Source organism: Bradyrhizobium sp. CCGB12 (assembly GCF_024199845.1).
Lineage (GTDB): Bacteria > Pseudomonadota > Alphaproteobacteria > Rhizobiales > Xanthobacteraceae > Bradyrhizobium.
This window is the reverse complement of record NZ_JANADO010000001.1, coordinates 6,997,113-7,054,344: the sequence shown is the minus strand read 5'-3', so window position 1 is coordinate 7,054,344 and position 57,232 is coordinate 6,997,113. Positions and strand designations below refer to the sequence as shown.

The window sequence follows — 57,232 nt, the reverse complement described above, 5'->3', positions numbered from 1 at the left end:
CGTCGCTGGCGCCCTTGGAGCGCTTGATGCCGAGCGCGACGATGGGCTCGCCGTTGAAGCGGGCGAAGGTGCGGCGGTCGGCGATGGTGTCGGTGACAGTGCCGAGATCGTCGAGCCGGACCTCGCCGCCGCCGAACAGCGGGATCATCGTGCCGGCGAGGTCGCCCAGCGTCTTGGCACCCGCGAGCGTGCGGATCGCCTGGTCGTTCTTGCCGATCTCGGCGCGGCCGCCGGCGACGTCGACATTGGTGCCGCGCAGGCTCTGGCTGACATTGACGGCGGTCAGGCCCATGGCCTGCAAACGGTCCGGGTCGAGCGAGACCAGGATCTCGCGCTCGACACCGCCGATGCGCTCGACCTGGGCGACGCCGCGGACGCCTTGCAGCGCGCGCTTGACCACGTCGTCGACGAAATAGGAGAGCTGCTCCGGCGTCTTGCCGGGCGAGATCGCGGCGTAGGTGACGATCGGCAGGCCGATCACGTCGACGCGCTGGATCAGCGGCTCGGTGACGTTCTGCGGCAGGTTGGAGCGCACGCGCGTCACCGCGTCCTTGACGTCGTTGAGGGCGCGGTCGGTGTTGGTTTCCAGCGCGAACTGGATCGTGGTCACTGACACGCCGTCGGTGATCGAGGACGTGATGTGCCGCACGCCCTCGACGCCGGAGACGGCGTCTTCGACCGTCTTCGTGACCTGCGATTCAAGTTCGGCGGGCGCAGCGCCGAACTGCGAAACCACGACCGAGATCACGGGAATGTCGGCCGACGGCAGTCGCGTCACGGCGAGCTTGGTGAAGGAGACCCAGCCGAGAATCAGCAGGATGATCGAGAAGACGACCGACGGCAGCGGATTGCGGATCGACCATGCCGAGATATTGAGAGCCATCAGCGTACCCGCGTGCGATCGAGTTCATCGGCGAACATGGTTTTGATCTGGTCGCCGTCATGGAGCGAAGAGCCGGCGTCGGCCACGACGATCTCGCCGACCTCGAGCCCTTCCAGGATTTCCGTGGCGCTGTCAGACGACAGTCCGACCCGCACCTTGCGCGTCTCGACGATATTGCCTTTGACGACCTGCACGGTGAGATGGTCGATCGCGGTCTTGGGGATCGAAACGCCGCAGCTGCGCTTGGCGTCGATCGAGGCGCGGGCGAAGACGCCGACTTTCAGCGAGGGATTGTTGGTGACGCTGATGCGGACGCGTCCGAGCTGGGTCGTGCGGTCGATTTCAGGTGCAACCAGCCGGACCCGGCCGATCAAGTCGGGCGCGTCGTCGCGGCTGATGCGCACGGTCGCGCCGGAGTTGAGCTTGGGCATGTGCACCGCCGGGACCTGGGCGTCGAGCTCGATCTCGTTGTTGACGGCGATGCGGAACATCGGGCCGGCCTGCGGCGAGGCCGGCGCGCCGACGATGGTGCGGACTTCGGTGATGAGGCCCGGCGCGGGCGCCTTCAACGAAATCGGGCCCTGTGGGCCGGGTCGCTGCTGCTGGCCCGGAATCTGCGGCGGTGGGGTCAGGCGCGCCAGCTCCTGGTTGTCGGTGACGAGGATGCCCTCGGTGACAAAGAGGTCGGTGACCCTGGATCCCTCCTGGTCGGCGACGACCACGGCCTCGCGGCGCGGCACGAAGAAGCCGGTCACCCGTACGAGGTCGGAGAAGCAGGCATTGGTCGACTTCGTCACGATGACGAGCGCCTCGCCCGGTGTTTCCTTCTTCTCAGGGCGATGCCGATGCTCGAACAGATAATAGCCGACGCCGAGCGCAACGACGAACACCACAGTTCCGGCAGGCTTGAGATAGTCGGTGAAGTTCATCGCCGGATCATCCTGGCCTGGCTCACGGCCATCCGCGCGAGGCCCCAAGAGAGCGTTTCCCTGAAATAAAGCGGCGTCCCGCAAGGCTGCGGGACCCGCTTTGGAAGCGAGACGTTACCCCACATCACGATGTGTCACTGCAAAGGATTGCGTCGTGCTCACTTCGATGCGGTGGTCTTGTTTTCCATGTTGACGACCTGCACGCGGCGGTTGACCTCCGCCATCGGCTGGTTCGGGTCCTTCAGCTTGCTCTTGCCGTAGCCGACGGTGACGAGGTCGGTTGCCGAGATGCTGTACTTGTCGACGAGGTAGCGCTTGATCGAATCCGCGCGGCGCTCCGACAGGTCCTGGTTGTAGGCTTCGCCGCCGGCGGCGTCGGTGTGACCGGCGACCACGAAGGTCGAGCCCTTCAGGTCGGGGCTGGTCAGCGCGCGACCGAGCGCTTGCACTGATGGCATCGACTTGGCGCTGATATTGGCGGAATTGTAGTCGAACGTGATCTCGAGATCGATGTTCGGCTTGTCCTTGGCGGCGGAGGCAATTTCCTCGCGCTCCGTCGACGACAGCGAGCGCGTCGAGCGGCCGCGCACGGATTGGATCAGCTTGGTCTCCGCGGCGTTCGGCGCGGGGTCAGCCGGCGGAGCGATCGAGAGCCCGCGGGTCAGAGGCTTCTTCGCCGGCGGCGCGAGCGCGCGGACGATCTCGTCCTCGGTGACGTTCTTGCTGTTGCTTTGTTCGCCCGCGAAGGCGAACGAGGCTGGCAGCGACAGAGCGGCGCCGACGGTGATGACGGACAGGATCGCGGTCAGTCCCTTTGCAGCCAGTCCCATAGCCAGTCCCTCCTGCGCAGCCAGCTCGCGCGTTTCCAAATTCCTGCAATGAGCCCTTGCGAAAGGCCGCTTGCGGCATCCGCCCATTAGTCTTCCTTGGGCTGTTCAAGGTTCGAGGCGCCTCTTGCCTCACTTCAAAAAAATATCAACGCACTCCGTAGCTTGCGAACTCCTGAACGATGTTCGGATCCATCGCCTTGGCATTGGCAATGTCCAGCGCCCCTTCCTGGGCGGAACCGTTGCGCTGCTTGGCGAGGCCGCGTCCGTAGAGCGAGGAGGTCAGGCGCGGATTGATCTTCAGGGCCGCGTCGAAATCGGCGATGGCATTCTTGACCGCTCCCGATTTCAGGTTGACGAGCCCGCGGCTGTCCAGCGCATCGACGAAGTTCGGCCGCAGCCGCAGCGCCTCGTTGCAATCCTTGAGCGCGGCCTGGAGATCGCCGACCACGGTGCGGGTCCAGCAGCGATTGTTCAGCGCCTCGACGTCCTTCGAGTTGATCCGGAGCGTATCGTCGAAATCCTTGATGGCGAGGTTGTAGGCGCCCTTGCTGGCATAGACCTGGCCACGCCGGTACAGCGCGTTCACGTCGTCAGGATTGGCGGCAATCTTGGCCGTCAGGCTCTTGATCGTGGGGTCGTCGGCCAGGACGGCGGGGCTCGGCCCGCTGTCCGTGCTCGGCGCGGGACCGGGATCAGCCGGTTTCGCGGGCGGCGGCGGTGGCGGCAGGGCGGCCTCGACCTGCGGCTTCGGCGAGGGGGCCGGTGCAGGCGCCGGCGGAGGAGGAGGTGCAGGAGCCGCAACCGTGTCGGCCGGCTTCGGCGGCGGAGGCGGTGTCGGTGGCGCGGCTGGTACCGGGGGCGGGTTGTTGGCGACCACGGCCGGCGGAGCGGGCGGCGGCGGGGTTGACGGACGCGATCCGCCGGCCCCCGGGATGAACGAGAAATCTTCGGCCAATGAAGAGGATATCCACGGCACCTGCTCGCCGCGCGAGGCGCGGGTGACGCCCATCTTGGTGCGGTTCAGCGTCTCCTCGGCCATCAGGTCGGGGACGCGGATTTCCTTCAGCAGTTCCCGGACGAACAGGCTGTGCTCGCCGCCGGCGTCCGAGACCACCGAGGCCAGCGCCGCCGAATACATCACCAGGGTGCCGTTCGGCGCGATGACCGGGGTCAAGCCGGCCGAGAAGCTGCGGAACCGCCGCTCGAACGGGTTGCGCCTGGAGGCGTCGACCAGGGCGATCTTGACGCCGGCGCCGCGGGTGTTGAGCTCGCCGAGCACGGTCTCCAGGCTGAAACCGTCGCGGCGCACGTCGGATTCGGTCCAGATCTGCGCATCGATCGGCAGCATGTAGCTCTGACGCGCGGACTGGATGCCGAAGCCGCTGAAGAACACCAGCGCTACCGAGCCCGGCTTGATCTTCCCGTAGAGCTTGTCGAAGGCGCGGCGCATGCCGTCGCCGGTCAGGTTCTCGCCGATCTCGACGGAAAAGCCGTCGCGCTTGAGCTCGTCGGCGACGTCGCGCGCATCGTTGATCGGTTCCTTCAGCGGCGCATCCGCATCCGGATATTTGGCGTTGCCGATGACCAGCGCAAAGCGGTCGCCAGCCGCAAGCGATGGAGCCGTCGGGATCAACGAGATAAGCAGGGGCAGCAGAAGAAGGAAGCGAATTTTCATAATCAGCGCGGTCCAGCCAAAAAGGCGCCGTTCCCAGCTTTGCGCCGCGGCGACCTTAACTTACGCTCCAAGCATTATCAAACCGGGGACGGGGGGCGTCAACCGCTTGGAGATTCGACTTTATCGGAACGATCGACCGCAAGGCATGGGCACTGCGCGAGGGGAATGAAGGGGTTGTCATGGTTGTGCTCGATGCGTTCCGGCGCGACCTGTCGGCAGGAGGTTAGGAGAGTCAGGGCGGCGAAAATGTGATTGGTCTCACATTGCAGAACCGCGGTCGCCGCAACCTCAGGTGTTTGACCTTTGCGGCGGACAATGGCTTGGTGCGCTGGCTCGTCCCCGCAGGTCCACTCGGAAAAAAGAAAAGCAAAGAGCAGCGTCATGGGAAACGTCTACGAGATCTACGCACTGCGCTATGCGACGATGTCGCCGCGCACGCCCCACATGAACTTCCTCGCGCCCGATCCGCATGACAGCGCGGCGCAGGACCTCGATTATTTCGTCTGGCTGATCCGAGGGCACGGCCGCGACATCCTGGTCGATACCGGCTTCAATGCCGAGGAGGCGAGCGCGCGGGCGCGCAAGCTGACGCTCAATCCGGTCGATGCGCTGGAGCGCTTCGGTGTCGCGGCGTCAGCCATTGCCGACATCATCGTGACGCATCTGCATTACGACCATGCCGGCAATCTCGATCGCTTCCCGCAGGCGCGCTTCCATCTCCAGGAGCGCGAGATGGCCTACGCGACCGGGCGCTGCATGTGCAACGGCCTCTTGCGCCATCCGTTCTCGGTCGAGCACGTCACGCTGATGGTGCGGCATGTCTACGGCGAGCGCGTCACCTTCTATTCCGGCGACGGCGAGGTCGCACCCGGCGTGACCGTGCATCGCGTCGGCGGCCATTCCGACGGCTTGCAGGTGGTCAGGGTCGAGACCGCGCGCGGGCCGGTGGTGCTGGCCTCCGATGCCGCGCATTACTACGCCAATCTCCAGCGCAAGAGCCCGTTCCCGATCGTCTACAATGTCGGCGACATGGCGCAGGGCTGGGACACGATCGAGCGCCTCGCGGGTCACCCCGACCGGTTCATTCCCGGGCATGATCCGATCGTGACGGAGATCTATCCGCGCGCCAGCGACAAGGTCGATGCCTGGGCGCTGCATCTGCCGCCGTCACGGTCGTTTGCGAAGTGATGGAAGCGAGCTGAGGCGTGTACTATCAATCCTAAGTGCGGCTCAGATCAGGGGGCTAATGTCCTCCTGAAAGCCGCGCGCAAACGAGCATCGCCGGGGTCCGAGTCGGGCCATCAGCGGAAGTGACACGTTGTTATTCGATCACCTTGTCAGCGCGCGCCAACAAGACCTCCGGAACCGTAACACCCATCGCCCTGGCGGTTTTGAGGTTGATTACCAGCTCGAATTTCGTCGGCTGTTCGACGGGCAGATCGGCAGGCTTCGTGCCGCGCAAAAGGCTCGCCGCAAATCGGGCAGTAAGGTCTGCCAAGTGATCGGACGATGGGCCGTAGCCGATAAAGCCACCTTGCTCGGCCCGCACTCCCCACTGATACATGGTTGGAAAGCGCAGTGCTGCAACTCGTTCGATAATCAGCGGACCATTGCCGTCGAGCATCCCGGAACTAAGAACATTCAGCGCCGTGGCCCCCGATGCCTGTGCCTTATCGATAGTCGCTGCAATCTCCTCAGCTCTGGTGATACGATAGATTGAAAGCTCGACGTTGCGTGCGCGCGCCGCCTCTTGCAAAGCGCGAGCCTTCGCCTCAGTTATAAACTGGCTGGTATCGGCGAGAGCCGCCATGCGGCGAATCCCAGGCACGGCTTCGATCAGGAGATCCTGTCGCATGCCGTCAAGCTCAGCGCCAAAAATGCTGATCCCCGTGACATTGCCATTGGGCCGGGTGAACGATTCTACCATTCCCTCTCCGACCATATCGTCCGTGATCCCAACGATGGGAATACTCTTTGTTGCCTGCTTTACGGCGTGAACTGCTGGCCCTGAAGCAGCATAGATGACATCGGGTCGGGCTATGATCAGCTCCGCCGCGAGTTGTGAAATCAGATCGATATGAGGTGCAAAGGCGCGGTAATCAATCGTGAGGTTTCGGCCATCAATGAAACCAGCACGCCGCAGGTTGTCGAAAAAACGTACGTTAAACCCAATATCGCGAGGATGCGGAGACAAGCAACCAAGGCGATAGGTCTGTCCCGCTTTCTGGGCCAGCGCTGCAAGCGGCAACGCCACGACCGCGCCGCAGACAAGGGGCATGAAATCGCGCCGTCTCATTGGACCCCCAATGGAAAACGCCTCGCCCACGTCAAAGTCTAGCATTTCAAGACGGGACAGCGAATGAGAACGATCGGCCCGGTCGCTGCGTCCAAATGTCCGAAATGGGGTCCAAAAAAGTGGCTTGAGCCTCAGCCGGCGACTTCCGGTCTGTCCTCGTCTTCGGACATGTTCAACTTCTGAGACGGGCGGTGAGCGTGGTGTCAGCGAGTGCCGGCAGGATCCCCACAAGGAACGATATCGCGGGGAGATTTTCGACCCGCTATCTCCGGCGGAGAGAATACCGCCAGGTATCCTCCGTCCCCGGCGAGCTTATGTGTGGCGACCTCGCGATAGCCGACGGCGGTCAATTCGCAGCGCAAGAGCTTAATTGGCGTGCCATGCTTCGACGTCGGAAGCTCAAGGTCGACAATTCCGACCCGCGCACCTTGCTTCAAGGCGGGCGCGAGATTGTAGAGGAAGGCATAGGGTTGGGCTATCTCATGATACATGTGCACGAGGATTGCGGCATCCAGCGAGGAAGCGGGCAGACGCGGATCGTGTGGTTCGCCGAGCGCGAATTGCACGTTCGTCAACTTCAGAAGTTCTGTTCGCTTGACGAGCTCGATGAGGTAATCCCGCGTGACGTCCTGGGCAACGACAGTGCCGGCGGGTCCGACGAGGCGCGAGAGCCTGACCGTGTGGTAGCCACCGCCTGCACCAATGTCGCCGACTGTCGTGCCTGGTTTCAGTTCTAGAACACGCGCGATTTGACCGGCCTCATTGAGGGCGTCACGGTGCTCTTCGGCCGAGCGGCGTGGGCTGACAATCCGAGCAACAGGGCGCTGCGGTGAGGGAAACTCGTTTGCAGCGACCCCGGGGGGAGCCAGATAACCTATGTCAGCGGCGTATGCGCGAGTTGCGGCAAATGCCACAAGTAGCGTCGCTGCATGAGCCAGTGCCGTCACGGACCTACCAAGCTTTCTCAGCCGGTCTAGGCGCAGTCGTCCAGGTTTGGTGAGCTCCAAATATGGGCCCACCGTCATGTCAACGAGGTTCAGTGTAGCAGGCAACTCCATCCGTGCGCCTCGCGCTTACGCCCGCCATTCGCGCCTGAGAGCAATTTCCATCAACCTCCAAAGCCGACGTCTGCGCCTTTATAAGTCAAAAAGTACACGCCCTAATACGCCTGCTTCGCGTCGGCTTCTTCGCTGGTCTGGATCAGGTCGAGACTCTGCTCGATCTTGCCGAGCAGGGCTTCGAGCTGCTTGCGCTCCTGCGCCGAGAGGCAGGCGAGGATCTCGTCTTCCCGCCGCAGCAACTGCGGAAACAGCTCTTCGTAGAGCGCGCGGCCCTTCTTCGTCAGCTGCAGGCGGAATTCGCGGCGGTCGGCTTCATTTTCGACCCGCTCGATCAGGTCCTCATTGAGCAGAGTGGTGACCGCGCGGCTGATGGTCGATTTATGCGTGCGGGTACATTGCGAGATGTACTGCGCGCTGCAGGCATCGTTGCGGAAGCCGAGCGTGGCGATCACGCGCCATGCCGGGATGTCGAGGCCGTGGCGCTCCTGATACTCGACCGCGAGCGCGGAACTCACTTCGGCCGCAAGCCGATTGAGCCGGAATGGAACGAACTTGAACAGGTCGAGCCGAGGCTTGGGCCGCGATGAAGGCTCGTCGGCTTGCCGTGTCGTCAGCGCGATGTCGCTGGATGTCCTTGCCAAGAAGAGCGCTCCGAATTCCAGTTGACGGCCGGCCGGCTCCGGTCCAAAATAGTTGCACGTGAGACTATCTAGCAGATCAGTCCTCCTCTGACCAGAGCCGAGGTTAGTGCATGGCCCAGGCCAAATCCCAGTTCGGCTATCGACGCCACCCCGATCAGGATCGTCCCGGCAAGGACCCGGCCGCGCATCCGGTCGTGGTCGTCGGGGCGGGGCCGGTCGGGTTGTCGCTGGCGATCGACCTCGCCCAGCGCGGCCAGCAAGTGGTGCTCCTGGACGATGCCGATCGCATCGGCGAAGGCTCGCGCGCGATCTGCTTTTCGAAGCGGTCGCTGGAATATTGGGACCGGCTCGGCGTCGGCGACCGCATGGTCGACAAGGGCGTGGTGTGGAGCGTCGGCCGGATTTTTCACGGCGAGTCCCAGCTCTACCAGTTCAATCTCCTGCCCGAGGATGGTCATAAGCGACCGGCCTTCATCAACCTCCAGCAATATTACGCCGAGGCCTATCTGGTCGATCGCATCGGCGATCTGCCTGCGATCGATCTGCGCTGGCGCAACAAGGTGACGGCGCTGGAACAGCGCAACGATGCCGTTGCGCTCACGATCGAAACGCCCGAGGGCGCCTATCGCCTGCACGCACAATATGTCATCGCCTGCGACGGCGCACGGTCCTCGGTGCGACAGATGGTGGGCGCGGAATTTGCCGGCCAGGTGTTCGAGGACCAGTTCCTGATCGCCGACGTCAAGATGACGGCGGAATTCCCGACCGAGCGCTGGTTCTGGTTCGACCCGCCGTTTCATGCGGGCCGCTCGGCGCTTTTGCACCGGCAGCCAGACGACGTCTGGCGCATCGACCTCCAGCTCAATCGCCATGCCGATCCGATCGTCGAGAAGAAGCCGGAAAACGTGCGGCCGCGGATCGCGCGCATGCTCGGCCACGACAAGTTCGAGTTCGAGTGGATCTCGCTGTACAAATTCCAGTGCCGGCGGATGGACCGCTTCATCCATGGCCGCGTGATTTTTGCCGGCGATTCCGCGCATCAGGTCTCGCCGTTCGGTGCGCGCGGCGCGAACTCGGGACTCGAGGACGCCGAAAACCTGTCCTGGAAGCTTGACCGCGTGCTGCGGGGGACTTCTCCCGCGAGCCTGCTCGAGAGCTACCACGCCGAGCGCAGTATGGCGGCCGACGAGAACATCCGCGAATCCACCCGCTCGACCGATTTCATGGCGCCGAACTCGCATCAGGAGGCCCGGTTGCGCAAGGCGGTGCTGTCGCTGGCCAAGGAGACCGAGTTCGGCAAGCGCATGGTCAATGGCGGCCGGCTGTCGGTGCCGTGCAGCTACGATTCGCCGCTGTCATCGCGCGATGGAGATGCGTGGCGTGGGGGACCATCGCCCGGCTGCTCCATGCTGGACGCGCCGGTTGCGATGCGTGCGGGCGAGCAGGCCTATCTCACGGATGCATTCCGCAACGGTGGAACGGACTTCACCTTGCTGTCGTTCAGCAATGGTGCAGCGATCGATGTCCCCGATGGCGTCAGGGATATCCGCATTGGCGGCGAGAGCGGGCTTGCCGATCCCTCAGGCCTGGTCGCAAAGCGCTACGACGCCGAGCCGGGCGCCGCTTATCTGCTCAGGCCCGATGGCTACGTTGCCGCACGCTTCCGCCATCCGACGGGTGCGGCGATCGCCGCGGCACTGTCGCGGGCAGCAGGCTTGAATTGAGGTTTCGCATGCCGCTCTCCACCAGCTCCAATTTCGCGCGACCCGACGATGCCTTTCGCGCCGTCGTCGAGGCGCATCGCGGTCTCACCGACGAGCAGAGCGCCGATTTCGACGCAGCGCTGGTGTTGATCCTCGCCAATCACATCGGCGACATCGATGTGCTGCGCGAAGCGATCGGGCTGGCGAAACGCCGCATGATCGACGGCCAGCAGCAACAACAGCAACAACAATAACCCCAGAGCTTGAAGCAAAGACTTGAGGATGAACTGATGGCGAAGAACTTCGCATCCACCGGCGATCTCTCCGAGAAGAAGATCACTTTTTCCGAGATCGGCACCGATCTCTATGCCTTCACCGCGGAGGGCGATCCGAACACCGCCATCATCGTCGGCGATGATGGTTGCCTCGTGTTCGACGCGCAATCGACGCCGGCGATGGCCAACAAGGTGATCGAGCGCGTCCAAACCGTTACCGACAAGCCGATCAAATACGTCGTGCTGTCGCATTATCACGCGGTGCGCGTGCTGGGCGCCTCCGCCTACAAGGCGCAGGGCATCGTCGCCTCGCAGGAGACCCATCGCCTGATCGCGGAGCGCGGACAGCAGGATTGGGATTCCGAATACGGCCGCTTTCCGCGCCTGTTCGAGGATGCGCAGAGCATCCCCGGACTGACCTGGCCGACGCTGACCTTCGAAGGCGAGATGTCGATCTATCTCGGAAAACGCGAGGTGCGGCTGATGCAGCTTGGCGCCGGCCACACCTCCGGCGATATCGTCGCCTGGGTGCCGGATGCTGAGGTGATGTTCTCCGGCGATCTCATCGAATATCATTCGGCCTGCTATTGCGGCGATGCGCATTTGCGCGAATGGCCGCTAACGCTGAACGAGATCCGCAACTTCAATCCCAAGGCAATCGCGCCGGGCCGCGGTGATGCGCTGAAAGGCATTGCCACGGTGCGCGAAGCCATCGCGATGACGCGCGACTTCGTCACCTCGCTCTATGGCGCAGCCGAGATCTCCGTCGCCAAGGGGCGCACGCTGAAGGAATCGATGGCGGCGACGCGCGAAGTGATGGATCCGAAGTTCCACAGCTTCGCCATTTACGAGCACTGCCTGCCGTTCAACGTGTCGCGGGCCTATGACGAAGCGTCGGGCATCGACGATCCCGTGATCTGGACCGACAAGCGCGACCAGGAAATGTGGGCGAACTTGCAAGGAGGAGGATAGTCATGAACATCAATACCTCGCCTGATCAGATCGTTCGGAGCTCGGCCCAGGTCACGCCGGGCTACATGTCCGGCTTCGGCAACAGCTTTGAGACGGAGGCGCTGCCGGGCGCGCTGCCGATCGGACGTAATTCACCGCAGCGCTGCGCCTATGGCCTCTATGCCGAACAGCTCTCAGGTTCGCCCTTCACCGCGCCGCGCGGCACCAATGAGCGCTCCTGGCTCTATCGCATCCGTCCTTCGGTGAAGCATTCCGGTCGCTTCGAGAAGGTCGATGCCGGCCTGTGGCGCTCGGCGCCGTGCCATGAATACGATCTGCCGATCGCGCAGCTGCGCTGGGATCCGACGCCGCTGCCGAAGGACGAGGTCACCTTTGTCCAGGGCGTGCAGACCATGACGACCGCCGGTGACGTCAACACGCAGGCCGGCATGGCCGCGCATGTCTACCTCATCACCAAATCGATGGTGGACCAGCACTTCTACAATGCCGACGGCGAGCTCATGTTCGTGCTGCAGCAGGGCAATCTGCGCGTCGTCACCGAGTTCGGCCGCATCGATGCCGAGCCCGGCGAGATCGTGGTGATCCCGCGCGGCGTCAAGTTCCGCGTCGAGATTCCGAACGGGCCGGCGCGCGGCTATCTCTGCGAGAACTATGGCGGCGCCTTCACGCTGCCGGAGCGCGGACCGATCGGGGCCAACTGCCTCGCCAATGCGCGCGACTTCCTGACGCCGGTCGCGAATTACGAGGACAAGGACACGCCGACCGAGCTGTTCGTGAAATGGGGCGGGTCGTTGTTCAAGACGCAGCTAGCCCATTCACCGATCGACGTCGTCGCGTGGCACGGCAATTACGCGCCCTACAAATACGATCTGCGGACCTTCTCGCCGGTCGGCGCGATCGGCTTCGACCATCCCGATCCCTCGATCTTCACGGTGCTGACCTCGCCGTCGGAGACCGCAGGCACCGCGAATATCGACTTCGTCATCTTCCCCGAGCGCTGGATGGTCGCCGACAACACCTTCCGTCCGCCCTGGTATCACATGAACATCATGAGCGAGTTCATGGGCCTGATCTATGGTGTCTACGACGCCAAGCCGCAAGGCTTCGTCCCCGGCGGCATCAGCTTGCATAATTGCATGCTGCCGCATGGCCCGGACCGCGACGCCTTCGAGCACGCCAGCAACGTCGAGCTGAAGCCGGTGAAGCTGACCGGCACCATGGCTTTCATGTTCGAGACGCGTTATCCGCAGCGCGTCACGGAGCATGCCGCGAAGTCGTCCGCGCTGCAGGATGATTACGCGGATTGCTGGAAGGGTCTCGAGAAGCGGTTCGATCCGAATAAGCCGTAGAGTTCCTCACCCTCTCCCCTTGTGGGAGAGGGTGGCTCGCCGCGTAGCGGCGAGACGGGTGAGGGGTCTGCCTCCGCGAGCGAGCCTCTCTCAGTCGGACATGCGGATAGAACCCCTCATCCGGCGCTTCGCGCCACCTTCTCCCACAAGGGGAGAAGGAAGAAAGAATCGAGCCAGCAATGACAACTCACCCCAACGACCCCAGCCTCCGCTCCTTCATCGAGGTCGATTCCGCCTCCGACTTCCCGATCCAGAACCTGCCCTATGGCGTGTTCTCGACCGCGGCCAATCCGACGCCACGGGTTGGTGTGGCGATCGGAAACTACGTGCTCGATCTCTGGGAGCTCGAGCAGGACTCCCGGCTGGACGTCGGTCCGCTCGGCGTATTCTCCGGACCGTCGCTCAATCCGTTCATGGTGCTCGGGCCAAAAGTCTGGACGAAGACGCGGGCGCGGATCAGCGAGCTCTTGCGCCACGATCATCCGGAGCTGCGCGACAACGAGGAGCTGCGCAAGCAGGCTCTGGTGCCGATGCGCGATGCAAAGCTGCATCTGCCGTTCGCGGTTTCCGGCTACACCGATTTCTATTCGTCCAGGGAGCACGCCACCAATGTCGGCGTGATGTTCCGCGGCAAGGATAATGCGTTGCAGCCGAACTGGCTGCACATGCCGATCGCCTATAACGGCCGCGCCTCCACCGTCGTCGTCTCCGGCACCAAGGTGAAGCGGCCGCGTGGGCAACTCAAGCCGCCGAATGTCGACGTGCCGAGTTTCGGGCCATGCAAGCGGCTCGATTTCGAGCTGGAGATAGGCGTCGTGATCGGCCAGCCCTCGCCGATGGGCGGCATGTTGAGCGAGAGCCAAGCCGAGGAGATGATCTTCGGCTTCGTGCTGCTCAACGACTGGAGCGCGCGCGACATCCAGCAATGGGAATATGTGCCGCTCGGCCCGTTCCTGGCCAAGGCGTTCGCGACCTCGATCAGCCCGTGGGTGGTGACGCGCGAGGCGCTTGAGCCATTCCGCCTGAACGGGCCGGAGCAGGAGCCGGTGCCGCTCGATTATCTCAAGCAGACGAAACCGCAGAACTACGATCTGGAACTCGACGTGTCCTTGCGCGCCGCCGGCGCCAATGCGCCTGCCAGCATCAGCCGCACCAATTTCAAATACATGTACTGGTCCTCGGTGCAGCAACTGATGCACCATGCCTCCAGCGGCTGCGCCATGAATGTCGGTGATCTCCTGGGGAGCGGCACCATCTCAGGCCCGGAGAAGGATCAGCGCGGCAGCTTGCTTGAGATCAGTTGGAACGGCACCGAGCCGGTGGAATTGCCCGGCGGCGCCAAGCGGTCATTCCTGGAAGATGGCGACAGCCTCGTGATGCGCGGCTGGTGCCAGGGCAGCGGCTATCGCGTCGGGTTCGGTGAGGTCGAGGGGACGATTTTGGCGGCGGAGTAGCCTCCATCGATGCCACAACCTCCGTCATTGCGAGCGCAGCGAAGCAATCCAGAATCTTCCCGCGGCGGCAGTCTGGATTGCTTCGTCGCAAGGGCTCCTCGCAATGACGGTGGGGATGCAGTTCACCGCCTCTCCGGCGGCACATCGCGCACCCGCGCGCAATGCGCCGCGACATCCTCCACGCTGTACTTCAAATGCACCCGCTTGTCGGACGGCGCCTGCTTGCTGGTGCACACGCCCGACCGCCATTCCTGCGTCGGCCTGATCGGGCGTGGCGCAAAACCGCCGCCGCAGTTCGGGCAGACGTTCGATAGCTTTGTCTCTACGCAGTCCGCGCAGAACGTGCATTCGTATGAACAGATCCGCGCGTCGGTTGCGTCAGGTGGCAGGTCGCAATCGCAATATTCGCAGTTCGGTCGAAGCTGGAGGGCCATGGCTCGATCTCCCGGATTGGCTTGATCATCGCAGACGGCACCTCAAGGGCGAAGGCCGTAGTTCCCTCGATTTCAGCCAGCCTTCAAATCCTTCAACGGCAGCTTTGAGCTTTCCTTGAGCTTGTCGAGCACGATCGAGGAGCGGACATGCGCCACGCTCTGGTGCGGCATCAGGACGTCGTTGACGAGGTTGGAGAGTCCCTTGAGGTCACGCAGCACCGCCTTGAGCACGTAATCGGCGTCGCCCGTCAGCGAATACGCCTCCTGGATCTCGTCGATGCGGCCAACGAGGGCGCGGAAGCGTTTTGAATTGTCCGGCGAATGCGTCGCAAGCCCCACCTGGATGAAGGCGATGACGCCGAAGCCGAGCGCCTCGCTGGAGAGATCGGCGTGATAGCCCGATATCACCTTCTCCTCCTCCAGCCGCATCCTCCGGCGCGAGCATTGCGAAGCCGAGAGGCCTGCGAGATCGGCGAGCTCCTGATTGGTGAGGCGGCCGTCGTCCTGAAGCGCGGTCAGGATCTTGAGGTCGAAGGTGTCGACTGAGATCATGCGTATTTCGCCCATTTCGTGCACGGATTGTGCGCAAGATAGCGAAATCGCATCCCGTTTGCACGCTCATTGCGCGCTCCATGAAGGATAGTTCCTCCTAGCAGCAATTTGGGAGAGCACCATGGGTCCGTTTCCGCACGATGCACCGCCGGCCACTGTTAGCGCCGACAATCCGATGGGCACTGACGGGTTCGAGTTCGTCGAATATGCCCATCCCAATCCGGACGAGCTGCACGCGCTGTTCAAGCTGATGGGCTATGCGCCCGTCGCGCGCCACAAGACCAAGAAGATCACGGTCTATCGCCAGGGCGATATCAACTACCTCGTCAACGAGGAACCCGGCACCCACGGCTACGACTTCGTCGCCGCGCACGGCCCCTGTGCGCCGTCGATGGCGTTCCGCGTGGTCGACGCGAAGGCGGCCTATGACCGCGCGATCGCCCTCGGCGCCGAGCCCGCCGACGTGCCGTCGGCGCAGAAGACGCTCGACGTCCCCGCCATCAAGGGCATCGGCGGCAGCCTGCTGTATCTCGTCGATCGCTACGGCGCCAAGGGCTCGGCCTATGACGCCGAGTTCGAATGGCTCGGCGCGCGCGATCCGCGCCCGCATGGCGCCGGGCTGTTCTATCTCGATCACCTCACCCACAACGTCCATCGCGGCCGCATGGATGTCTGGGCCGGCTTCTACGAAAAGCTGTTCAACTTCCGCCAGATCCGCTTCTTCGACATCGAGGGCCGAGCCTCCGGCCTGTTCTCGCGCGCGTTGACCAGCCCGGATGGCAAGATCCGTATTCCGATCAACGAGGACGCCGGCGATTCCGGTCAGATCGAGGAATATCTGAAGACCTATCGCGGCGAGGGCATCCAGCACATCGCCTGCGGCTGCCGTGACATCTACCGCACCATCGAAGGCCTGCGCGAAGCCGGCCTGCCCTTCATGCCGTCGCCGCCGGAGACCTATTTCGAGCGGATCGATGCGCGTCTGCCCAAGCACGGCGAGGACCTCCCACGCTTGCAGAAGAACGGCATCCTGATCGACGGCGAAGGCGTGGTCGAAGGCGGCCAGACCAAGGTTCTGCTGCAGATCTTCTCGGCCAACGCGATCGGTCCGATCTTCTTCGAGTTCATCGAGCGCAAGGGCGATGATGGTTTCGGCGAGGGCAACTTCAAGGCCCTGTTCGAATCGATCGAGGAGGATCAGATCCGGCGCGGCGTGCTGAAGGTGGATGCGGCGTAGATCGTCGTGTTTGGTACGGTCCCGCTTCAAGCAAAGCTGTCGTCCCGGACAAGCGCGCCTCAAGCGCGCGTAGATCCGGGACCCATATGTGGACGGCCCCCGTGGCACAAGAGCTTTGTGAGGTTTGATCGGATCGCTTGCATCCATATGTGCGGCCTGTTGATGCAGCTTTGTAGCCGCTGGCCAAGATGGTTTCCGCAACACGAGTTCCAATCACCGCTGCGACCTTGCTCGGCCAATGGGTCCCACGGATTTGCTCGCGTCTCGGGTCGACCGATCACACCATCTCCTCTGCTCCTGCAGCTCCGGTTCGGTCGGCGGACTAAGTCGCCGGCCGGCCGAATCTCTCAACTACGCGGCAACGGCCATTTGGGCATCGATCCGCGCGCTATCGTAGCTTTCCCCCGTGGTCATCAGTTTCCAGGCGATGCGAGCCATCTTGTTGGCCAGCGCCACTGCGGCCAGCTTCGGCGTCTTGCGCTTCAACAGCTCGATCAGCCAGCGAGGCCCGCGATCTCGGGTTTTGGCCATCTTCACCACCGAGGTTGCCCCGACCACCAGCAGCTGACGTAGCCTCTCATCACCTGCCCGGGTGATCTTGCCGAGCCGGGTCTTTCCCGCAGTGGAATGGTCCTTGGGCGTCAGGCCGAGCCAGGCTGCGAACAGCCGCCCCGAGCGGAAGGCGTGTGGGTCGGGCGCCTTCATCACCAGCGCCGCCGCCGTGACCGGACCGATCCCCGGGATCTGCGCCAATCGCCGGCTCGTGGCATCGGCCCGGTGCCAGGCCAGCAGCTTGGCCTCGACCGCCTTCAGCTCGACCTGCACCTGGTCATATTGGCGAGCCAGCATCGCAAACAGCTCGCGGGCCAGCGCCGGCACGCCTTCGTCCTGGCTGATCGCCGCCAGGAACGCGGCGAGCTTGTCCAGCCCCTTGGCCGCGATCAGACCGAACTCCGCCGCATGCCCGCGGATCGTGTTGGAGAGTTGCGTGCGACGCGCGACCAATTGCTCGCGGACGCCCAGCAGCATCAGTGCAGCCTGCTGCTCCGCCGTCTTCACCGCCACATACCGCATCCGCGGCCGGCTCGCCGCCTCGCACAGCCCTTCCGCATCGCGCCCGTCGTTCTTGTTGCGCGGCACGTAGGGCTTCACCAGCTGCGGCGCAATCAGCTTGAACGTGTGTCCCAGCCGGCCGAGCTCGCGTGCCAAGTGGTGGGCGGCCCCGCAAGCCTCGATCACGACCACCGTCGGCGGCAGCTTGGCAAAAAACTCCAGCATCGCCTTGCGGCTGAGCCGCTTGCGCAACACGACCTGCTCGGAGGCGTCAACGCCATGGAGCTGGAAAATATACTTCGACGTATCCATTCCAATGCGGATAATCTGACCCACGGACGGCTCCTGTGAATGAGTGTGTGACAACCTCATTCTGGCACACTGATGCCGTAGGGGGCCGTCCACCCCATCACCACCGGATTGTGTGGCAGCGTGAGCTGACAACCACGAGTCTTCGCCAAACCACTCCCTGTGGGTATGGGTCCCGGATCAGCGCTCGCTACGCTCGCTTGTCCGGGACGACGGCGGAGATTGAAGCGAAAGCAGAGAGTCTAACGCCCCGCCCACGCCTTCGTCACCGCGGCGATCTCCGCCCCTTCCGGCTCGCGCACCGCCGATGGTGTGCGTGAGAACCGCGGCGCCGGGGCCGGTTGCTTCACGCCGTGGCGCTCGAGGAAGACGTTGCGGGCGACCATGTGCGGATGCTGGGTCGCCTCCGACATGGTCAGCACCGGCGCGAAGCAGATGTCGGTGCCTTCCATGATCTTGCACCAGTCCTCGCGCGTCTTGCTCTTGAACACGGCTTTCAGTTTCTGCTTCAGCGCTGGCCAGGCCTTGGGGTTCATCTGCGCGTCGAAATCTGCGTCAGTCAAGCCCGCGTGCTCGCGCAGCAGCGCATAGAACTGCGGCTCGATCGAGCCGATCGAGACGAAATGGCCGCAGGCGCATTCATAGACGCCGTAGAAGTGCGCGCCGCCATCGAGGAAATTCTGATCGCGCCCCTCGGCCCAGCGGCCCAGCGTGGTCATGTCGAAGAAGAAAGACATCAGCGATGCCGCGCCGTCGCACATCGCGGCGTCGACGAGCTGGCCGTTGCCGGATCTCTGCGCCTCCAGCAGCGCGGCCAGCACGCCGACAACGAGATAGAGCGCACCGCCGCCGAAATCGCCGACCAGATTGAGCGGCGGCACCGGCGCTTCCTTGGGGCCAATCGCGGCGAGGGCGCCGGTGATTGAGATGTAGTTGATGTCGTGGCCGGCGGCGTTCGCGAGCGGGCCTTCCTGGCCCCAGCCGGTCATGCGACCATAGACCAGCTTCGGGTTGCGCGCGAGCACCACGTCAGGTCCGAGTCCGAGCCGCTCCATCACGCCGGGACGGAAGCCTTCGACCAGCGCGTCCGCGCTGGCCAAGAGGTCGAGCACTTCTGCGATCGCTGCCTTGTCCTTGAGGTCGAGCTCGATCACCTTGCGGCCGCGACCCGCCACTGACTTCATGCTCTTCTTCGCACCGACGCGGTCGAGCGTGACGACGTCGGCGCCCATGTCGGCCAGCATCATGCAGGCGAACGGTCCCGGACCTATGCCGGCGAATTCGACGACGCGGAAGCCCGAGAGCGGGCCGGAGGCGCGGACGGCAGAGTTTTGGGCGGGTTTATCGAGCACGTTGTGTTTCCTCGGGCCGCAGGCGGGTGCCGTTGGTTCGGCAATTGCCTCGGATGTTCCTCTGTGGGGCGAGTTAATTGGCTGATTAACTTTTCCCGCCTTCACGCCAGTGAGGCAAGCGCTTTTCATGCATAGGCGCATAATAAAAGCGGCGCGCATTTCTGCGCGCCGCGGAAGATTTGTGTTGAGGCGCTAGAGACCGATCTCAGCCCGCAGCGGTCACCGCGCGCTGCGCCATCACCTTGACGAGGTTGGCGCGGTACTCCGCCGTGCCGTGAATGTCGGCCAGCAATCCGTTCGCCGAAATGCTGACATTGTCGAGTGCCGACGGCGACCAGTTTGCCTTCAGCGCGGCTTCGATCGCGGGCACCCGCATCACGCCGCTCTCCGAAGCGCCTGTGGCGGCCACCCGAACCTCGCCCGATTTGGTCTGGGCGACGAACACGCCGGTCAGCGCGAAACGCGAAGCCGGGTGCCGCATCTTTTCGTAGCCTGCTTTCGCCGGCACCGGGAACGATACGGCGGTGATGATCTCGCCGTCTTCAAGGGCTGTCGCGAACAGGCCCTGGAAGAAGTCCTGCGCCGCGATCGACCGCTTGTTGGTCTTCACGGTGGCGCCGAGCGCGAGCAGCGCGGCGGGGAAGTCCGCCGCGGGATCGTTGTTGGCGATCGAGCCGCCGATCGTGCCGCGATAGCGCACCGCGGGATCGCCGAGCACCGAGGTGAGATAGGCAATCGCGGGGATTGCCTTCTTCACATCGGCATTCTGCATGATGTCGTAATAGGTCGTGGCGGCCTTGATGGTCAGCGTATCGCCTGACAGTTCGACGCCCTGCAGCTCCTTGATCCTGCCGAGATCGATCACGTCGGAGGGGCTTGCGAGACGCTGCTTCATCACCGGCAGCAGCGTCTGGCCGCCGGCGAGGAACTTCGCTTCGCTGCTCTTGCCGAACAGGCTGACGGCTTCGTCGACCGAGGAAGCGCGATGATAGGTGGTTTGGTACATCTTGGTTGCTCCCTCTTAAGCCGCGTGGATCGTGCGCCACACCCTGTCAGGGGTTGCGGGCATTTCCAAATTGTTCTTGCCGATCGCATCCGTGATCGCGTTGATCACGGCCGCTGACGCCCCGATCGCGCCGGCCTCGCCGCACCCCTTGATGCCCAAGGGATTGCCCGGGCACAGCGTCGTGGTGTGTGAGAGGTTGAACGAGGGCAGGTCGTCGGCGCGCGGCATGGAGTAATCCATGAACGAGGCCGTGACGGGTTGGCCATTGGCGTCGTAGATCGCGTGCTCGAGCAGCGCCTGCCCGATGCCCTGGGCAAGGCCGCCATGGACCTGGCCCTCGACGATCATCGGGTTGATCAGCCGGCCGAAATCGTCGGCCGCGACGAAGTTGACGAAGGAGGTCTTGCCGGTGCCCGGATCGACCTCGAGCTCGCAGATATAGGCGCCCGCCGGGAACGTGAAGTTGGAGGGATCATAGAAGGCGCTTTCCTTCAGGCCCGGCTCCATCCCGTCAGGCAGATTGTGCGCCGTGTAGGCGGCGAGCGCGACCATCGGGAAGGCGATCGCCTTGTCGGTGCCTGTCACCTTGAACTCGCCGCTCTCGATGACGATGTCGGCCTCCGACGCCTCCAGCGCATGCGCGGCGATCTTCTTGGCCTTGGATTCCATCTTCTCCATGGCCTTCAGGATCGCGGTGAGGCCGACGGCCGCCGAGCGCGAGCCATAGGTGCCCATGCCGAACTGCACCTTGTCGGTGTCGCCATGGACGATCGAGACCTGGCTGATCGGAACGCCCAGGCGATCCGCGACGAGCTGACAGAACGTAGTCTCGTGGCCCTGACCGTGGCTGTGCGATCCCGTCAGGATCTCGATGGTGCCCACCGGGTTGACGCGCACCTCGGCGGATTCCCACAGGCCGACGCCGGCGCCCAGGCTGCCGACGGCCTTCGACGGTGCGATGCCGCAGGCCTCAATGTAGCAGGACACGCCGATGCCGCGCAGCTTGCCTTGTGACTTGGCTTGTGCCTTGCGCGCGGCGAAGCCGGCATAATCGATCGCCTTCATGGCGGCATCGAGCGAGGCGTTAAAGTCGCCGGTGTCATAGGCCATGATCACGGGCGTCTGGTGCGGGAACTGGGTGATGAAGTTGGTCCGGCGCAGCTGCGCCGGATCGACCTTCAGCTGCCGCGCCGCCGTCTCCATCAGACGTTCGACCAGGTAGCTCGCCTCCGGGCGGCCCGCGCCGCGATAGGCGTCCACCGGCGTGGTGTTGGTGTAGACGCCGATCACCTCGGCATGGATCGCCGGGATGTTGTACTGGCCCGACAGCAGCGTCGCGTAGAGATAGGTCGGCACCGACGACGAGAACAGCGACATGTAGGCGCCGAAATTGGCGTAGGTCTTCACCCTGAAGCCGGTGATCTTGTTGTTGGCGTCGAACGCCATCTCCGCGTGGGTCACATGGTCGCGGCCATGGGCATCGGTGAGGAACGCCTCGGTGCGGTCGCCGGTCCATTTCACGGGACGGCCGACCTTCTTCGAGGCCCACAGCGCCACCATCTCCTCGGGATAGATGAAGATCTTGGAGCCGAAGCCGCCGCCGACGTCGGGGGCGATCACGCGCAGCTTGTGCTCGGGGGCGATGTTGTAGAACGCCGACAGCACGAGGCGAGCGACGTGCGGGTTCTGCGAGGTCGTATATAGAGTGAAGTGTTCTTCTGCCGCATCGTAGTCGGCGATCGCCGCACGCGGCTCCATCGCGTTCGGGGCGAGGCGGTTGTTGGTGACGTCGAGCTTGACCACATTGGCGGCCTTGGCGAAGGCGGCATCGGTGGCGCCCTCGTCTCCGATCACCCAGTCATAGACCAGGTTACCGGGGGCTTCGGGATGAAGTTGCGGTGCGCCGGCCTTGATCGCAGCGTGCATGTCGGCAACCGCCGGCAACTCTTCATAATCCACAACCACGGCCTCGGCCGCGTCACGTGCGAGATTCTTGCTGTCGGCGATCACGACCGCGACGGCCTGTCCGACAAAACGCACCGTATCCGGCGCCATCGCTGGCCATGCGCCCATCTTCATCGGGCTGCCGTCCTTGGAGGTGATGGCCCAGCCGCAGATCAGGTTGCCGACCTTGTCGTCGACGAGCTGTTGTCCCGTGAGCACCGCGACCACGCCGGGCATTTTCAGCGCGGCGGACGAGTCGATCTTCTTCACCTTGGCGTGTGCATGCGGGCTTCTGATGAAATGGGCATGGGTCATGCCCGTCAGCTTGATGTCGTCGACGTAGCGACCCTTGCCGGTAATGAAACGCTTGTCTTCCTTGCGCACGACCCGTGCGCCGATACCTTCAACACCCATGACTGGTCCTCCCGACCGGAAATTTTGTTGGTCCGCGCTTTCCATCGAAAGCGGCGGTGGTTTTCTTGTTTGCGAGCGGTCGCCTTACTCGGCCGCCTGCGCAACCTTCATGCGACCGGCCGCATCCAGCACGGCCTTGACGATGTTGTGGTAGCCGGTGCAGCGGCAGATATTGCCTTCGAGCTCGTGGCGGACGGTGGCCTCGTCGAGCTGGCCACCATGGCGCTGCACGATGTCGATCGCCGACATGATCATGCCCGGCGTGCAATAGCCGCATTGCAGGCCGTGATTGTCGCGGAAAGCGGCCTGCATCGGGTGCAGTTCGTCGCCCTTGGCGATGCCTTCGATCGTGGTGACGCTCGCGCCATCCGCCTGTCCCGCCAGCATGGTGCAGGATTTCACGGCACGACCGTCCATGTGCACGACGCAGGCGCCGCATTGGCTGGTGTCGCAGCCGACATGGGTCCCGGTGAGGTTGAGGTGATCGCGCAAGACGTGGACCAGCAGCGTGCGATCCTCGACGTCGACAGCAACGGCCTTGCCGTTCACTGTCAGTTTGACTGTAGACACGGTGTAGTCCTCCCGGCATGATTTTGATTGTTTCTAATTAGAGACCAGCGACCCGGAACTTTGCAACTGGGATTTTGGTCGCCGGCGTCATGGAAAAGTCATTGATCCAGATGGCACCGCCTTGATTTGCGCGGCGCGCGGCCCTGCGGACTGCATGCGGTCGGACTGGCGTGGGATGCCAGTCGTCTGTCGACCCGATCGGCCTTTGGCCGAGGAAGCCTGAAAATGATGCAGGCATGCCAAATTTACCGCCCCTTATCGATTCTGCCCTAGTTTTGCGCATCCAGATCGGGGGCGGGGCGCCTCCAGATCGGGCTGAATGAAAATGGGGGTTGGAATGTCCGGGCGTATCGCGTCGCCGTCTAAGCGTACACTGTTTCCCACCCTCAGGTTCCGTACCAAGATCATTCTGGGCTTCGCTGCGGTGCTGGTGATCTCCGCCGGCAGCATGGCCTTCTCCTATTTCGGCTTTGAGCGGGTCTCGTCCGGGGTCGGATCCTACCGCAGCAGCGTTTCCGAGGCCGATCTTGCCCGCAACATCGACCGCGAACTGCTCGGCTATCGTTCCGCCGCCCGCTACTTCGTCGTGACCGGCAAGGAGGACGACGCCAAAGCGGCGCTGGAGGCAGAAGCTGGCCTGAAGAGCGCGATCGATCAGGCCATCAAGAGCGCCAAGAGGCCGGCGCGCCAGGAGGCCCTCAACAAGCTCGCCAAGGAGTTTTCCAACTTCTCCGCGACCTTTGCCAAGATCCTGCAAGCCAAGCGCGATAGTGCGCTGCTGGTCCAGAACCAGCTCCAGCGCAACGCCAATCTCCTGAAATACAAGCTGGACGACATAGGTAACAACGCCTCGGATGCGGAAGCGCAGTCAATCGAGTTCGGCACCAAGCAGGTCAATGCCCAGTTCCAGACTGCAAGCTCCGCCGCGGGCAGTTTCATCCTCAACTCCGACCAGGCGGTAGCCAGCAGCGCGCTGGCGCGGCTGAAATTCGTCGAGAACTCGCTCGGTGCGGTCTATTCCATGGACGACAAGATCGTCGCCGGGCTGAATGACGCCAAAGCGCTGCTTGGGGCCTATCGGGACGCGCTGGAGAAGCTGATCGCCAACGCCAAGATGGTCGATGACCTCCTGACCGAAATGAGCGGTTCGGCCAGTGCGATCCTTCAGGGCGCCACCGCCATGAAGGCGGACCTCGTCGCCGAACAGCAGCGGCTGGAAGCGGAGTCGGAGGCGACCATCGGGCAGACCGAGCAACTGGTGCTGATGCTCGCCATCGGCGGCACGCTGCTCGGGGCGGTCCTCGCCTTCCTGCTCGGGACCGGCATGTCGCGTCCGATGATCGCGATGTGCAAGGCGATGCGGGAGCTGGCTTCGGGCAATTTCGACGTGGTGCTGCCGGGTCTTGGCCGCAAGGACGAGATCGGCGAGATGGCCGGCGCGGTCGAGGAGTTCAAGGTTCAGGCGGTGGCCAAGGCCGAGCGCGATGCCGCCGCCAGCGAAGTCCAGAACAGGGAGCAGGCCGCAGGCCGCCGCGCCGAGCTGATCCGCTTCGCCGACGATTTCGAGAGCGCGGTCGGCGCCATCGTCTCGAACGTCTCGGCCTCCGCCGTGCAGCTGGAATCGGCGGCCTCCACGCTGACCCGCACCGCCGAGACCACGCAGAGCCTGTCGAGCCAGGTCGCCGGGGTCTCCGAGCAAGCCTCCTCCAACATGCAGTCGGTCGCGACCGCGACCGAGGAGCTCTCGGCTTCGGTCGAGGAGATCGGCCGCCAGGTCCGCGATTCCAGCCGCATTGCCGAAGCCGCCGTGGTGCAGGCCAAGCAGACCGACGGCCGCATCGGAAAACTGTCGCACGCGGCACAGCAGATCGGCGAAGTGGTCAAGCTGATCACGGCGATTGCCGAGCAGACCAACCTTCTGGCGCTCAACGCCACCATCGAGGCGGCGCGCGCCGGTGAAGCCGGCCGCGGCTTTGCGGTGGTTGCGAGCGAGGTGAAGTCGCTGGCGAGCCAGACGGCGAAGGCGACGGATGAAATCTCCTCGCACATCACCGGCATGCAGGGCGCCACGGCCGAATCGGTCGCCGCGATCAAGGAGATCGGCGCGACCATCGGCCAGATATCGTCGATCTCGACCTCGATCGCGAGCGCGGTCGAGCAGCAGGGTGCGGCGACGCAGGAGATCGCCCGCAGCGTCCAGACCGTCGCCCATGGCACCCAGACCGCGGCCACCGATATCGGCGAGGTCAACCGCGGCGCCGCCGAGACCGGCTCGGCCTCGGAGGAGGTGCTGCACTCGGCCAAGACGCTGTCGAGCGAAAGCACCCGCCTGCGTGCCGAGCTCGACCGCTTCATGGCGAATATCAGGGCGGCGTAGGGCGGCATAAGGCCGACGCTATCGCCTCACACTCGTTGTCGTCCCGGCGAAGGCCGGGACCTATAACCACAAGGCGTCGTGGGACGCGATGCTGGCAACTGCAAGTCTTCGCCAAACCACTCCCTGTGGCTATGGATCCCGGATCGGCGCTGCGCTTGTCCGGGATGACAAGTGAGGGATGCCCTCACCATTCCCGCATCACCCCGCTGCCAGTTGCGGTGCCACAAATTTACCACAGCTTATCCTTTGCCCCCTAACGTGCTGGAGAGTCGGGGAGCGGGCTGCTCCCGGGCTGCGCCTGGTTTTCCGCGAATGGAATGGGGTGGGGAATGTCCGTCAAATCCAAGCCGAACAAATCGAATCTGCTCATTTTGCGCTTTCGCGCCAAAATCATCCTCGGCTTCGTGGCGGTGCTTGCCATCCTCGCCGTTAGCATGGCTTTCGCCTATTTCGGCTTCGAGCGGATCGCAGGCGCCGTTGCCTCCTATCGGACCAGCGTGTCGGAAGCCGATCTCGCACGGACGGTCGATCGCGACCTGATTGCCTATCAGGGGCTGACGCGAGCCTATACATTGACGGGCGCGGCGGACGACGAGATCGCGGCCAAGGCCGCCGAAGAAAATCTGAGGAGCGCGATCGGCAAGTCGATGTCCGCCACGACTGGTGCTGCTCGCCGGGAGCAGGTCGGCAAGCTCGAGGCCGAGTTCCAGCGCTTCACGAAGGTGTTCAGTGAGATCATCACCCTGACGCGTGAGAACAACAAGATCGCGGCCGATGAGCTCAACAGCGTCGGCAACAAGATCCGTTTCAAGTTCGACGATCTCGCAGACACGGCTGCGCTGGCCGGTCTCGCATCGGTCCAGACCACGGCCAAGGACATCACTTCGCAATATCTGGCGGTCTCCACCTCGGTCAGCGCCTTCGTTGCCAAGCCGGAGCCGAAGACCGCCGACGGCGTGATCGCCCGCATCAAGTTCCTGGAGACCTTGCTGGTCTCGATCTACGCCAACGACCAGAAGATCACCGACCGCGTCACCGAGATCGGCAACCTGCTGAAGCAGTACCGCACGTCCTTCGCAAAGCTGACCGAAAACGTGAAGGTCATCGTCAAATCGAACGGCGAGATGACCAAGACGGCTGCGTCCATCCTCAAGCTTTCGGACGAGCTGCGCTCGGGCCTGACCGCCGACCAGCAGCGGATCGAGGCCAGCGCCAATGGCACCATCGTGGAGACCGAGCGGCTGATGCTGATGCTGGCGCTGGGTGGCCTTGCCATCGGTGCCGTGCTGGCCTGGATGCTCGGCAACGGCATCTCGCGTCCGATGATCGCGATGTGCAAGGCGATGCGGGAGCTGGCTTCGGGCAATTTCGACGTGGTGCTGCCGGGTCTTGGCCGCAAGGACGAGATCGGCGAGATGGCCGGCGCGGTCGAGGAGTTCAAGGTTCAGGCGGTGGCCAAGGCCGAGCGCGATGCCGCCGCTAGCGAAGTCCAGAACCGGGAGCAGGCCGCAAGCCGCCGCGCCGAGCTGATCCGCTTCGCCGACGATTTCGAGAGCGCGGTCGGCGCCATCGTCTCCAACGTCTCGGCCTCCGCCGTGCAGCTGGAATCGGCGGCCTCCACGCTGACCCGCACCGCCGAGACCACGCAGAGCCTGTCGAGCCAGGTCGCTGGCGTCTCCGAGCAGGCCTCCTCCAACATGCAGTCGGTCGCGACCGCGACCGAGGAGCTCTCGGCCTCGGTCGAGGAGATCGGCCGCCAGGTCCGCGATTCCAGCCGCATTGCCGAAGCCGCCGTGGTGCAGGCCAAGCAGACCGACGGCCGCATCGGAAAACTGTCGCATGCGGCACAGCAGATCGGCGAAGTGGTCAAGCTGATCACGGCGATTGCCGAGCAGACCAACCTGCTGGCGCTCAACGCCACCATCGAGGCGGCGCGCGCCGGTGAAGCCGGCCGCGGCTTTGCGGTGGTTGCGAGCGAGGTGAAGTCGCTGGCGAGCCAGACGGCGAAGGCGACGGATGAAATCTCCTCGCACATCACCGGCATGCAGGGCGCCACGGCCGAATCGGTCGCCGCGATCAAGGAGATCGGCGCGACCATCGGCCAGATATCGTCGATCTCGACCTCGATCGCGAGCGCGGTCGAGCAGCAGGGTGCGGCGACGCAGGAGATCGCCCGCAGCGTCCAGACCGTCGCCCATGGCACCCAGACCGCGGCCACCGATATCGGCGAGGTCAACCGCGGCGCCGCCGAGACCGGCTCGGCCTCGGAGGAGGTGCTGCACTCGGCCAAGACGCTGTCGAGCGAAAGCACCCGCCTGCGTGCCGAGCTCGACCGCTTCATGGCGAATATCAAGGCGGCGTAAGTTCGCTGCGTCTGAAGCTGACGCTGCCACCTCATCCTCCGCCGTCGTCCCGGACAAGCGCGCCTCAAGCGCGCGCAGATCCGGGATCCATAACCACAGGACGTGGTTGTAGGGCGGACTGGTAACTTCCAGTCTCCGCCAAACCACTGCCGGTGGTTATGGGTCCTGGATCAGCGCTTGCTTCGCTCGCTTGTCCAGGACGACGGTGGAGTAAAAGGCGCGGTCCGCCTCACCCCTTCCCGAACGCCCGCTTCAGCTCCACCTTCGCGCGCTCCAGCCGCGTGCGCTGCGTCTTGGGCAGCGTCTTGCCGGCGCGGTTGATGTAGAAGGTCAGCATCGACAGCGCCGAGCGATAGGCGCCGGTCTTGCGACGCGAGCTGTGCTCGGCCGAGCGCTTCAGCGAAGCCGCGATCTTCTTCGCGCTGGTCAGCTTGAACACGCCCTGCTTGAGGTCGAGCGCGTCGCTCTGCTTCGTCACCCGTTGCGACCAGCGCTTTGGCGCGCCGCGCTTGGTGCTCTTGCGCGCCGTCGTGGTGCGCCTTGCGTTGGTCTTGCGCGCGCCTGTCTTCCGAGAATGTGTCGTCTTTCTGACCTGAGCCATGCGTCAACTCCTTGCGGCTCCATCGGAAACGGATGTTCTGGGAGGCTGTTCCCGGGGGAACCGGGCCACATTGCAAACGTTGTCGCAGGTGGCAGGCGGAATGCCGCACTCCCATGATCGGATTCGACCCCGTCCACGTCATGTGAACCGGGGCCGCTTCCATTGGCCCGACGCAACAACGCGATGGAATTGCAGCAAAGCCCAGCGCTGAACTATGGCCCTGCGATCGCGGCGACGGCGACCGATCGCATCGTCGAGACCAGCATTCCCTCGCGCCTCGACGCATTGCCGTGGAGCGGCTTCCATACGCGCGTCGTGCTCGCGCTCGGCATCACCTGGATCCTCGACGGATTAGAGGTGACGCTTGCCGGCGCGCTCTCGGGTGCGTTGAAGCACAGCGCGTCGCTGCATTTCTCCAATCTCGACCTCGGCATTGCCAATTCCGCCTATCTCGCCGGCGCGGTGCTGGGTGCGCTCGGCTTCGGTTGGCTCACCGACCGCATCGGCCGCAAGAAACTGTTCTTCATCACGCTTGCGCTCTATCTGTCGGCAACGGCCGCGACGGCTCTGTCATGGGATGTCGCGAGCTACGCGCTGTTTCGCTTCCTCACCGGCGCCGGCATCGGCGGCGAATATACCGCGATCAATTCGACCATCCAGGAACTGGTGCCGGCGCGCTATCGCGGCTGGACCGATCTCGTCATCAACGGCAGCTTCTGGATCGGCGCCGCGATGGGTGCGGTGGCGGCGATCGTGCTGCTCGATCCTGCCGTGATCGGTCCCGATCTCGGCTGGCGTCTCGCCTATCTGATCGGCGCAACACTCGGCCTCGTCGTGCTCCTGATGCGGATGTGGATTCCGGAAAGTCCACGCTGGCTGATGATCCATGGCCGTCCCGACGAGGCCCATGCCATCGTCGACGACATCGAGCGCTCGGTGATCGGACACGGCCAGGATACGAGCGACGGGCGCTTCACGAAGATCCGTTTGAGGATGCGCGATCATACGCCGATCGCCGAGGTCGTCCACACGCTGTTTTCGGTCTATCGCCAGCGCGCGCTGGTCGGCCTCGTGCTGATGAGCGCGCAGGCGTTCTTCTACAACGCCATCTTCTTCACCTTCGCGCTGGTGCTGACCGATTTCTACGGCATCAGCGCCGATAACGTCGGCTGGTACCTGCTGCCCTTCGCCGCCGGCAACTTCCTCGGCCCGCTGCTGCTCGGCCGCCTGTTCGATACACTCGGCCGCCGCACCATGATCACGTTCACCTATGGCGTCTCGGGCCTGCTGCTCGCGCTATCAGGCTATCTGTTCTCGATCGGCGCGCTGAGCGCGCAGGGGCAGACCATCGCCTGGATGGTGATCTTCTTCTTCGCCTCGCCGGCCGCGAGCGCGGCCTATCTCACCGTCAGTGAGACGTTTCCCCTGGAGGTTCGCGCGCTGGCGATCGCGGTGTTCTATGCGATCGGCACGGGTATCGGCGGCGTGATCGGGCCGGCTCTGTTTGGCGCGCTGATCGACACGGGATCACGCACCAGCGTGTTCGCCGGCTATCTGCTGGGGGCGTTCCTGATGATCGCGGCTGCGATCGTAGCGTGGCGCTACGCCGTTTCGGCGGAGCGCAAATCGCTCGAAGAAATCGCGCGGCCGCTTGCCTTTATGGAGTAGACTATGAAATCGGAACTAGCGGAAATGGCTTTGGACGAGAAGCGCACCATGCTTGAGGACGAAGCGCCCGACGCGGTGCCGGTGCCGCATGCGCTCGTGCCGCATCTGAACGAGATCGCAATCCTGCTCGACATCGACGGCACGCTGCTCGACTTGATGCCGACGCCGCGCGAGGTGTGGGTGCCGCCGGGACTGTCGGAGACGCTGAACCGGCTGACCGAGCGCACCTCGGGCGCGCTGGCGATGGTTAGCGGACGCTCGCTCAATGATATCGACCTGATCTTCGCACCCGACGTGTTTCGCGCAGTCGCCGGCCACGGTGCCGAAATGCGCCTGTCGGTGGGCAATGAAGCCGACGACGTGCATGCGCCGCCGATGGACAAGGAGCTGAAGCGACGGCTGGCTGCGATCGCAAAGCTCAGTCCCGGCATCCTGCTCGAGGACAAGGGCTATTCGCTGGCGCTGCATTATCGCCTTGCGCCGCATGCTGAGAAGGCGATCTACGAATCCGTGTCGCTGATCCGCGCCGACCTGCCCAATGCGCCGATCGAGGTGCTGCCCGGAAAGTTCGTCTGCGAGATCAAGCATTCCGGCTTCACCAAGGCCACCGGCGTTCGCGAACTGATGAAGCACGAGCCGTTCAGGGGACGTCGTCCGATCTTCATCGGTGACGACGTCACCGATGAAACCGTGTTCGCGATCATGCCTGACATGGACGGGCTCGCCTTCTCGGTCGGCCGCCGCGCCATCGGCGTCAATGGCCACTTCGATACGCCAAGCGACGTGCGCGCGTTCCTTGCGCGGCTGCTCGACGACACAAGGTTGGAATAAGGCACCGACACGTCAAGGCCACATTGTCGCTGGCAGCAGTTGCTGGTGCGTGCCACGTCTTGCGCGATCCCGCGCGGCAGAAACCGTCTTTGTTGAATGATATCGCCGGGTTCCCTCAAGGGAAACCAGTTCCAACGCGTACGCCCGATTTTGGTTTCAATCCGAAGAAATGATGACAGGAACCATATTGATGAACGGCAGTTAAACGGGGTGGAATGAAACAGGAGGGGACGACCTGTGAACTTAGTCGTCGTTTCTAATCGAGTCGCGCGCGGCAAGCCCAATGAACCCATGACGGGCGGACTTGCGGCAGCCTTGCTGCCGGTGGTGGAACATTCGGGCGCGATCTGGGTGGGGTCTTCGGGTCGTGTGCGGGACGGCCATCTGAAGGAACCATTCGCCGAGATCGAAGCACTGGGCTCGGGCGCGATTGCGACGCTGGATCTGCCGGCGGCGCATTACGGCGGCTATTACGAAGGCTTTGCCAACTCGGCGCTGTGGCCGGCGCTGCATTCGCGCAGCGATCTGATCCGCGTATCGCGCGAGGATTATGTCAGCTATCGCGAGGTCAACGCCTTCATGGCGCGCGCCTTGATGCGCTTCCGAAAAACAAAAACAGCGTTCTGGGTGCAGGATTATCATTTCCTCGCGCTCGGCGCGGAACTGCGTGCTCTCGGTGTCGACGATCCGATCGGCTTCTTTCTGCATACGCCGTGGCCCGTGGCCGCGGTGATGCAGGGCGTGCCCAATCATCGCGAGCTGATCACGGCGATGCTGGCCTACGATCTGCTCGGCTTCCAGACCAATGAGGATTGCCAGAACTTCCTCGCTTATGTCGGCGGCGAGCTCGGCCTCGCCATCGAGGACGGCGTTGCGATCTCTCAGCATGGCCGCACCCGCTGCGAGGTGTTTCCGATCGGCATCGACGCGGAGAAGTTCGCAGCCTATGCCGCCAAATCGGCATCGCATCCCGACGTGTCGCGGCTGCGGCGCAGCCTCAACGGCGAACGCCTCGCGATCGGCGTCGACCGCCTCGATTATTCGAAAGGCCTCGTCAACCGCATCAGCGCGTTCGACCGGCTCTGGACCGAGCAGCCGCAGTTCGCGCGCAGTATCTCGCTGCTCCAGATCGCGAACCCCTCGCGGGGCGGCATCGAAGCCTATGGCAATCTGCAGAATGAGGTCGCGCGCCTCGTCACCGACGTCAACGGTCGTCACGGCGAGGTCGACTGGACGCCGATCCGGTATTTGAACAAGGGTTTCAGCCAGGCCGTGCTCGCTGGTCTCTATCGGACAGCGCAGGTCGGCGTGGTGACGCCGCTGCATGACGGCATGAACCTCGTTGCCAAGGAATATGTCGCCGCGCAAAACCCGGCTGATCCCGGCGTGCTGGTGCTGTCGAAATTCGCGGGCGCCGCCAACGAGCTCGATACCGCCTTGCTCGTCAATCCCCACGACGTCGATGGCATGGCGCGCGCGATCGCGGTCGCCGCCGCCATGCCGCTCACCGAGCGCAAGATGCGCTGGGACGCGATGATGAAGAAGCTGCGCGGTCACACCATCCAGCAATGGTCCGCGGACTTCGTGGCTGAGCTGGAAAAGTGCCGGACGGAGAAGGCCGCCGTCGCCCCGCTCGCTGCGCAACCGCCGCAGGCATTGCGCTGGCTGAAGTCCGCAATCTCAGGTGTGCGGTTGATCTAGCGCTCTTCTCCCTCGCCCCGTTCTTACGGGGAGAGGTGAAGTCGTTCCCTCAATAACAATACGACACACCATCCAAAATCGCGCACTGCCGCTTGTTCGGCGCGTTGGGATCATCCAGCGGCACCATGCCCTTGCCCTGGCCGACGAACACGCCGGGCCCGACATGCACCGAGCTCTTGTTGCCGATGATCACGCTCGGATGCGGCCCAGAGCTCGAGCGCGTGCCGTCTGGCCAGATGATGGCATTGCCCGAAAGCACCCCGCGCCGGCCGTCGTCGCAGCTGACGTCGACGCCCTGCCGCGTGCAGACCTGGGCGGCGGCCGGCACGGTGAAGGCGGCGCCAAGGACCGAAATCAGGCTAAGCGCGGCGATGGTCTTGTGGATGGTCATGGCGTCCCTGGTCATGTTGGGCGGTCTCAGGTGAATCGTCGCGCCAAACCCGCCACCGGTTCAGTCCGCAGGCGGTTCCCAAGTGTCGATCCGCGTCAGATATTCCTTTTCAAATACAATATCTTACGGAAAATTCATCCGATTTTCCCGCGATCCCTTGCAAAATCATCGGCGCCCCTTCAAGAGAGGGCGCTCCGGAGAGATGGCCGAGTGGCTTAAGGCGCACGCTTGGAAAGCGTGTGTGCGGGAAACCGTACCGTGGGTTCGAATCCCACTCTCTCCGCCAGCTCCTCTTTCGAACAACCTCTCCGCGCAAGTCTAGGCTCTTTTTCGCGCTGATTTTGGGTGCAAATGATAGGCGAACCGTACTCAGCCATGAGTTTTGCGCCTGGGGCCTTCTCCGATCAGCCTTCCTTCTCCAAACCTCTGTACTTTCTGGACAGGTAACGGACGACAAGACCCATTGAAAGTTCAGGAATTTCAAACGCCGTAAAATATAGAGTTCGTTTCTCGCTCGGCCGCCAAGATCGTCAAGAAATCAGCCCACCATTTAGGTCTTAGACAATGCACAATTGAGAATCGCAGGGATTCCGTTTTGCACACCTAAGGTCGAGATGCTCAATATCGTAATCAGCGCTCGACCGATTCGAACGAAATCGTGGAGCGCCTTGATGTGCGGGCGCAAACGGGCCTTGTTCACATTTGGGTAAGGGAAAACCTGACGTGCCGAAGATGGATTTTGGCGAGCTGCAAGCTTCTTATGGCGACCTGAATGAAGGGCCGCAAATCTGCATTATGCGACTTCGGCAGTTGAAGCTCATCATACAAGACCGTGACAAGGGCGAGCTTTGGCCACTTGCCCTGGTAAATGTTGCGACTTGCATGGAGTGGTTCGCTCGATCACTGGTGAAGCATTTGATCGACTACTCCGCAGGGAGAATAAATCCGAACGCCAAGCTATTGAAAGAGCTTAAGATCAACTACGGCCTGATCGTTCAGGCGCGTGTCAATCATTTCTCGATTGGCGATATCGTTGCGATGAGCCGAAACTTCTCATCCTTTGACGAAATCGAAGACACACTGAACGACCTCACAAAAGAGGCGAAGCCGTCCATACTTGCGCGTACTCAGAAGTCATGGGCAGTCATGATGAGTGATGCGTTCCGCGTCGGAGCGCCGTCGCGAAGAACGATTGAGCGGCAGCTAAACACCCTCTTCGAGAAGCGCAATGAGTTGGTCCACGGTTCGCCGCGACACTTGGCTTACGATGATCAACTCGACGCTCTGGTTTCCGAGCGGGAGTTGGCGCTCTTTATTCAGTGTGCAATAGAGTACATGAGGCATGTGCTTTCCACTCTTTCGAAATTCATTCCTGAGCTAAATGCCCGATCAACGCTCGAAAACAATCTGAATCAGCGTAACCGCCTACAAAACAGCAATAAAGCAATCAAAGAGTTGGAGCGGGCTATCGAGACCCGCCTCGCATCGGATGCCACGTATCTAACGCACTTTCGCAGAGCTCAACACGCTTGGCGCGCTTGGCGAAATCGAGAGGCAGATTTCCAAACGACCGTTGTGTGGGGGCCGACTGGTAGTGGTCGTCCTGCAATATACATGGGTTTCGAAACGACCCTCAGTATGGACAGGTTGCGAAGTTTGGAAAGCTATCTTCGCGAGCTAGACCAGCAGGAGAAGGTTAGCCGCGCCTTATAGGCCTATGCCACCAAAGGGAGGAGCGCGACTTGACGCTTGTCGTTGCTAGAGTTGTTGGACGGCGCGTATCTATCGCGGCTGACACTCTGTTGACTGGTCCCGGTGATCAGCCGCTTCCGTTTCAGAACGGCGTGATCAAGTCCTGTCTGTTGCCCGGAGACTTATGTGTCTCTTTCTCGAACTCTCCGGAAACAGCTGGCCGCGCTTTCGGTGACTTTATTCAACGATATCCATCAGGAGCGGGTTTCGCGGACGTGGTGGCCTTCTTCGAGCGTTCAAGCCAAGTAACTGGCAACGAATACCTTATCGCATTCGCCAATCCGGCGAAGCTCATCAAGGTGGTGGATGGAAAGCGGGTTACGGGCTTTTCCAAGACACAATGGATTGGTGACCAAGTGGCCTACAATGCGTTTCGAGGGTGGGAGCTGAAGCAAAGGCCAAAGGTCGAGCAAGGCCGTGCGATCAACGCGGTCTTGTTTGCCGACGACATGCCAAATTCGCCGGCTAGCGACCTGTTTTCAGCGATGCGACACGTTGTGGCCGACCCATCGGTCCCCACTGCTGGAGGGTTCGTGGCCGTTGTGACTAATTTCGACAACGGTTTTCGCTTCTCAGCATACTCAGACATGCTGTTCGATTGGCCCGCGGGGAAACAGGCAGACTACGTTTTGGAGCTTTCCGACGCCATCGCCTTTACAGCAACAGATGAAAACGCGAGCTTTGCAGTTGCTCAAGTCTCCCCTGGCTTCATAGGTATCAATCTTGTTGCCTTCTATTTTACGAAGGCGCGAAAGTTGTTCTTCTTTTATGGCGAAGGTAACTGTATCGCGAATCGCTGTCAGGTCTTTCGAGATGTGCCCGCGAGCGCAATCTGCGACACTTTGAATGCGTTTGTGCGCGCTGACCTCAAGTGGCTGTTACTCATCACGTCACCGCGTGATTCTGGTCCTTACAAGCCTACCCCAAACACCAAGACGCCAGGCGTTCAGTTTGCTTGGTTTACTGAAGCGAACACTTTTCCTCCGCCTGCCCAGGCTGGTGGCCCGGCGAGCCCCTCTTGAAGTACAGCGGCTCACTACAAAGGGCGCAATTTCCAGTGGATCTATCTATGCTGAAGGTGCCTGTTCGCCGTTCTCGCCCCACCGTGCCTGGTCGCTGCCCAAGCGCGTTTGGTCCCTCGTAAAGCCCGTTTGGACGGCCTAGGTTTATAATATCCTCGATTAGGAAACCTGCGATTCCGTTTTGCATGGCTCATGCTTATTTCTCGAAAGCTAGAAGGCGGCCTTACCATGTCGGATATTGACGACGTCAAAATGGATTTCCTCCTGATGGGTGCGCCTGCGGGACTAAGGTTTAATCCGGCCCTTCCTGGGGGCTTGCATTTTCTGGACCCTATTTCGCGGGTCGAGATCAAACTCGACGTTGAGGGTCTATTTCGGCCTTTGGTCTGCCGCGCCTATCTCAGCATTTTTGTTCGGCCAAGCGTGGTCAGGTTCGTTTCGTCGCTGCTGGTTGGGAGGTTCGAGTCCTATGAGGACATGCCGATTTCGCTTCCGTATGTGAAATATGGAGCGACTCAAATTGACGCCAATGGGAACATCGCGAAGGGTTTCGGTGTGCCGTTTGAAATGTATCCACCACAGGTACAGAGCGCCTGCGATACCGTCGAGGCGTCGCTGTTGCAAACCGTTGAACGTTTTCTTCGGCTCTTGCGCTGGCAACAAAACATCGACGGGCCCCATTTTCTATTCGAAGGCTCACCTTCCCTCTACTGGAGAATTGAAGGAGACGCTTACCGGCATGTCGGACTTCGCGTGCAAAACAGCGAAGGCGCAAGCCCGGCCGGAATCGAGTGGAAACATGATGACCAAGCCGACCTAGAGACGCTCTGGTTAGACCAAGCTGCGGACGAACCGCTGGCGCATGAACTTCTGCGAGAGGCGAAGAATATTGCGGAACACTCTCCTCGCAGCTCATTTCTAGTTGCCACGTCCGCGTTAGAAGTTGGCACCAAAGCCTATGTGGCGCACCTCCGCCCTGAAACTGCTTGGCTGCTCGCCGAACTTCCGGCACCGCCCATTCATAAGATGCTCAGGACCTATATCCCGGACCTACATACCGCGCAGGGGACGCCGCTGACCTACTGGGACAAATTGCGGCCTCTGTTCAAACGCGTTGAGGCGAACGCGACAACACGGAACAAGCTGACTCACACAGGGCGTGTTTCCATTTCTCCTGAACTGCTCGAATCTCATATTCAAGATATCTCCGACATTCTCTATCTGTTTGATCTATTGAAAGGCCACGAGTGGGCTAAGCATAACTTAAGCCATTCGCTGCGGAGTGCGCTCGGTTGGCCGGCATCGAGGCGAACCCGCCACCGTGTCAGCTTGCGTGTTGGCGGCATATGACCATGCGGGCTACCCCGATAGGAGCAGGTGGACCACCGTGTCAAAGGATCAATCCACGCGGAATATCCTCGACCGCATTGTCGGCACAAGCGTATCTTTCAACGGTTTGCTGATCCCGGCTTCAGCTTTAACCTCAACCTTATCGCGTTATGTAGACAACCTTGTCGTTTGGAATGATCATCAAACTTACAAGGTATCGCTCGTGGGGTCAGCGGTCCTGGTCCGGTTTTCGGCTCATTACTTTCTATTATGTACCAATCATCAGTTGCGCGGCTGTCGAATGGAGGACGTCTCACTTCTCGGCCGCGACGGGCAGCAACTCGTGACCTCTTCGGGTGTGCGGCACTTCAATGACGAGAGCAATCCCCACTATCGCGACTTGGCCGCCTTCGAGTTCACGGAGCCCTGCCAGGAGCATCCAGACTTGAAGGAGAGGTTCTTTGATTTTCGCGAGGTGCCGCCCGCCGCGCTAAATACTGATATTATTTGCGCCGTCGTCGCTGGCTTCCCTTCCAAGGATCAGAAGTACGAACTTGAAGAGAAGAATCATATCGGCCGGCTTAAGCGTATTATCCTGTGTGAGCTCGAACAGGCGTCATACAATCCTGCCCTACTGTGTCTTCGTACTAATTCGCCGTTGGACTTTGACCCGGACGGCATGAGCGGTGGGTCGGCCTTCGTGGTTCAGGTGGTCGGCCGCGAAGTCCGTGCTTACTTTGCCGGAGTCGTCGTGACGGGTGGGAGAGACCGGTTCCACATTATCAAGGCGGGCGACATCAAACGGTTTTTGTCTGGGCTCGTGCAGGCAAGAAGCGCGCCTTAGCGCCCTTCTACCGGAGACGCTGGCTTGTCCCGATTTGATCATATACACCTTAGGTCACGCGCCGATGACCTCAAGAGACTGTGTGTCCATCATAATTATTACACCGCCACGTTCAACTCAACGAACTGAACTCGGGCCCATTTGAATGTGGTATCATCCGGTGGTAGCAATGGCAGGGCAGCCAAGCTGGTTTGTAGTTGTTTTTCAGTGGGTTCTTTGATCGCTCTTCGTCTCCCCTAGGGAGCGCCGCATGCCCGCCGCGATAACGTCCGCGAGCAGCTCTTTTCTTTAGTTCAATTCACGAATCGAAATGTACTCGTTGCGCGGCCCAATCCGTGGGGAAGGGCTTTAGCAGCATTTTAAGCTCAAGAGTCTTGCTTTGCCGTCCGTCCAGTATGGACTGGACTAGATCGGGAGCTAGCAAAGTTAGACGGAGCACTCGGCAGACGTAGGACTCGTTGACTGCCTCGCGCTTCGAAAGCTCTGCTGCGGAGGCGTAGTGTCCTACTTCGATCAGGCGACGCCATCGGTGGGCCTTAGCGAGTGCGGTTATCAAGGTATTGCTTATCCGTGACCGAGGAGCCGTCCAGGCATTTGCGCCAGCGGGCACGACAATCTGCTTGCGGCCACCGCTTTGCCGAAAATCAACCGGAATGCTCACGACGAGTTCGCGACCATCCCGGCTAAGCCGCTGCGACTCTTTGTTCTTGATGTTCATGCTGCTTCCTGTGAAGTGGTCGCCTTTAGATCGGCGACCAGCGATGCAAAACCCTCCACTCTGAGATGCAGGTCAACCCTCGCGGCGGTGACGACCACTCTTGCAGCAAGTAACTGCAAAATCCTGGACTGCTCGGCCGGGAATAATTCAGCCCAGAGCTCGTCGAAATTGATAAGTGCGTCGCGGACTGAACGTTCAGTGATACGTGGCGTGTGGGTGCGCATCTGCTTCCAGGTTGCCACGATCAATTCTGGGGAGGCGATCACGCGGCGGATCTGGTCGACGACCATCTCTTCGATTTCTCCTGCCGGGACGCGCAGGATGCTGCTGGGTGGGGCGGAGCCCTTTATCGCTTGCTGGCTAACGTAGTAGCGGTACAGCTTTCCCCGGCGACAAGTATGGCTAGGGGACATCGCCACCCCCGTGCCGTCGACAATCAAGCCCTTAAGCAGTGCAGGAGTCTGGGCCCGGTGTTTTGCAGCCCGCTTGCGAGGACTCTCCTGCAGGATTGAATGTACCCCGTCCCAAACCTTCCGCTCGATGATGGCGTCGTGCTCACCGCGGTAGGTGGTGCCCTTGTGCACGGCATCGCCGATGTAGGTTCGGTTGTTGAGCATCTTGTACAGCACGCCCTTGTCTATCGCTTGCCCGTAGCGATTGCGGACGTTCTTCTGCTGGAGCTCGCGGGCGAGGAGGCTGGCAGAGCCTAGAGTTACGAACCTGCGGAAAATCCACCTTACTGTCTTCGCGTCCTCTTCGTTGATGACAAGCTTGCGGTCTTTGACCTCGTAGCCGAAGGGAGCCCACCCACCCATCCACATGCCCTTCTTGCGAGAGGCTGCGATCTTGTCCCGGATACGCTCACCGGTGACTTCACGCTCGAACTGGGCAAAGGACAGCAGGACGTTGAGCGTGAGCCGTCCCATTGATGTTGTAGTGTTGAAGGATTGTGTTACGGAGACAAACGTCACCGAGCGACGGTCGAAGGCTTCCACCAGTTTGGCAAAGTCCATGAGGGACCGAGACAATCTGTCGATTTTGTAGACGACCACAACGTCGACCTTGCGCGTCTCGATATCGGTGAGCAGACGCTTGAGCGCGGGACGCTCCAAAGTGCCACCCGAGAACCCACCGTCATCATAGCGGTCTGGGACCAAAAGCCAGCCCTCATGCTTGTGGCTCGCCACATAGGCCTCGCAGGCCTCACGCTGCGAGTCCAAGGAATTGAACTCCATGTCGAGGCCTTCCTCGCTGGATTTGCGGGTGTAGACCGCACACCGCACCTTGCGAACGATCGGCTTGGTCATGTAGAAGCTCGCTGGGTCTTCAAACCGAAGAAAACCAGGCCATTCCATCTGGTGCCGGTGATGGCCCTGGCGACGGCGGAGAGCGATTTAAAGGGGCGGGCCTGGTACTCGAAGTCACTGTCGCGGACCGTCACCCGATGCTCCACACCCTTCCACTCGCGGATTAGCTGAGTGCCGCTGACGGGCCGGTCCAACGACTTGTGTCGGAGGGGCCGGCTCCCCTTCGCTGGCAGGTCGCCAGCCAATGCCTCCAACCGGCGCACGGTATCCGCCGACAGGCCCCCGAACGCCAGTTCCTGAATCCGGTAAGCCAACCGGCTTTCGAGGAAGCGGCGATTATAAGGGGGCGGCTCCGTATCGAAGAGCGCGCGCCACTTGGCCTTTAGGGCCGACGTGGGCGCGCTTTTTAGGGCGGCCAGTTGCGCCAAAACGGGGTCATTCATATGCGTTCACCTCGGGAGAGAAAGGTGGCGCATGACCGCTCTGGTTGGCATTGTAGTGAAGCGAAGTTTCTCCAGTCGGACTGGATAATCCACTGGACTTCCGAGCGTGAAGACGCATGAGGCCAGCGGCAAGTATTTCGCCGATTTCGGTAAACCGCTTGTCGACTTCGGGATCTGTATCATCGAGAATCGCCATTTCCGAATGATGGCTTCGGAGTAGCGAGAAAAACAGACCAAAACACTCGTGCACGAACGCGCGCGGCTACAAAACAAGCCGTTCGCACCGATGCGCAAACGGCTCAACGCTCCCGTCTTCTTCCGTGGAGTTTCCACTCGCCGGGCGCGAGCTCTTTCCGCAACGATCGCAGCGTTGACCTCGAAACCCCCTCACCGAACCGCTCGCGCGCTGCCTCGAGGTCTTCATCTCGGCTGGGCGCGTTCCCGCTCTCCCGATTGGATGAGATCCAAGCCGAATACCATCTGCGCAACTCCGCCAGGGAATGTCTCTTCGCGCCTAGTGTCTTGGGAATGTCCCGGTCGCCGCTGAATACAAGAATGCCTGATATTTCGAGCCCGCCCCCCTTTGCGGTGGATTCGCGGTAATCCGGCTCAAGGAGACGCCATCGATCTGGAAGAATCTTTGTGGGTGGCGAATCTAGAGGGGTATCGGCTGCGTAGCCCGTTGCAACGAGCTCACCCCTTAGGAGCTTCCCGTGAATTTCAGATTCCAACTGACGCCGGGCACGCTCAAACTGCATCGAGCCCGCGTTGTATTCACGCTGCTCTTCTCGGGACATTTCATCAAAGGGATAGAAGGGTGGGCCATCAAAGCCATCCAGCCTGCGGCTCCACGCCATTTCTGCATCGAACTGGTTCCCATAGAACAGCATCGCTTCCCACAAGGGGAGACCATCCTTCGGCTTTACTTGTCGCCAGAACGGCTCGGGATTGCTGTCATCACCAAAGTGTTCATCCACATCGTCAGCGTGGTCGCCGCTGCGACCGTTCAATTTGGTTGGCACTCTACGTTTCATTTCTCAGCCGTTCTCAGCTTTACGCATGAGAACAGAGCAAAATTCGTCGAATGTCGAGAGGGGGACGTATTCGCAACTAAGTATCTGAAATTCGCAGCCTTTTAGAAACTGGCCGAAATAAACTGGCCGCCTAATTTGCCAATTTAGTCAATCCTTCAAATCTTCCTCAAAGTGACGTTGTGTTTCGCACGTTTGCGAATGGAGCCGTCATGACCAGACACTTAAACCAGCTTGAACTGGCACGTCGTTGGAGCATAAGCCCGCGCACCTTGGAGCGCTGGCGTTGGACGGGTGATGGACCCCGTTACATCAAACTGAAAGGACGGATCGCATACCGCGAGGCGGATGTAGAAGCCTTTGAGGCTGAACGTCTGATGGAGAGCACACAGCACCCAGTTAGGGCTGAAGCGGTGCAGCCGTGAGTGAGCGAGGCGTGTTCGCTGTCGATCGCGGCGTGTTCGACCATCCGAAGTTCTTGCACGATGAGCCGTTGAGCCGATTGGAAGCTTGGCTATGGCTGCTCTCGAGGGCGGCCTGGAGACCGATCAGATTGCGCATCTCTGGTCGGGTGATTGAGCTGCGGCGGGGACAGCTCGCTGCCTCGACCCGATACATGGCCGACCGCTGGCGCTGGAAAGAGCCTCGAGTACGGCGATTCCTCCACCTGTTGAAAACCGATCTCAACAATGACGCGGAGATCGACACACAAACCGACGCGGGCATCACCGTCATAACCATCCGGAAATACGATCAATATCAGCGGGTCAGTCTTCCTGCCAACGCACTCGGAGACTCAGGGATCGACGCGGGAACGACGCACGATCGACGCAAAGAAGAAGACATTAAAGACATGGAAGGTTCAGAAGCTAAAGCTTCTGACGTTGGATCCCCGGTCTACGCCGACGCTAAGCATCAGCTCTGGGCAGAAGGCGTTCCTATCCTGGTCAGCCTTGGTGAGAACGACGGTCGTTCACGCCAGATGGTGGGGATGTGGCTGAAGCAGACATCAGACGACGCGCGGCGGGTACTGAGCGCGATTCAGCGCGCTCGTGATCACCGAGTCCATGGTCCGATCGCATGGATCACACGGGCTCTCAAAGGCGGAGATGACAATGGCAAACGAAATCACAACGGTAGAACAGATAGAGCTTCCGGACACGCAACGGCCCGGGAAGCCAGTTTCATTGCCTCGTTGGGCAAGGGTGCGTTTGGACAGCTTGAAAAAAGCGGAGCAGCCGGACCGATCCGGTCGTTATCGGATGACGCTGGTGCTGCCTGCGCCTCTGATACTCACACCAGCCCAGCGAGCCGCCATTGATCAGTATCAGGCCGCAGTGGCGCACGTCTTAGAACAAACGCCAGAGCGGAATAACCACTGGAGCCAGCGCACTCTCGTTTCTGTCTCCAAGTTGCTGATGGCCTTGGCCGGAAGAGAAGGAGGGGATCTGGCCGGCGAAGCTAAGGGCGCAGCGTATATGGCGGCCTTAGATGACGTGCCTTATTGGGCGACGGAGGAGGCCGCCAGGCTTTGGTACCGGGGCGAATGCGGTGACCAGCATAACTATAATTGGCCTCCGGCGCCCGCAATCTTGCGCACGATCGCGCGTCGGTCGGAGTATGCAGTTCGGTCGAGGTCAGCTGAACTACAACAATTGCTTGGTGCCGAAATCGAGCGGGTGATCGGAGTGTCCACCGCCCGATAACGCGAGATTATCGCCGGCAGATCTTTGGCACTTGCCCTGTGCAGAGTTCGATCCAGCTGCATCGCGCTACGGCGTCGTGCACAAAGTGAGAAAAGTGATTCGCTTCAATGGCTTAGTAACCCATTGAATCTTCACATCAAATAACGTAAGATGATTATAATTCGGCTGCGGTCGAAGGGAGATCGCGTGCGATCGGCGGGGGTTATAGGTGAGAGCCTGTAGACCCCCGTAAATTTTTAGGGCAGCCATTTCCTCCCGTATCCCCTGATCAATCCGTTCCAAGGGTTTCGATCGTAGACTTTCTCCAGCTCGCGGATCAGCGTAGCCCCATAGTCGTCCGGTATTGGTAGGTTCTGTTCCATGAACTTGAAGGTTCGATGAGCTGGATGTGCAAGCAAATCTGCCACCTGCAATCCCGCTTCATTTGCGGTTTTAGGTTTCAGCTTTAGATCGCGGGACGTTAAGCGCAGTTGGACGACATCCCGACGCAGAAAGCGGCTTCCATTATCGTATTGATGGTTGAAGGCGCGGCGCAAGCGGCCGTCATGCCACTCCGTCCTCGCTTCGCCTATCACGTCTCCTACGAAGTTGTGCCGGTGCAGCCATAATACGTAACGTTCCACGAGGCAGGTCAGAACGTAATGGTACGGGTCAAAATGCCATGCTCGATATTTTTCTAGATGAGCCTGCTTGTCGATCGACACGGTAAAAGCTGGGCCGGGCAGATAGCCGATTAGATCTAGGAATTGAGCATCGAAATCAGCACGGATCGTCGGATCATTCAAAACTGCAAAGTCGCCTTTCCGGTCGATGATCTCTCGGCGATGAAGTATTACATCAGGGGTTTGGAAGACTCTCCGCTTAAGCGCTGAAAGGCGGGCTGTGAAAGTGGAGGCGTGAACATCCTGCCTGAATGCCAAGCCTGTGAGGCTGAGGTAACGTTGGTTTTGATCCTTTTTGTGCGCACGAAGATCACCTGTACCTGTTTCATCAAAATAGAGGCGATAGCGTCGCGTCGGATGGACAAACGTCATTGCTAGCAGCTCGATAAATCAAGCAGACGCCCGCCGGTTTCGCGCCGAACAGGACGAATGGCGCGATGGCAAGGCCGAGGGGGAGCCCAGCGCTTAGGCTGGGCTCCCCTTTGCAGCTTCTATGGGGACAAGCGTTTAGCCGCTTCGAGGCGGCTGCCGGAGTGTCTGCGCTCTTTGATGACTTCGCTCACCCGACCGGGATTTACGTCATAGGAGGCTGCGATGCGATGCTGATATTCGCCGTTCCAATGGCGCACCCAAACATGCACGGCGTCTTCAAAGCTGAGCTGATACGGCTTTCTCTTCATACTATTCATGGTTCCGATCCTTAAATTTTTGAATCGGACCTTGGAGGCGTTGACAGCGGAGTCACCGTGCGCGACGGTGCACGTGTTGTTGAGACGATGCCGCACGCCTGCCAAGGTCTCCTTTGCGGTTACACGGAGCCGGGCCTTTGCAGAGGTCCGGCTTTCTCATTTGCGGCAGGCAGTTGCAACTGCCTGCGAGCTCTCGCTCCCGCAAACGCCTAGTTTGCGGGTGTACGCTGAAAGACCCTTTGGGGGATTGCCGACGGGACGCAAACTCACTCGCGCCGAACGACTCGAAGGCTAGAACTCTCCGTTACACCCGTCAAGAAGTAGGCGAGTTCCTGAATCGAATACTAAATATGGGGGATTGTGGGGGGTAACCGTCTCCTCGGCTGCAGCTGTTGTAAACTAATTGCCGCTGCTCCTCATCGATCGCACTTTCAAGAATGCTAGAGAAGGACTGAGGCAGGCGACATTTCGTGCGTGCAACCAAATGAAATGGTTTGTGACGTCGAAGCTCCGAGCTGACACCTGCACTGCGGCTGATCATAGAAAGCTATGACTGACAGCGCGTACATGCGTAGTGCTGCGCATCCAAGTGTCATTGTGCAATCCCCGACCTCTAAAATATCTTTGGCGCAACGCTGCCGGAGGGGGGGCGGTCAGAATCTCTACAGCTTTTCGATCACAGACCGGTGCCGGCCCTTCACAAGCAAAACCGCGAAATTGGGAAGGGGGTATCCCTGGGTTGCCAAGAGTGATTCTTCGACGACGTCGGTTGAAGTCGAGATCTGAAGGAAGAGGAATGGCCTCGCAACAGTCTGCTAACTCCGAGGATGATCGCAAGATAGCGTACAGGTGCGCAAGCTCGGAAAAGCCGCTGCGCGTCGAATATCGCAGTCTAGAAAGCCTCATCCCCTACGCTCGAAACGCGCGCACTCATTCCACCGCCCAGGTGGCGCAGATCGCTGCGTCTATCCGAGAGTTCGGCTGGACCAACCCCATCCTTGTGGATGGCAATAGCGGAGTGATCGCAGGCCATGGAAGGCTATTGGCCTCGCGCAAGCTGGGGCTGGTGGAGGTACCTGTTATCGAATTGGCGGGGCTCTCGGAGGCCGCCAAACGCGCCTACGTGCTCGCGGACAACAAGCTCGCTCTTAATGCAGGGTGGGACGATGCCATGCTTGCTCTGGAGGTGGGCGACCTTGCGGCGTTGGGAGCCGATCTGTCACTCGCCGGCTTTTCCGACGCGGAGCTGACAGCGCTGGCGACCAAGCAAAACATTTGGCTGACAGACCCTGATGAAGCCCCGCAGCTGCCCAAGGCGCCTATCACAAAGATTGGCGATGTGTGGTTGCTAGGCCGGCATCGTCTGATCTGCGGAGATTGTACGGACAGAGAGACCGTCGCGAAGCTTCTTGGCAAGGTGCAACCCCACTTGATGGTCACCGATCCACCTTATGGCGTCAGCTATCGACCCGAATGGCGGAACGAGGTAGTCCGGAGCGACGGCAGCAGTGTTGCGGCAAGAGCGACTGGCACCGTCCTGAATGATGACCGCGCTGATTGGCGTGAGGCTTGGGCCCTCTTCCCAGGAGAAGTGGCCTACGTTTGGCACGGTGCCTTGCACGCGGCCGCTGTCGGCGCGAGCCTCGAGGCTTCCGGCTTCATCATTCGCTCGCAGATCATTTGGGATAAGACGCGGCTGGTTATTGGCCGCGGAGATTACCATTGGCAGCACGAACCCGCTTGGTACGTTGTCAGGAAGGGCAAAACAGGGCACTGGGCTGGTGACCGAAAGCAGACCACGATTTGGAGCATCTCCCACCAGAAGTCTGAAACAGGGCATGGTACGCAAAAGCCTGTCGAGTGCATGAAGCGACCGATCGAAAACAATTCGTCGCCTGGTCAGGCAGTTTACGAGCCGTTCAGTGGATCCGGCACCACTATCGTCGCCGCCGAACTGACAGGAAGAACCTGCTACGCGATTGAACTATCGCCTGCTTACGTCGACGTTGCTGTCCAGCGGTGGCAGTCCTTCACCGGAGAGCTCGCCCGAAACGAGGCCACTGGCGAGCCGTTCCAGCGCCAGCCTACGTCGGTCGAAGGTTGAGATGCGTGGTCGAAAGCCAACTCCAACTCATCTTAAGCTACTCCACGGGAATCCGGGCAAGCGGTCAATAAATCAGAGGGAGCCGTCGCCTGAATTGAGGGCGCCTACGTGCCCCTCCCATCTTTGTCCGGCCGCCAAAGCTGAGTGGAAGCGGCTCGCCTCGCAGCTACTGGTTCTTCGCATCCTCACGGACCTCGACCGAGGAGCTCTCGCGGCGTACTGCCAGGCCTATGGTCGCTGGGTTGAGGCCGAGCGAAAACTCCACGAGACACCGATGCTGCTGAAGCTGCCGTCAGGGATCGTTCAGCAAAACCCCTGGCTCACTATCGCCAACAAGCAATTGGAGTTGATGCACAGATACCTAACGGAGTTCGGCCTCTCGCCGGTTTCTAGGTCGCGGGTTTCTCTTGCACCGGCGGCTCCGGGACGAAGCAAATTCGAAGGATTACTAGGACGGCAGTCTGAACCCGACGAATTCTTTGACGATTGAAGCGTTTGTCATAAATCCGACCCTACTCAATTCTGAATGCAATAGCTTCGTGATCTCCCGGCTGAGAAGGACAGGTCGCGCTAACGACTCGAAGCGACGGCAATTTTCTGCTCGCCGTCTCGCGCGATCGGTCCCTGGCCCCATTCCGATTCGCTCCTTCATATTGTTGCCTGCGGGAGCGCTCACTGTCTCTCAGCCATCGCCCGCCGCCTTTAGCCTTGAGCTGACCGCTTTGAGCCAGTATCCCGACTCAAGCCGAACAAGAAAATTGGCCTTGTGGAATTGGACGGAGCCTTGGCCCCGCGTTGTTGCAGGAGCTCTGGCTTTCGCGCTTATCAGCGCGAACAAGAGTGGGTTCACTTTGTCCACCCTTTTGCTGATAAATTAAGCCGGGTTAGCCTCCAAGATCGGTGAAACTCCGCGACTGATGCGGGGCCGACCAGTGGTGAAAAAACCGCTGCAGCGTTTCTTCTCGATACAGCCTGAGCATGCTTCGACATAGGCGTTCTTCCAATCGGAGATGGATTGAACCGCCTGAGGCCAAACAGATCGCGGCAACACACAGCGCGGCAGATTATAGATCGAAACCCTGACCCCCGCTGAGGTGAGAGCGGCAACTCCTTCAGCAAGGCCTTCTTGGTAGTCGAGAGGGTCGATCCAGAGCATGGCATCGTTCGCGATCGCAAAGCCGGTGTTCTCAAGCCCCATCAACGCAACATGATCCACAATCGGAAGGTTGCGCGCAAGCCATCGGCACGTCTCCGCGATGGTCGGGGCCGTCAAGGCATGGAGTACGACACGAATTTCCACCCGTTGCTTTCGGTCCTTCAGTTTCAAAATGCCAAGAACGGTCTCGTCGAACGCGCCCTTCGCTTGGACAACGTAATCATGGATGTGGTCCACGGCTGCGTATATCGGTATGCCAGCAGTTAGTTGCGGATGTTGCACTTCTGCCCAAGCAGCAGCCACCTCTGTACGTGCAAACGCCCGCCCGTTTGTGAGCACATGAACAGCAGTATTCGGTAAGGTCGACTTGCATTGTGTTAGGAGATCAATGAATTCCCGCCAATCGGTCAGAGTCTCGCCGCCGGTGAATGCGAACGACCTGGTCGTGGGGTCGACGAACGGCAGTGCGCGGCTGATCTCATCCAGCACCCATCGATCGTCCACATTTCGTGGCGGTTGCGAGCACATCAAGCAGTTATGGTTGCATCGTTCGGTTACCAAGAACGAATTGTGATCAGATCCGCGCCGATAAAGTGACCGGAATTTTCCTGTTTGTGGCTGCAGCCCGATCAGGTCGCCATGCGCAAGATAGTTGTATTCGGGGGGGACCACCATGAGGTCACGGAACGGGCTTTCAAGTGTCGCAGTGTGATCACCCACCAGCACAGCCTTCGTGAAGCCACACTGGAAGGCGACGCAAGCCTCTTCGGGATGTTTGATTACGGCTGCATCTACCGAGTGACGGGCTCGGCTCGTCGGTGCAGATATACGAACGATCTCTGATGGGTGCGCTGTCTCAAATCCGCGCACATAGGATGCCGTGCCGCGAAGCTTCAGCATCACATCATGCTCCATGATCTTAGCACGACCGCATCTTCCGGCGAGTCGTCAAGCAGATCGAGGATGGTGGATATCACCCCCTTCTGCCGCTGGCAGAAACCAGACAACGGTTTGATACCCAAGGGATCGGCGTGAATGGCATGATGGTAGACCGGATCAGCGCCGCAGTGGCTCTCGTACACACAATCGTGGCACTCCGGTGCGCACTGACTCAGCGAAGAGGCAATGTTTGATACGAGCTTGTCCGACAAAATGAGAGAACGATAATCGCTGTTTGCGACGTGCCCCAATTCAAAGGTGCGGTCCCCCATTTCGGCGAGCATGCGCCCTTCGTCAGACGCGAACACGCGGCCGTCATAGTTATAGACGAGAGCGCCCAGTCCAATTCCTGCAGGGCTTCGGAGGTCGACGTACCCGATGGGCTGATCTGTCAGGATTCGCCTCAGTAACAGGAGTGTATAGAATTCGTAGAACTCGTGTCCCCTGCGGTTTAAATCGAGAATATATCGGAGCCCGCGCCGATAGAATGTCATCCATTCGGCGGGGTCATACTTTTGAAACTGCTTGGTTTTGATTGCGAAGCCGTATGGCGACAATGGTCTGAGGAAGACGCCATCCAAGCCGTGAGCAGCGTACTCGTCGATAATCTCTTCGACGCGAGCAAGGCTTTGCCGAGTGGTTGTCATCAGCGCGCTTACGCGATCACGCCCCAACGTTGCCTGAGCTTTCTTGATACCTTGGACAGCGAGTTCATGACTATTTCCACCCGGCCTCGGGCGATTGCGGTTATGAAGATCCGGCGGACCATCCAGCGATGTCGACAAGGAAACGTGGTTCGTCCTGCAGAACGACAAAATGTCGTCCGTCAAAAGCGCCAAGTTTGACGCAATGACGAAATCCACCTCCTTACCTTTGGTTGGAGCCTCGCGTTTTGCTGCTTCAACGACTTTTTGAATCAAAGCAAAATTCAGGAGTGGCTCTCCCCCCTGAAACTCGATCTTGATGCGTGACGCGGGGCTTTGAAGGGCGATGGAGAGGGACCGCTGCGCTGTCTCCTCGGACATATCGAAACGAGAACGGTCGGTGCTCTGCCGAGACACCTGACAATAGGGGCATGAATGTTCGCAGCGGAGAGTGACTACGAACATGTGGAGAGCGGATGGTTGGCGCAAAAACGACATGCGAGTTCGCAGCCGCATCGCCAAGATTTGATGCTGAGCGCTCTGTCCTTCTCGTGACACGAGGTGCGCCGAATACGCTCGCTCGTACAGGCCATCACCTGGGTTCAGTCGGAGGTCGATGAGCCGCTGGAATTCATCCGCATCGAGGCGAATGAAGTCGCCAACGATGTTTGAGACAAGATATTGCTGGGCGCTTGTTCTCTCGAAGCGCAGTGGCAAAAGTTGCAGCGGCGCATTACTTCCATGAAAGTCGCCGGGTAGAAAGAAGCGAGACATCTTTCTGCTACGACTTTTCGCTCAGCGGATGAGCAAGCGATCCAAACGCGAGAGCCAAGATCAGATTCCGCACCGGCTCGGTTCGTTGGGCAATTTGCTGCCTGACATTCTCGTCGATAACTGTCGCCATGAAACGCTGGTTTAATTCGTCAGAATCGGTTGTGCCCGGCGTGGATGCCTCCACTGAGACTACATATTTGGTCCCAACCGGCTCGACCTTACAGATCGCCGAACCGAGCAATCTGTAGGCAGCAGCGTTCAACGCCTCAAGCGACTGGGTCGCTTGATCAAATTCGATGGTTTTTGCTGCCATCGAATTCTAGCGACTTGAGTGATGAGACGAGTGGGACGAGTGAGAAGAATGCGAGGAATGACCAGCGAACAACGTGCCGTCCTCTCTCGCGGTTACGATCATGCCCAGTAGGTCGTGTCCGACCTGGTAAAACATGTTCGCCTGAGACTTTTCTGCCGATGCCTTCTCTACGTCCGTCGGCTGCGCGACGACCTCGTTCGCTGCAGGGACGGCAGCATTGGCAGCAGTTCCCAACGAGGCGAGCGCGGCCGCAAGCGGAATAATCGAGATCTTATTCTGACTCATCTGGTCCCCCCTTTTTGCCATCTCAAAGTATTGAGTCTATCGGGTTAGTCAACCTCGACTAAAGCTGCACGGCTCGGTTGTGGTATCCTCGCCTGATGTCGGTTTTGCGTTGCAGCTAGCATCATTCAAACTGCAAGTTTGCTAATGCGTAGAGAACTATGACCTCGGCGCGGCGGGAATAGTACTCTAAGCGCGGTCGCTTAGGAGGCGGGTACCCAAGACGGCGGGCAAGTCGTGCGGGCAGATCTTCTGCAAGAGTGCTGGTTGCTGCCCCTTTGGACCTGGCTATCGCATCGGCTTGAGCAGGGTAGCAATGCATACGGGTGGCGGAGCTACTTCAAAGCTTCCGCGAGGTTTGGGATTGAAGCCAGAGCCGCGTGACAGCTTCTGGCCCATCAGATGTGGCGCTCGGATTGACGTCCGCTCCGTTAGGCATGGCGGACTAGGATCTGCTCACTCTGAGTTTTTCACCTTCTGACCCTGGCTGTGTAAAAACTCAAAAATCGAAACTCGACAAAAAATGATATTTTTCAGTTCGATCTCTAAGTTGAATCCGCTTGCGCGTTGAGCGATTAAAACGGTCTTGGACGAATAACTTCTTCTATCGCGATTGAGCGTCTTCGCGTTTTCACACAGCCAAGACCCATTCCGGAAGTCGCGCCTGCCGGACCTTAGCGCCAATCGTCGATGATGTAGGCGCCAGGATGGCAATAGCCGGGATCGTTCTGTCTGTGCATGGTCACGCCCTGAATTTCGCTGCGAAATCCGCGGGCGACGAGATGCCGATAGGCTTCGTGGCGCGCCATGTTCGCGCCAGCCAACACGTTCGACATGCCGGCAGCGACCGCTAAAGCCTCGCACGCGTCGAGCAGTTGGAGATAGTGGTGTTCGGCCGACCCTCCGTCGCGAGCTGCACCGAATTTAACGAAGCAGGTGTCTGCGCCGGCCTCGCTGCGTGGCCCGTAGTGACAAACTGCGAACGCCGCGATGTCACGGACACCTTCAACCAAAACTGTATCACCCAAACCCTGCGCATGCGTAGCGCTTATCTCGCCGGACAGGTCGAGACCCGGGTAAACCGTTTCAGCTACGTTCCGGCACGACTGAAGAGCCTCCTCTCGCTGAGCTTCGCTTAACTCGCTGAAGCGCAACCATCCGGCCGCCGTGTGCCGCACCGCTCTTGCCGACATGATTGCTGTGAGGAAACGCGCGAAGAAGCCGTATTTTTGATATAAGGCGATATGCTTCGCGCTATCTGAGAATGTGAATAGCCCGACATGCCGCGTGTTCCAGGCATTGAATTGCTCCATGGTTTTCGCAAGCAGTGCTCGGGCGATACCTCGCTCCTGGAGATCAGGACGCACGGTCAAGGGGCCGAAGAAGCCGACGCTTCCCCAATTGGTAACAAAGTTGGAGCCGACTAATTCTCCATCCAGCGTCGCGCCGTATGAGGCCACGTGAGCCGCGCGCTGGCGGCTATAGACGTAGTCCCGATCGGCCCAGAACGTCTCCGGGTCCGGTACCTTAAGGAAAGTCCCAAAGGCAAGACGGAAAATCCGCGCAGCTTCCGGCAAGTCTTGTTCATCGAGTTTGCCCACGACCGGACGCCTGGCGTTCGGACCAGTGTTCTCGCTGGCATTATGATCTGACATGATCACCTCCCTTGGAGAACTAGCTTTGGAAGTGGCCACAGTTGCGACGATAGCAGCTCTTACTCGCAATCCAAGCAATCCGAGGTTGATCAAGTGGCCCGAAGTCGCCTGGTGCGTAAGGATAGCTGCCATTGGTATGAACTCAGTCAGCTCATGGCCCCCTTAGCCGAACTCGCCCGAACACGTGTCATGTCGGCGTCGGAGGCAAACAAGTCGCCTATGCAGCTTGGCGTCTACCGCCGCTTCCGACCCGGAACGGACATTCTGAACGTGTTGAAAGTCGCCCGCCAAGAGTTTCACTAACTCGGCGGGTTGCAGAAATCGGCGCTGACGATGGCAATCGGTCTGACGCACAGACCGCGGATCGGCGTCTGGTTCAGCACGAAGCTGTAAGGCCGCTTCCAGGCGCGCGCGACGCTGACGGTGGAGACGGTCGCCTCGATGTCGGCGACGCTCGGACGGGCCGGGATCAGGCAGAGGTCGGAATGGCGGATCGCGGCTGTGGTGGCGGCGCTGAGGCCGGCCGCGGTGTCGACGATCGCGAGCTGAAGGCCGCTGTCGGCCAGCATCTTCAGCCGCGGCGCGAAATCGGCGGCGTGATAGATCGGCTCGACGACGATATCGTCAGTGTTGCGGCGGCGCAGCCAGTTGGAGAGGGTGCCCTGCGGATCGGTCTCGATCAGGCGAACGGTGAAGCCGGCCTGCTTGGCGGCCAGCGCGAGGCCGATGGCAAGCGTGCTCTTGCCGCTGCCGCCCTTTTGGGTGGCCAGTACGATCGTGTGCATTGAAGATTGATTCCTTTGGAGTGCCTGGTCTTTGGGTAACGCCACGCGAACGTGCATCGCTTCTCGATGCTGAGCTCTTCTCGCTCAGGACGTGCCCTGCCCGATCCAAAGGGGACCGCGGATGTCCGAATCAACGGTATGATGATGGCAGAATCGGGAATGCCAGCTAATCCGTACCAATACCGGACCCGTGGTCGCGCGTGGGCCGTATTTACCTGCGCTCTACTTCCGCACGCAGATCACGCGCACGACAGCCGCCTTTGCGTCCGTCGACGTGCCATTCGCCGTGACACCGTTCGCCTTCAGGAAATCGCGCACGGTCCCACCTGAGACCATGGTGGCCTGTGACGCCGGCACCGACGTCGCAGGTCCCGCAACCATCGCCGGCTTCAGCAGCGCGACGCCGGCGAACTTGCCGTCGGCGTCAATGGCCGGGCTGCCGGAGAAGCCGACCGCCGGCGGGGGAGACAGCGCGGCATTGCTGCTTGTCGCCGGCGCCAGCGCAGCCTTGACGCTCGATACGCCGGCCGCGCCGCCCTGACTCTGCGGGTCGGCGATGCCGACGACATCGACATTCGTCCTGGCTGCGCCGATGCCGAGGCTGAGCGGCGTCAGGCCACGCGCGCCGTAGATGTGCAACAGTGCGAGATCGTGCTCCTTGTCCTCGGCGAGCCGGTCGGCGCTGCCGTAGCCGCCGATCGTGATCGCAAGACAGCCGTCGGTGACGAGGCGGTCGGTGATGATCGCACCGTCGTCACTGACAACCAGTCCCGTGCCGTACTCGACGGTCTTGCGCGGCGGCGGCCCGGCCTGCGGTCCCGACGGGAACGCATTGAACGCGCTCGACATCGCGATCACGACCGGATCGACCGTGTTCTCGGTCGCCTGGTCGTAGAGGATCGTCATGGTGCGGACTTCGTCGCCCTTGAAGGTGCCGCGAATGTAGAACTTCTTCAGCCCCTGCACTCCCGACAGCACGAAGAAGTCGGGCTTCACCACGGTATAGTCGACCTTGCGGCCAGTCGGCTCCTTCTCCAGGTCGGCGAGCTTTGCCGTGGTCGGGTTCACCTCCTTGCGGCGGCTCAGCAGCACCTGCACCGTGCCGGTCGGCGAGGTCCATGTCGAACCATTGGCGTCGCTTGCCTGCTGCGGCAAGAGCTTGCCGGGAATGCCGAGCCGTGCGCCGCTGGTCGGCTCCGTCACGATCTTCCAGCCGACGCTCTCCTGCTTCTTGCGCGCGGCCTCGGCGAGCGCGGCGCGCTCCTGCGGATTGAGCACGCCGGTCGGCTTGCCGCCCTTGGCCTTCTGGTACTCCTTGATGGCGTTGACCATGCGCTCGCTGACGTCGCCGGTGATGGCGCCGTTATACTGGCCGGCCCAGGCGAGGTCGGATTGGAGCGACAGCCGCTCTGCTTTTGCCATGGCGTCGGACGTCGCCGACGGCGTCTGCGTTGCGGGTGGCTTGATCGGAACGGTCTGGACGGTTTTCGGCTGGGTGCCGGGGACTTGCGGCGCCGTCATCTGGGCGTGCGCGCCGGTGGCGGCCGCGAACATCAGTGTTGCCGCAAGCATCGATCTCATGACAAATCCAGCCAGCCCATTGAACGCCAAAACATTGAAAAGCATGCCATTGAAGCACATCTCGTTGGTCGCGAACATTGTTGGGGTGGTTCAGGAGTAGATTAAGGTGCTGAGCCCGGACGAACTCGAACGCTATGCCCGCCATATCGTCCTGCGCGATGTCGGCGGTCCCGGTCAGGCTGCGCTGAAGCGGGCCTCGGTGCTGGTGATCGGCGCCGGCGGGCTCGGCGCGCCCGCGCTGATGTATCTGGCCGCCGCCGGCATCGGCACGCTCGGCGTGGTCGATGACGACGTGGTGTCACTGTCCAACCTCCAGCGTCAGGTGATCCATACGACGCCCGACATCGGCCGGCACAAGGTTGAGAGCGCGGCCGAGCGGATTGCGGCGCTCAATCCGCATGTCCGTTTCGTCGGTCATGCGACCTGGCTCAATGCCGACAATGCGCTCAGCCTGATCGGCGACTACGACCTCGTGCTTGACGGCTCCGACAATTTCTCGACCCGTTATCTGGTCTCGGACGCCTGCTTCTTCGCGAAGCGGCCGCTGATCACGGCGGCGCTGGGCACCTTCGACGGCTCGCTCACGACCATCCGCGCGCATGAGACGAACGAAGCGGGCGAATTCAATCCGACCTATCGCTGCCTGTTTCCGGAGGCGCCGCCGCCCGGCACGGTGCCGGCCTGCGCGGAGGCCGGCGTCATGGGCGCGCTGGCGGGCGTGCTCGGCTCGATGATGGCGCTGGAGGCGATCCGCGAGATCGTCGGCTTTGGCGACGGCCTCGTCGGTCGCCTCCTGATGATCGATGCCCGCGCGATGCGCTTCGAGACGCTGCGCTATGGGCGCGATCCCGCCAATCCACTCAATGGCGACGGGCCTGTGATCACCGACCTCAGCGCCCATCGCACCTGATCGCCGTCACCTGGTGGCCGGCTTCTCGCTGTCGAGATGCGCCATTTGCTCGGCGGCGTAACGCGTGCCGGCGGCGACATCGCGCGGGAACGCCTTTGTCAGAGCTGCAAGATGAGCCGGCGTCAGCGTGACCTTCGTAGCGCCGAGCGCTTCGGTGAGACGATTGCGGGTGCGCGCGCCGACCAGCGGGACGATTGCCTTGTCCTGCGCCGCCACCCAGGCGATTGCGACCTGCGCCGGCGTCGCGCCGATCTCTGCGGCAATGGCGCGCAGCTGCTCGACCAGCGCGAGATTGGCATCGAGATTCGATCCCTGGAAGCGCGGCGTCATCAGCCGGTAGTCCTTGCCGGCCTTGCCTGAGTCCTTGGTCCAGTGGCCGCTGATCAGGCCGCGCGCGAGCACGCCATAGGCGGTGATGCCGATGCCGAGCTCGCGGCACGTCTTGAGGATGTCGCGTTCGATGCCGCGCTCGATCAGCGAATATTCGATCTGGAGATCGGCAATGGGATGCACCGCATGCGCGCGGCGGATCGTGTCTGAGCCGACCTCTGACAAGCCGATATGCTTGATGTAGCCGGCCCTCACGAGATCGGCGAGGCCGCCGATGGTGTCCTCGATCGGCACGTTGGGATCGAGCCGCGCCGGGCGATAGATGTCGATGTAGTCGGTGCCGAGACGCTGCAGCGAGTAAGCGAGGAAGTTCTTTGTCGCGGCTGGCCTTGTGTCCATGCCGGCGAATTCGCCGGCCGGACCGCGCAGCGCACCGAACTTGACGCTGATCTGCACCTTGTCGCGCGCAACCTCCTTCAGCGCCTCGCGGACCAGCATCTCATTGTGGCCCATGGCGTAGAAATCGCCGGTATCAAGCAGCGTGATGCCGGCATCGAGCGCTGCATGCACCGTGGCAATGGCCTCGCCGCGATCGGCCGGGCCATAGACCTCCGACATGCCCATGCAGCCGAGCCCAAGGGTAGCGACGGTGGGGCCGGTTGAACCGAGTTTGCGCTGTTGCATGGTGGCTCTCCTCAAAAAGGCGGCAGGCTGAGTGCGCCGCGTGACGAGGGCTGATATGCACCTGCTCGATTGCGCCGATAAGTTGGACAATCCAGAATAGCTTGTTCATTATGTCGAACAATGGCCGAGCCTGATCTGCGCGATCTCGATGTCTTCGTGGCGGTCGCCCGCACCCGCAATTTCCGGCGTGCGGCGCAGGACATTCGCGTGTCGGTGTCGAGCCTTAGCCAGCGCCTGCGGGACCTCGAGGAGCGCCTCGGCGTCCGCCTGATGAACCGCACCACCCGCAGCGTCGCGCTGACCGAGGCGGGCGAATTGCTGCTGTCACGCGTGGCGCCGGCGCTGCGCGATGTCGGCGATGCCCTGGATCAGGTACGGGGCCTGCGCGAGGTCGCCTCAGGCCGCCTGCGCATCAACGCGCCGCCGCCGGCGGTCGACCTGGTTCTGGCGACGATGGCCGGGCCGTTCCTTCGCGAGCATCCGCAGGTCGATCTCGACATCGTCTCCGAAAGCGGTTTCGTCGACATCGTGAGTCGTGGCTACGATGCCGGCGTCCGCTACGGCGAGCATCTCGCGCAGGACATGGTGGCGATCCCCCTGAGCGGACCGCAGCGTTATGTCGTCGTCGCATCGCCCGACTACGTCGCGCGCCGCGGCAGGCCGCAGCATCCGAAGGATCTGCTCGACCATGACTGCATTCG

Annotated in this window: 52 protein-coding genes, 1 tRNA gene and 1 pseudogene (2 of these 54 only partly in view); 24 read left to right on the top strand and 30 right to left on the bottom strand. The window is 61.3% G+C overall.

All coding sequences use genetic code 11. The features are described from left to right. From NLM27_RS32245 to NLM27_RS32225, 5 genes are all read right to left on the bottom strand, one after another. Positions 1-883, bottom strand: partial view of an efflux RND transporter permease subunit gene (locus NLM27_RS32245; RefSeq protein ID WP_254147113.1) — the 5' portion only. The gene continues 2,276 nt to the left of window position 1, outside the view; only the first 883 of its 3,159 coding nucleotides appear in the window; it begins with the start codon at positions 881-883; the stop codon falls past the left edge of the window. After that, a complete protein-coding gene (locus NLM27_RS32240) occupies positions 883-1,812 on the bottom strand; it encodes an efflux RND transporter periplasmic adaptor subunit (RefSeq protein ID WP_254147112.1) in 930 nt (309 codons plus the stop codon). Before NLM27_RS32240 ends, NLM27_RS32245 begins: the two co-directional genes overlap by 1 nt. 158 nt (positions 1,813-1,970) lie before the next feature. Further along, positions 1,971-2,642, bottom strand: coding sequence for an OmpA family protein (locus tag NLM27_RS32235; protein WP_254147111.1), 672 nt, complete (start codon positions 2,640-2,642; stop codon positions 1,971-1,973). 145 nt (positions 2,643-2,787) lie between these two features. After that, entirely contained in the window at positions 2,788-4,317 is a 1,530-nt protein-coding gene (locus NLM27_RS32230; protein ID WP_254147110.1) for a caspase family protein, read from the bottom strand. A 98-nt stretch (positions 4,318-4,415) separates the two neighbouring features. Next, positions 4,416-4,700, bottom strand: a complete 285-nt coding sequence (locus NLM27_RS32225) for a hypothetical protein (RefSeq protein WP_254147109.1) — start codon at positions 4,698-4,700, stop codon at positions 4,416-4,418. On the opposite strand from NLM27_RS32225, the gene NLM27_RS32220 reads away from it, so the two are divergent. After that, entirely contained in the window at positions 4,699-5,505 is an 807-nt protein-coding gene (locus tag NLM27_RS32220; protein WP_254147108.1) for an N-acyl homoserine lactonase family protein, read from the top strand. The two genes, NLM27_RS32225 and NLM27_RS32220, sit on opposite strands and share 2 nt — an antisense overlap. A 133-nt stretch (positions 5,506-5,638) precedes the next feature. Here the strand turns inward: NLM27_RS32220 and NLM27_RS32215 are convergent, their stop codons facing one another. From NLM27_RS32215 to NLM27_RS32205, 3 genes are all read right to left on the bottom strand, one after another. Continuing rightward, the gene (locus tag NLM27_RS32215; RefSeq protein WP_254147107.1) at positions 5,639-6,613 is read right to left on the bottom strand and encodes an ABC transporter substrate-binding protein; all 975 of its coding nucleotides are present in this window, start codon (positions 6,611-6,613) and stop codon (positions 5,639-5,641) included. Positions 6,614-6,816: 203 nt separating this feature from the next. Continuing rightward, entirely contained in the window at positions 6,817-7,560 is a 744-nt protein-coding gene (locus NLM27_RS32210) for a methyltransferase domain-containing protein (protein WP_254147106.1), read from the bottom strand. A 212-nt stretch (positions 7,561-7,772) separates the two neighbouring features. Continuing rightward, positions 7,773-8,315, bottom strand: a complete 543-nt coding sequence (locus NLM27_RS32205) for a MarR family winged helix-turn-helix transcriptional regulator (RefSeq protein WP_254147105.1) — start codon at positions 8,313-8,315, stop codon at positions 7,773-7,775. 110 nt (positions 8,316-8,425) lie between these two features. Between NLM27_RS32205 and NLM27_RS32200 the strand changes: the two genes are divergently transcribed. The 5 genes from NLM27_RS32200 to fahA all read left to right on the top strand — a co-directional run bounded on the left by NLM27_RS32200 (position 8,426) and on the right by fahA (position 14,068). Further along, on the top strand, positions 8,426-10,039 hold the full coding sequence (locus tag NLM27_RS32200; protein ID WP_254147104.1) for an FAD-dependent oxidoreductase: 1,614 nt from the start codon (positions 8,426-8,428) through the stop codon (positions 10,037-10,039). An 8-nt stretch (positions 10,040-10,047) separates the two neighbouring features. Then, positions 10,048-10,272: a DUF2783 domain-containing protein gene (locus NLM27_RS32195; RefSeq protein ID WP_254147103.1), complete on the top strand. Its 225-nt coding sequence runs from the start codon at positions 10,048-10,050 to the stop codon at positions 10,270-10,272. 36 nt (positions 10,273-10,308) lie between these two features. Next, complete coding sequence (locus tag NLM27_RS32190; RefSeq protein WP_254147102.1) at positions 10,309-11,265, top strand: MBL fold metallo-hydrolase; 957 nt, start codon at positions 10,309-10,311, stop codon at positions 11,263-11,265. Positions 11,266-11,267: 2 nt separating this feature from the next. Then, entirely contained in the window at positions 11,268-12,614 is a 1,347-nt protein-coding gene (gene hmgA / locus NLM27_RS32185) for a homogentisate 1,2-dioxygenase (RefSeq protein WP_254147101.1), read from the top strand. Positions 12,615-12,793: 179 nt separating this feature from the next. Beyond that, positions 12,794-14,068, top strand: coding sequence for a fumarylacetoacetase (fahA, locus tag NLM27_RS32180; RefSeq protein WP_254147100.1), 1,275 nt, complete (start codon positions 12,794-12,796; stop codon positions 14,066-14,068). A gap of 122 nt (positions 14,069-14,190) precedes the next feature. Here the strand turns inward: fahA and NLM27_RS32175 are convergent, their stop codons facing one another. Both NLM27_RS32175 and NLM27_RS32170 read right to left on the bottom strand, forming a co-directional pair. Then, positions 14,191-14,502: a DUF1272 domain-containing protein gene (locus tag NLM27_RS32175; protein WP_254147099.1), complete on the bottom strand. Its 312-nt coding sequence runs from the start codon at positions 14,500-14,502 to the stop codon at positions 14,191-14,193. Positions 14,503-14,574: 72 nt separating this feature from the next. Next, the gene (locus NLM27_RS32170) at positions 14,575-15,054 is read right to left on the bottom strand and encodes an Lrp/AsnC family transcriptional regulator (RefSeq protein ID WP_254147098.1); all 480 of its coding nucleotides are present in this window, start codon (positions 15,052-15,054) and stop codon (positions 14,575-14,577) included. Between the two features lie 121 nt (positions 15,055-15,175). Between NLM27_RS32170 and hppD the strand changes: the two genes are divergently transcribed. Then, entirely contained in the window at positions 15,176-16,291 is a 1,116-nt protein-coding gene (gene hppD / locus NLM27_RS32165) for a 4-hydroxyphenylpyruvate dioxygenase (protein ID WP_254147097.1), read from the top strand. A gap of 351 nt (positions 16,292-16,642) precedes the next feature. Here the strand turns inward: hppD and NLM27_RS32160 are convergent, their stop codons facing one another. The 5 genes from NLM27_RS32160 to NLM27_RS32140 form a co-directional block, all read right to left on the bottom strand. Then, entirely contained in the window at positions 16,643-17,680 is a 1,038-nt protein-coding gene (locus NLM27_RS32160) for an IS110 family transposase (RefSeq protein WP_254144077.1), read from the bottom strand. Positions 17,681-17,895: 215 nt separating this feature from the next. Next, the gene (locus tag NLM27_RS32155) at positions 17,896-19,005 is read right to left on the bottom strand and encodes a CaiB/BaiF CoA-transferase family protein (protein WP_254147096.1); all 1,110 of its coding nucleotides are present in this window, start codon (positions 19,003-19,005) and stop codon (positions 17,896-17,898) included. 205 nt (positions 19,006-19,210) lie between these two features. Further along, positions 19,211-20,011, bottom strand: coding sequence for a xanthine dehydrogenase family protein subunit M (locus NLM27_RS32150; protein WP_254147095.1), 801 nt, complete (start codon positions 20,009-20,011; stop codon positions 19,211-19,213). A 15-nt stretch (positions 20,012-20,026) separates the two neighbouring features. Next, positions 20,027-22,369, bottom strand: coding sequence for a xanthine dehydrogenase family protein molybdopterin-binding subunit (locus NLM27_RS32145; RefSeq protein ID WP_254147094.1), 2,343 nt, complete (start codon positions 22,367-22,369; stop codon positions 20,027-20,029). A gap of 84 nt (positions 22,370-22,453) precedes the next feature. Next, on the bottom strand, positions 22,454-22,939 hold the full coding sequence (locus NLM27_RS32140; RefSeq protein ID WP_254147093.1) for a (2Fe-2S)-binding protein: 486 nt from the start codon (positions 22,937-22,939) through the stop codon (positions 22,454-22,456). Between the two features lie 337 nt (positions 22,940-23,276). On the opposite strand from NLM27_RS32140, the gene NLM27_RS32135 reads away from it, so the two are divergent. Both NLM27_RS32135 and NLM27_RS32130 read left to right on the top strand, forming a co-directional pair. After that, complete coding sequence (locus NLM27_RS32135) at positions 23,277-25,316, top strand: methyl-accepting chemotaxis protein (protein ID WP_254147092.1); 2,040 nt, start codon at positions 23,277-23,279, stop codon at positions 25,314-25,316. A 329-nt stretch (positions 25,317-25,645) separates the two neighbouring features. Further along, positions 25,646-27,679, top strand: coding sequence for a methyl-accepting chemotaxis protein (locus NLM27_RS32130; protein ID WP_254147091.1), 2,034 nt, complete (start codon positions 25,646-25,648; stop codon positions 27,677-27,679). A 229-nt stretch (positions 27,680-27,908) separates the two neighbouring features. Here NLM27_RS32130 and NLM27_RS32125 read toward each other — a convergent pair whose 3' ends face one another. Continuing rightward, positions 27,909-28,280 carry a DUF3175 domain-containing protein gene (locus tag NLM27_RS32125; protein WP_254147090.1) on the bottom strand — a complete coding sequence of 124 codons (372 nt, stop codon included), beginning with the start codon at positions 28,278-28,280 and terminating at the stop codon, positions 27,909-27,911. 183 nt (positions 28,281-28,463) lie between these two features. Between NLM27_RS32125 and NLM27_RS32120 the strand changes: the two genes are divergently transcribed. The 3 genes from NLM27_RS32120 (at position 28,464) to NLM27_RS32110 (ending at position 32,480) form a co-directional block, all read left to right on the top strand. Then, the gene (locus NLM27_RS32120) at positions 28,464-29,948 is read left to right on the top strand and encodes an MFS transporter (protein WP_254148985.1); all 1,485 of its coding nucleotides are present in this window, start codon (positions 28,464-28,466) and stop codon (positions 29,946-29,948) included. A gap of 3 nt (positions 29,949-29,951) precedes the next feature. Continuing rightward, positions 29,952-30,779 carry a trehalose-phosphatase gene (gene otsB, locus NLM27_RS32115; protein WP_254147089.1) on the top strand — a complete coding sequence of 276 codons (828 nt, stop codon included), beginning with the start codon at positions 29,952-29,954 and terminating at the stop codon, positions 30,777-30,779. A gap of 237 nt (positions 30,780-31,016) precedes the next feature. Further along, positions 31,017-32,480, top strand: a complete 1,464-nt coding sequence (locus NLM27_RS32110; protein WP_254147088.1) for a trehalose-6-phosphate synthase — start codon at positions 31,017-31,019, stop codon at positions 32,478-32,480. A 49-nt stretch (positions 32,481-32,529) separates the two neighbouring features. Here the strand turns inward: NLM27_RS32110 and NLM27_RS32105 are convergent, their stop codons facing one another. After that, entirely contained in the window at positions 32,530-32,871 is a 342-nt protein-coding gene (locus NLM27_RS32105) for a hypothetical protein (protein ID WP_254148984.1), read from the bottom strand. A gap of 196 nt (positions 32,872-33,067) precedes the next feature. Here NLM27_RS32105 and NLM27_RS32100 point away from each other — a divergent pair. From NLM27_RS32100 to NLM27_RS32080, 5 genes are all read left to right on the top strand, one after another. Then, positions 33,068-33,157: transfer RNA gene (locus NLM27_RS32100), tRNA-Ser, on the top strand. A gap of 446 nt (positions 33,158-33,603) precedes the next feature. Beyond that, positions 33,604-34,584, top strand: coding sequence for a lysozyme inhibitor LprI family protein (locus tag NLM27_RS32095; RefSeq protein ID WP_254148983.1), 981 nt, complete (start codon positions 33,604-33,606; stop codon positions 34,582-34,584). Between the two features lie 29 nt (positions 34,585-34,613). Next, positions 34,614-35,645 carry a hypothetical protein gene (locus NLM27_RS32090; protein WP_254147087.1) on the top strand — a complete coding sequence of 344 codons (1,032 nt, stop codon included), beginning with the start codon at positions 34,614-34,616 and terminating at the stop codon, positions 35,643-35,645. 228 nt (positions 35,646-35,873) lie between these two features. Further along, positions 35,874-36,995 carry a hypothetical protein gene (locus NLM27_RS32085; protein ID WP_254147086.1) on the top strand — a complete coding sequence of 374 codons (1,122 nt, stop codon included), beginning with the start codon at positions 35,874-35,876 and terminating at the stop codon, positions 36,993-36,995. Positions 36,996-37,032: 37 nt separating this feature from the next. After that, a complete protein-coding gene (locus tag NLM27_RS32080) occupies positions 37,033-37,818 on the top strand; it encodes a hypothetical protein (protein WP_254147085.1) in 786 nt (261 codons plus the stop codon). Positions 37,819-38,116: 298 nt separating this feature from the next. Here the strand turns inward: NLM27_RS32080 and NLM27_RS32075 are convergent, their stop codons facing one another. Genes NLM27_RS32075 through NLM27_RS32065 form a run of 3 tightly spaced genes read right to left on the bottom strand, consistent with a single transcriptional unit; the run spans position 38,117 to position 40,286 of the window. Further along, a complete protein-coding gene (locus NLM27_RS32075) occupies positions 38,117-38,536 on the bottom strand; it encodes a hypothetical protein (protein WP_254147084.1) in 420 nt (139 codons plus the stop codon). Beyond that, entirely contained in the window at positions 38,533-39,843 is a 1,311-nt protein-coding gene (locus NLM27_RS32070; protein ID WP_254147083.1) for a recombinase family protein, read from the bottom strand. Before NLM27_RS32070 ends, NLM27_RS32075 begins: the two co-directional genes overlap by 4 nt. Beyond that, positions 39,840-40,286, bottom strand: coding sequence for a DUF2924 domain-containing protein (locus NLM27_RS32065; RefSeq protein WP_254147082.1), 447 nt, complete (start codon positions 40,284-40,286; stop codon positions 39,840-39,842). Before NLM27_RS32065 ends, NLM27_RS32070 begins: the two co-directional genes overlap by 4 nt. Before the next feature lie 713 nt (positions 40,287-40,999). Here NLM27_RS32065 and NLM27_RS32060 point away from each other — a divergent pair. The 3 genes from NLM27_RS32060 (at position 41,000) to NLM27_RS32055 (ending at position 42,638) form a co-directional block, all read left to right on the top strand. Further along, complete coding sequence (locus tag NLM27_RS32060) at positions 41,000-41,425, top strand: hypothetical protein (protein ID WP_254147081.1); 426 nt, start codon at positions 41,000-41,002, stop codon at positions 41,423-41,425. Between the two features lie 104 nt (positions 41,426-41,529). After that, positions 41,530-41,742, top strand: a complete 213-nt coding sequence (locus NLM27_RS44195; RefSeq protein ID WP_375142288.1) for a helix-turn-helix transcriptional regulator — start codon at positions 41,530-41,532, stop codon at positions 41,740-41,742. Between the two features lie 11 nt (positions 41,743-41,753). Then, a complete protein-coding gene (locus tag NLM27_RS32055; RefSeq protein ID WP_254147080.1) occupies positions 41,754-42,638 on the top strand; it encodes a hypothetical protein in 885 nt (294 codons plus the stop codon). Positions 42,639-43,259: 621 nt separating this feature from the next. Here the strand turns inward: NLM27_RS32055 and NLM27_RS32050 are convergent. Together NLM27_RS32050 and NLM27_RS32045 are read right to left on the bottom strand one after the other, a co-directional pair. Beyond that, entirely contained in the window at positions 43,260-44,057 is a 798-nt protein-coding gene (locus tag NLM27_RS32050; RefSeq protein WP_254147079.1) for a DUF3800 domain-containing protein, read from the bottom strand. Between the two features lie 119 nt (positions 44,058-44,176). After that, complete coding sequence (locus tag NLM27_RS32045) at positions 44,177-44,374, bottom strand: hypothetical protein (protein ID WP_254147078.1); 198 nt, start codon at positions 44,372-44,374, stop codon at positions 44,177-44,179. A gap of 796 nt (positions 44,375-45,170) precedes the next feature. Between NLM27_RS32045 and NLM27_RS32040 the strand changes: the two genes are divergently transcribed. Both NLM27_RS32040 and NLM27_RS32035 read left to right on the top strand, forming a co-directional pair. Next, positions 45,171-46,478: a site-specific DNA-methyltransferase gene (locus tag NLM27_RS32040; protein ID WP_254147077.1), complete on the top strand. Its 1,308-nt coding sequence runs from the start codon at positions 45,171-45,173 to the stop codon at positions 46,476-46,478. Position 46,479: 1 nt separating this feature from the next. Beyond that, the gene (locus NLM27_RS32035; RefSeq protein WP_254147076.1) at positions 46,480-46,968 is read left to right on the top strand and encodes a phage terminase small subunit P27 family; all 489 of its coding nucleotides are present in this window, start codon (positions 46,480-46,482) and stop codon (positions 46,966-46,968) included. Between the two features lie 384 nt (positions 46,969-47,352). Here NLM27_RS32035 and hxsC read toward each other — a convergent pair whose 3' ends face one another. The 7 genes and pseudogenes from hxsC to NLM27_RS32005 all read right to left on the bottom strand — a co-directional run bounded on the left by hxsC (position 47,353) and on the right by NLM27_RS32005 (position 54,607). Next, entirely contained in the window at positions 47,353-48,534 is a 1,182-nt protein-coding gene (hxsC, locus tag NLM27_RS32030; RefSeq protein WP_254147075.1) for a His-Xaa-Ser system radical SAM maturase HxsC, read from the bottom strand. After that, positions 48,534-49,991, bottom strand: a complete 1,458-nt coding sequence (hxsB, locus tag NLM27_RS32025) for a His-Xaa-Ser system radical SAM maturase HxsB (protein ID WP_254147074.1) — start codon at positions 49,989-49,991, stop codon at positions 48,534-48,536. The genes hxsC and hxsB overlap by 1 nt, the downstream gene beginning before the upstream one ends. A gap of 7 nt (positions 49,992-49,998) precedes the next feature. Next, positions 49,999-50,304, bottom strand: a complete 306-nt coding sequence (gene hxsD / locus NLM27_RS32020; protein ID WP_254147073.1) for a His-Xaa-Ser system protein HxsD — start codon at positions 50,302-50,304, stop codon at positions 49,999-50,001. A gap of 6 nt (positions 50,305-50,310) precedes the next feature. After that, positions 50,311-50,589: a His-Xaa-Ser repeat protein HxsA2 gene (hxsA2, locus tag NLM27_RS44190; protein WP_375142287.1), complete on the bottom strand. Its 279-nt coding sequence runs from the start codon at positions 50,587-50,589 to the stop codon at positions 50,311-50,313. Between the two features lie 671 nt (positions 50,590-51,260). Then, positions 51,261-52,241: a GNAT family N-acetyltransferase gene (locus NLM27_RS32015; RefSeq protein ID WP_254147072.1), complete on the bottom strand. Its 981-nt coding sequence runs from the start codon at positions 52,239-52,241 to the stop codon at positions 51,261-51,263. Between the two features lie 356 nt (positions 52,242-52,597). Beyond that, positions 52,598-53,026 (bottom strand): annotated as a pseudogene (locus NLM27_RS32010) (ParA family protein); the annotation flags it as partial. Positions 53,027-53,248: 222 nt separating this feature from the next. After that, positions 53,249-54,607, bottom strand: a complete 1,359-nt coding sequence (locus tag NLM27_RS32005) for a serine protease (protein ID WP_254147071.1) — start codon at positions 54,605-54,607, stop codon at positions 53,249-53,251. Between the two features lie 106 nt (positions 54,608-54,713). Here NLM27_RS32005 and NLM27_RS32000 point away from each other — a divergent pair, with 106 nt between their 5' ends. Then, complete coding sequence (locus NLM27_RS32000; protein ID WP_254147070.1) at positions 54,714-55,517, top strand: molybdopterin-synthase adenylyltransferase MoeB; 804 nt, start codon at positions 54,714-54,716, stop codon at positions 55,515-55,517. Positions 55,518-55,523: 6 nt separating this feature from the next. On the opposite strand, the gene NLM27_RS31995 is transcribed toward NLM27_RS32000, so the two are convergent. Next, on the bottom strand, positions 55,524-56,531 hold the full coding sequence (locus NLM27_RS31995; RefSeq protein ID WP_254147069.1) for an aldo/keto reductase: 1,008 nt from the start codon (positions 56,529-56,531) through the stop codon (positions 55,524-55,526). Between the two features lie 120 nt (positions 56,532-56,651). On the opposite strand from NLM27_RS31995, the gene NLM27_RS31990 reads away from it, so the two are divergent. Then, positions 56,652-57,232, top strand: partial view of a LysR family transcriptional regulator gene (locus tag NLM27_RS31990; protein ID WP_254147068.1) — the 5' portion only. It continues 331 nt past the right edge of the window; the window shows 581 of its 912 coding nt (coding positions 1-581); it begins with the start codon at positions 56,652-56,654; its stop codon lies beyond the right edge, outside the window.

Coding starts and splice junctions, on each gene's coding strand:
- NLM27_RS32065 (WP_254147082.1), bottom strand. CDS start 40,286: ATGAATGACCCCGTTTTGGCGCAACTGGCCGCCCTAAAAAGCGCGCCC.
- NLM27_RS32105 (WP_254148984.1), bottom strand. CDS start 32,871: ATGACCATCCACAAGACCATCGCCGCGCTTAGCCTGATTTCGGTCCTT.
- NLM27_RS32195 (WP_254147103.1), top strand. CDS start 10,048: ATGCCGCTCTCCACCAGCTCCAATTTCGCGCGACCCGACGATGCCTTT.
- NLM27_RS32235 (WP_254147111.1), bottom strand. CDS start 2,642: ATGGGACTGGCTGCAAAGGGACTGACCGCGATCCTGTCCGTCATCACC.
- NLM27_RS32095 (WP_254148983.1), top strand. CDS start 33,604: ATGGATTTTGGCGAGCTGCAAGCTTCTTATGGCGACCTGAATGAAGGG.
- NLM27_RS32045 (WP_254147078.1), bottom strand. CDS start 44,374: ATGAATAGTATGAAGAGAAAGCCGTATCAGCTCAGCTTTGAAGACGCC.
- hxsC (WP_254147075.1), bottom strand. CDS start 48,534: ATGCTGAAGCTTCGCGGCACGGCATCCTATGTGCGCGGATTTGAGACA.
- NLM27_RS32190 (WP_254147102.1), top strand. CDS start 10,309: ATGGCGAAGAACTTCGCATCCACCGGCGATCTCTCCGAGAAGAAGATC.
- NLM27_RS32075 (WP_254147084.1), bottom strand. CDS start 38,536: ATGAACATCAAGAACAAAGAGTCGCAGCGGCTTAGCCGGGATGGTCGC.
- NLM27_RS32175 (WP_254147099.1), bottom strand. CDS start 14,502: ATGGCCCTCCAGCTTCGACCGAACTGCGAATATTGCGATTGCGACCTG.
- NLM27_RS32070 (WP_254147083.1), bottom strand. CDS start 39,843: ATGACCAAGCCGATCGTTCGCAAGGTGCGGTGTGCGGTCTACACCCGC.
- NLM27_RS32145 (WP_254147094.1), bottom strand. CDS start 22,369: ATGGGTGTTGAAGGTATCGGCGCACGGGTCGTGCGCAAGGAAGACAAG.
- hppD (WP_254147097.1), top strand. CDS start 15,176: ATGGGTCCGTTTCCGCACGATGCACCGCCGGCCACTGTTAGCGCCGAC.
- NLM27_RS32050 (WP_254147079.1), bottom strand. CDS start 44,057: ATGACGTTTGTCCATCCGACGCGACGCTATCGCCTCTATTTTGATGAA.
- NLM27_RS32085 (WP_254147086.1), top strand. CDS start 35,874: ATGTCGGATATTGACGACGTCAAAATGGATTTCCTCCTGATGGGTGCG.
- NLM27_RS32170 (WP_254147098.1), bottom strand. CDS start 15,054: ATGATCTCAGTCGACACCTTCGACCTCAAGATCCTGACCGCGCTTCAG.
- NLM27_RS32125 (WP_254147090.1), bottom strand. CDS start 28,280: ATGGCTCAGGTCAGAAAGACGACACATTCTCGGAAGACAGGCGCGCGC.
- hxsA2 (WP_375142287.1), bottom strand. CDS start 50,589: ATGAGTCAGAATAAGATCTCGATTATTCCGCTTGCGGCCGCGCTCGCC.
- NLM27_RS32240 (WP_254147112.1), bottom strand. CDS start 1,812: ATGAACTTCACCGACTATCTCAAGCCTGCCGGAACTGTGGTGTTCGTC.
- NLM27_RS32150 (WP_254147095.1), bottom strand. CDS start 20,011: ATGTACCAAACCACCTATCATCGCGCTTCCTCGGTCGACGAAGCCGTC.
- hxsD (WP_254147073.1), bottom strand. CDS start 50,304: ATGGCAGCAAAAACCATCGAATTTGATCAAGCGACCCAGTCGCTTGAG.
- NLM27_RS32040 (WP_254147077.1), top strand. CDS start 45,171: ATGGCCTCGCAACAGTCTGCTAACTCCGAGGATGATCGCAAGATAGCG.
- NLM27_RS44195 (WP_375142288.1), top strand. CDS start 41,530: ATGACCAGACACTTAAACCAGCTTGAACTGGCACGTCGTTGGAGCATA.
- NLM27_RS32130 (WP_254147091.1), top strand. CDS start 25,646: ATGTCCGTCAAATCCAAGCCGAACAAATCGAATCTGCTCATTTTGCGC.
- NLM27_RS32215 (WP_254147107.1), bottom strand. CDS start 6,613: ATGAGACGGCGCGATTTCATGCCCCTTGTCTGCGGCGCGGTCGTGGCG.
- NLM27_RS31995 (WP_254147069.1), bottom strand. CDS start 56,531: ATGCAACAGCGCAAACTCGGTTCAACCGGCCCCACCGTCGCTACCCTT.
- NLM27_RS32230 (WP_254147110.1), bottom strand. CDS start 4,317: ATGAAAATTCGCTTCCTTCTTCTGCTGCCCCTGCTTATCTCGTTGATC.
- NLM27_RS32220 (WP_254147108.1), top strand. CDS start 4,699: ATGGGAAACGTCTACGAGATCTACGCACTGCGCTATGCGACGATGTCG.
- NLM27_RS32120 (WP_254148985.1), top strand. CDS start 28,464: ATGGAATTGCAGCAAAGCCCAGCGCTGAACTATGGCCCTGCGATCGCG.
- NLM27_RS32015 (WP_254147072.1), bottom strand. CDS start 52,241: ATGTCAGATCATAATGCCAGCGAGAACACTGGTCCGAACGCCAGGCGT.
- fahA (WP_254147100.1), top strand. CDS start 12,794: ATGACAACTCACCCCAACGACCCCAGCCTCCGCTCCTTCATCGAGGTC.
- hxsB (WP_254147074.1), bottom strand. CDS start 49,991: ATGTCTCGCTTCTTTCTACCCGGCGACTTTCATGGAAGTAATGCGCCG.
- NLM27_RS32005 (WP_254147071.1), bottom strand. CDS start 54,607: ATGAGATCGATGCTTGCGGCAACACTGATGTTCGCGGCCGCCACCGGC.
- NLM27_RS32035 (WP_254147076.1), top strand. CDS start 46,480: ATGCGTGGTCGAAAGCCAACTCCAACTCATCTTAAGCTACTCCACGGG.
- hmgA (WP_254147101.1), top strand. CDS start 11,268: ATGAACATCAATACCTCGCCTGATCAGATCGTTCGGAGCTCGGCCCAG.
- NLM27_RS32135 (WP_254147092.1), top strand. CDS start 23,277: ATGTCCGGGCGTATCGCGTCGCCGTCTAAGCGTACACTGTTTCCCACC.
- NLM27_RS32200 (WP_254147104.1), top strand. CDS start 8,426: ATGGCCCAGGCCAAATCCCAGTTCGGCTATCGACGCCACCCCGATCAG.
- otsB (WP_254147089.1), top strand. CDS start 29,952: ATGAAATCGGAACTAGCGGAAATGGCTTTGGACGAGAAGCGCACCATG.
- NLM27_RS32225 (WP_254147109.1), bottom strand. CDS start 4,700: ATGACGCTGCTCTTTGCTTTTCTTTTTTCCGAGTGGACCTGCGGGGAC.